This is a genomic window from Chitinophaga silvatica (assembly GCF_003419895.1).
GTDB lineage: Bacteria > Bacteroidota > Bacteroidia > Chitinophagales > Chitinophagaceae > Chitinophaga > Chitinophaga silvatica.
Genome location: NZ_QPMM01000014.1, coordinates 173,015 through 230,685, shown reverse-complemented (window position 1 = coordinate 230,685; position 57,671 = coordinate 173,015). Strand labels below are relative to the sequence as shown.

Annotated in this window: 44 protein-coding genes (2 of these 44 running past the window's edge); 25 read left to right on the top strand and 19 right to left on the bottom strand. The window is 40.2% G+C overall.

Annotation, left to right across the window (positions count from 1 at the left end; translation table 11 throughout):
* A protein-coding gene (locus DVR12_RS24415) for a dihydrofolate reductase family protein (RefSeq protein ID WP_116978429.1) crosses the window boundary here: on the top strand, nt 1-454 show its 3' portion. Its footprint begins 104 nt before the window's first position; 454 of the gene's 558 nt are visible here — the last part of the coding sequence; its start codon lies off the left edge, out of view; the stop codon is at nt 452-454.
* Nucleotides 455-479: 25 nt separating this feature from the next.
* Here the strand turns inward: DVR12_RS24415 and DVR12_RS24410 are convergent, their stop codons facing one another.
* The gene (locus DVR12_RS24410) at nt 480-1,382 is read right to left on the bottom strand and encodes a LysR family transcriptional regulator (protein ID WP_116978428.1); all 903 of its coding nucleotides are present in this window, start codon (nt 1,380-1,382) and stop codon (nt 480-482) included.
* A 98-nt stretch (nt 1,383-1,480) separates the two neighbouring features.
* Between DVR12_RS24410 and DVR12_RS24405 the strand changes: the two genes are divergently transcribed.
* The gene (locus DVR12_RS24405; protein ID WP_116978427.1) at nt 1,481-2,107 is read left to right on the top strand and encodes an NAD(P)H-dependent oxidoreductase; all 627 of its coding nucleotides are present in this window, start codon (nt 1,481-1,483) and stop codon (nt 2,105-2,107) included.
* 61 nt (nt 2,108-2,168) lie between these two features.
* Here the strand turns inward: DVR12_RS24405 and DVR12_RS24400 are convergent, their stop codons facing one another.
* Both DVR12_RS24400 and DVR12_RS24395 read right to left on the bottom strand, forming a co-directional pair.
* On the bottom strand, nt 2,169-2,519 hold the full coding sequence (locus DVR12_RS24400) for a DUF2200 domain-containing protein (RefSeq protein WP_116978426.1): 351 nt from the start codon (nt 2,517-2,519) through the stop codon (nt 2,169-2,171).
* A gap of 579 nt (nt 2,520-3,098) precedes the next feature.
* Nucleotides 3,099-3,923 carry a helix-turn-helix domain-containing protein gene (locus DVR12_RS24395; RefSeq protein WP_116978425.1) on the bottom strand — a complete coding sequence of 275 codons (825 nt, stop codon included), beginning with the start codon at nt 3,921-3,923 and terminating at the stop codon, nt 3,099-3,101.
* Between the two features lie 102 nt (nt 3,924-4,025).
* On the opposite strand from DVR12_RS24395, the gene DVR12_RS24390 reads away from it, so the two are divergent.
* The 7 genes from DVR12_RS24390 (at nt 4,026) to DVR12_RS24360 (ending at nt 13,374) form a co-directional block, all read left to right on the top strand.
* Nucleotides 4,026-5,006 carry an NAD-dependent epimerase/dehydratase family protein gene (locus tag DVR12_RS24390; RefSeq protein ID WP_116978424.1) on the top strand — a complete coding sequence of 327 codons (981 nt, stop codon included), beginning with the start codon at nt 4,026-4,028 and terminating at the stop codon, nt 5,004-5,006.
* Entirely contained in the window at nt 5,003-5,770 is a 768-nt protein-coding gene (locus tag DVR12_RS24385; protein ID WP_116978423.1) for a DUF1295 domain-containing protein, read from the top strand. The genes DVR12_RS24390 and DVR12_RS24385 overlap by 4 nt, the downstream gene beginning before the upstream one ends.
* A gap of 12 nt (nt 5,771-5,782) precedes the next feature.
* Nucleotides 5,783-6,892: an ABC transporter permease gene (locus DVR12_RS24380; protein WP_116978422.1), complete on the top strand. Its 1,110-nt coding sequence runs from the start codon at nt 5,783-5,785 to the stop codon at nt 6,890-6,892.
* A gap of 94 nt (nt 6,893-6,986) precedes the next feature.
* Nucleotides 6,987-7,409 (top strand): VOC family protein, encoded by a 423-nt coding sequence (locus DVR12_RS24375; protein ID WP_116978421.1) that lies wholly within the window; start codon nt 6,987-6,989, stop codon nt 7,407-7,409.
* 306 nt (nt 7,410-7,715) lie between these two features.
* Complete coding sequence (locus DVR12_RS24370; RefSeq protein ID WP_116978420.1) at nt 7,716-8,858, top strand: efflux RND transporter periplasmic adaptor subunit; 1,143 nt, start codon at nt 7,716-7,718, stop codon at nt 8,856-8,858.
* A gap of 10 nt (nt 8,859-8,868) precedes the next feature.
* Complete coding sequence (locus DVR12_RS24365) at nt 8,869-11,988, top strand: efflux RND transporter permease subunit (protein WP_116978419.1); 3,120 nt, start codon at nt 8,869-8,871, stop codon at nt 11,986-11,988.
* A 6-nt stretch (nt 11,989-11,994) separates the two neighbouring features.
* The gene (locus DVR12_RS24360) at nt 11,995-13,374 is read left to right on the top strand and encodes a TolC family protein (RefSeq protein ID WP_116978418.1); all 1,380 of its coding nucleotides are present in this window, start codon (nt 11,995-11,997) and stop codon (nt 13,372-13,374) included.
* A 2-nt stretch (nt 13,375-13,376) separates the two neighbouring features.
* On the opposite strand, the gene DVR12_RS24355 is transcribed toward DVR12_RS24360, so the two are convergent.
* Complete coding sequence (locus DVR12_RS24355; protein WP_116978417.1) at nt 13,377-15,521, bottom strand: ATP-binding protein; 2,145 nt, start codon at nt 15,519-15,521, stop codon at nt 13,377-13,379.
* 229 nt (nt 15,522-15,750) lie between these two features.
* Here DVR12_RS24355 and DVR12_RS24350 point away from each other — a divergent pair, with 229 nt between their 5' ends.
* Both DVR12_RS24350 and pafA read left to right on the top strand, forming a co-directional pair.
* Nucleotides 15,751-16,629 carry a glycoside hydrolase family 16 protein gene (locus tag DVR12_RS24350; protein WP_116978416.1) on the top strand — a complete coding sequence of 293 codons (879 nt, stop codon included), beginning with the start codon at nt 15,751-15,753 and terminating at the stop codon, nt 16,627-16,629.
* Nucleotides 16,630-16,714: 85 nt separating this feature from the next.
* Complete coding sequence (gene pafA, locus DVR12_RS24345) at nt 16,715-18,349, top strand: alkaline phosphatase PafA (RefSeq protein WP_233522458.1); 1,635 nt, start codon at nt 16,715-16,717, stop codon at nt 18,347-18,349.
* Between the two features lie 83 nt (nt 18,350-18,432).
* Here pafA and DVR12_RS24340 read toward each other — a convergent pair whose 3' ends face one another.
* Together DVR12_RS24340 and DVR12_RS24335 are read right to left on the bottom strand one after the other, a co-directional pair.
* Nucleotides 18,433-18,852: a VOC family protein gene (locus DVR12_RS24340; RefSeq protein ID WP_233522457.1), complete on the bottom strand. Its 420-nt coding sequence runs from the start codon at nt 18,850-18,852 to the stop codon at nt 18,433-18,435.
* A 22-nt stretch (nt 18,853-18,874) separates the two neighbouring features.
* Complete coding sequence (locus DVR12_RS24335) at nt 18,875-19,462, bottom strand: TetR/AcrR family transcriptional regulator (RefSeq protein ID WP_116978413.1); 588 nt, start codon at nt 19,460-19,462, stop codon at nt 18,875-18,877.
* A gap of 194 nt (nt 19,463-19,656) precedes the next feature.
* On the opposite strand from DVR12_RS24335, the gene DVR12_RS24330 reads away from it, so the two are divergent.
* The 13 genes from DVR12_RS24330 (at nt 19,657) to DVR12_RS24270 (ending at nt 32,551) form a co-directional block, all read left to right on the top strand.
* The gene (locus DVR12_RS24330; RefSeq protein WP_116978412.1) at nt 19,657-20,277 is read left to right on the top strand and encodes a TetR/AcrR family transcriptional regulator; all 621 of its coding nucleotides are present in this window, start codon (nt 19,657-19,659) and stop codon (nt 20,275-20,277) included.
* Between the two features lie 48 nt (nt 20,278-20,325).
* Nucleotides 20,326-21,603, top strand: coding sequence for a TolC family protein (locus DVR12_RS24325; protein WP_233522456.1), 1,278 nt, complete (start codon nt 20,326-20,328; stop codon nt 21,601-21,603).
* A gap of 13 nt (nt 21,604-21,616) precedes the next feature.
* The gene (locus tag DVR12_RS24320; RefSeq protein ID WP_116978411.1) at nt 21,617-22,567 is read left to right on the top strand and encodes an HlyD family secretion protein; all 951 of its coding nucleotides are present in this window, start codon (nt 21,617-21,619) and stop codon (nt 22,565-22,567) included.
* Complete coding sequence (locus DVR12_RS24315; RefSeq protein WP_116978410.1) at nt 22,564-23,496, top strand: ABC transporter ATP-binding protein; 933 nt, start codon at nt 22,564-22,566, stop codon at nt 23,494-23,496. Before DVR12_RS24320 ends, DVR12_RS24315 begins: the two co-directional genes overlap by 4 nt.
* Nucleotides 23,486-24,229 carry an ABC transporter ATP-binding protein gene (locus tag DVR12_RS24310; RefSeq protein ID WP_116978409.1) on the top strand — a complete coding sequence of 248 codons (744 nt, stop codon included), beginning with the start codon at nt 23,486-23,488 and terminating at the stop codon, nt 24,227-24,229. Before DVR12_RS24315 ends, DVR12_RS24310 begins: the two co-directional genes overlap by 11 nt.
* A gap of 12 nt (nt 24,230-24,241) precedes the next feature.
* On the top strand, nt 24,242-25,348 hold the full coding sequence (locus tag DVR12_RS24305; protein ID WP_116978408.1) for an ABC transporter permease: 1,107 nt from the start codon (nt 24,242-24,244) through the stop codon (nt 25,346-25,348).
* Nucleotides 25,345-26,454: an ABC transporter permease gene (locus DVR12_RS24300; RefSeq protein ID WP_116978407.1), complete on the top strand. Its 1,110-nt coding sequence runs from the start codon at nt 25,345-25,347 to the stop codon at nt 26,452-26,454. Before DVR12_RS24305 ends, DVR12_RS24300 begins: the two co-directional genes overlap by 4 nt.
* Nucleotides 26,455-26,796: 342 nt before the next feature.
* Complete coding sequence (gene leuC, locus DVR12_RS24295; RefSeq protein WP_116978406.1) at nt 26,797-28,203, top strand: 3-isopropylmalate dehydratase large subunit; 1,407 nt, start codon at nt 26,797-26,799, stop codon at nt 28,201-28,203.
* Nucleotides 28,204-28,242: 39 nt separating this feature from the next.
* Nucleotides 28,243-28,839, top strand: coding sequence for a 3-isopropylmalate dehydratase small subunit (gene leuD, locus DVR12_RS24290; RefSeq protein ID WP_116978405.1), 597 nt, complete (start codon nt 28,243-28,245; stop codon nt 28,837-28,839).
* A gap of 43 nt (nt 28,840-28,882) precedes the next feature.
* Nucleotides 28,883-30,376 (top strand): alpha-isopropylmalate synthase regulatory domain-containing protein, encoded by a 1,494-nt coding sequence (locus DVR12_RS24285; protein ID WP_199417195.1) that lies wholly within the window; start codon nt 28,883-28,885, stop codon nt 30,374-30,376.
* Between the two features lie 18 nt (nt 30,377-30,394).
* Nucleotides 30,395-31,468, top strand: coding sequence for a 3-isopropylmalate dehydrogenase (leuB, locus tag DVR12_RS24280; RefSeq protein WP_116978403.1), 1,074 nt, complete (start codon nt 30,395-30,397; stop codon nt 31,466-31,468).
* Between the two features lie 157 nt (nt 31,469-31,625).
* A complete protein-coding gene (locus tag DVR12_RS24275) occupies nt 31,626-31,970 on the top strand; it encodes a DUF1801 domain-containing protein (RefSeq protein ID WP_116978402.1) in 345 nt (114 codons plus the stop codon).
* A gap of 14 nt (nt 31,971-31,984) precedes the next feature.
* A complete protein-coding gene (locus tag DVR12_RS24270) occupies nt 31,985-32,551 on the top strand; it encodes a dihydrofolate reductase family protein (RefSeq protein WP_116978401.1) in 567 nt (188 codons plus the stop codon).
* Nucleotides 32,552-32,625: 74 nt separating this feature from the next.
* Here DVR12_RS24270 and DVR12_RS24265 read toward each other — a convergent pair whose 3' ends face one another.
* Nucleotides 32,626-33,276: a sigma-70 family RNA polymerase sigma factor gene (locus DVR12_RS24265; protein WP_116978400.1), complete on the bottom strand. Its 651-nt coding sequence runs from the start codon at nt 33,274-33,276 to the stop codon at nt 32,626-32,628.
* A 107-nt stretch (nt 33,277-33,383) separates the two neighbouring features.
* Between DVR12_RS24265 and DVR12_RS24260 the strand changes: the two genes are divergently transcribed.
* Nucleotides 33,384-33,713: a hypothetical protein gene (locus DVR12_RS24260; RefSeq protein WP_116978399.1), complete on the top strand. Its 330-nt coding sequence runs from the start codon at nt 33,384-33,386 to the stop codon at nt 33,711-33,713.
* Here the strand turns inward: DVR12_RS24260 and DVR12_RS24255 are convergent.
* The 12 genes from DVR12_RS24255 to DVR12_RS24200 form a co-directional block, all read right to left on the bottom strand.
* The gene (locus DVR12_RS24255; protein ID WP_116978398.1) at nt 33,710-36,463 is read right to left on the bottom strand and encodes a family 78 glycoside hydrolase catalytic domain; all 2,754 of its coding nucleotides are present in this window, start codon (nt 36,461-36,463) and stop codon (nt 33,710-33,712) included. The two genes, DVR12_RS24260 and DVR12_RS24255, sit on opposite strands and share 4 nt — an antisense overlap.
* A gap of 13 nt (nt 36,464-36,476) precedes the next feature.
* Complete coding sequence (locus tag DVR12_RS24250; RefSeq protein WP_116978397.1) at nt 36,477-38,333, bottom strand: beta-N-acetylhexosaminidase; 1,857 nt, start codon at nt 38,331-38,333, stop codon at nt 36,477-36,479.
* A gap of 90 nt (nt 38,334-38,423) precedes the next feature.
* Nucleotides 38,424-40,178: a RagB/SusD family nutrient uptake outer membrane protein gene (locus DVR12_RS24245; protein WP_116978396.1), complete on the bottom strand. Its 1,755-nt coding sequence runs from the start codon at nt 40,176-40,178 to the stop codon at nt 38,424-38,426.
* A gap of 18 nt (nt 40,179-40,196) precedes the next feature.
* A complete protein-coding gene (locus DVR12_RS24240) occupies nt 40,197-43,292 on the bottom strand; it encodes a SusC/RagA family TonB-linked outer membrane protein (RefSeq protein ID WP_158563363.1) in 3,096 nt (1,031 codons plus the stop codon).
* Nucleotides 43,293-43,324: 32 nt separating this feature from the next.
* Nucleotides 43,325-45,223, bottom strand: coding sequence for a RagB/SusD family nutrient uptake outer membrane protein (locus DVR12_RS24235; protein WP_116978394.1), 1,899 nt, complete (start codon nt 45,221-45,223; stop codon nt 43,325-43,327).
* Nucleotides 45,224-45,244: 21 nt separating this feature from the next.
* Nucleotides 45,245-48,409, bottom strand: coding sequence for a SusC/RagA family TonB-linked outer membrane protein (locus tag DVR12_RS24230; protein ID WP_116978393.1), 3,165 nt, complete (start codon nt 48,407-48,409; stop codon nt 45,245-45,247).
* 68 nt (nt 48,410-48,477) lie between these two features.
* Nucleotides 48,478-50,205: a hypothetical protein gene (locus DVR12_RS24225; RefSeq protein WP_199417194.1), complete on the bottom strand. Its 1,728-nt coding sequence runs from the start codon at nt 50,203-50,205 to the stop codon at nt 48,478-48,480.
* Between the two features lie 614 nt (nt 50,206-50,819).
* Nucleotides 50,820-51,983, bottom strand: a complete 1,164-nt coding sequence (locus DVR12_RS24220; RefSeq protein WP_116978392.1) for a hypothetical protein — start codon at nt 51,981-51,983, stop codon at nt 50,820-50,822.
* A 124-nt stretch (nt 51,984-52,107) separates the two neighbouring features.
* Nucleotides 52,108-53,022 carry a sterol desaturase family protein gene (locus DVR12_RS24215; RefSeq protein ID WP_116978391.1) on the bottom strand — a complete coding sequence of 305 codons (915 nt, stop codon included), beginning with the start codon at nt 53,020-53,022 and terminating at the stop codon, nt 52,108-52,110.
* 276 nt (nt 53,023-53,298) lie between these two features.
* A complete protein-coding gene (locus tag DVR12_RS24210) occupies nt 53,299-54,633 on the bottom strand; it encodes an ATP-binding protein (RefSeq protein ID WP_116978390.1) in 1,335 nt (444 codons plus the stop codon).
* A gap of 12 nt (nt 54,634-54,645) precedes the next feature.
* The gene (locus DVR12_RS27840) at nt 54,646-55,053 is read right to left on the bottom strand and encodes a hypothetical protein (RefSeq protein ID WP_199417193.1); all 408 of its coding nucleotides are present in this window, start codon (nt 55,051-55,053) and stop codon (nt 54,646-54,648) included.
* 19 nt (nt 55,054-55,072) lie between these two features.
* Nucleotides 55,073-57,671 carry the 3' portion of an eCIS core domain-containing protein gene (locus DVR12_RS24200; protein WP_116978389.1) on the bottom strand. It continues 1,397 nt past the right edge of the window, so only the last 2,599 of its 3,996 coding nucleotides appear in the window; its start codon lies beyond the right edge, outside the window; its stop codon occupies nt 55,073-55,075.

The following is a 57,671-nucleotide window of genomic DNA, read 5'->3' as shown; positions in this document are numbered from 1 at the left end:
GACTTTTATTGAAAGTATAGATACTATATTTTATGGCAGGGTAAGTTATGATGCCTGGGGAAATTTCGAACCCGATGAAAATACAAGTCCTGCAGAAAGAATTATGTGGCAGGGAATACATGCTAAAAATAAGTTTGTATTCTCGAGTCAATCACGCCAGGATGAAAAAGCAACTTATATAACCACTGACATAGCAAAAAAAGTATCTGAAATCAAGCAGCAAAAAGGTAAAGACATCTGGCTTTATGGGGGAGCAAACCTTATAAAAACATTTATCAATTCTGGGCTTATAGATGTTTATAAGCTATCCGTACACCCTGTAGTGCTGGGAAGTGGTAAACCGTTATTTGAAGACTTAAAGCAGAGGCTTAACCTGAGATTATTAAATACCAGAATTTTCAGATCTGGTGTAGTAGAACTTACCTATGAACCCGAACAAATCACTAACCGTTAGCAACGGTTAGTGATATTCGTTTTAATTAATCCAACCATTTTTTCTTAAATAATGATTCCAGTTTGTTGATCTCTTCCTGGTACATTGTTTTTTTCCTGGTTCCGAAGTAAAGAGTGTTTTCGAGCGGATTTTTTCCTTCCCAAATCAATTTTATTTTTCCTGATTTTATTTCTTCAGCACAGAGAAAATCCGGTACAACTGAAAATCCGGTGCCATCGCTCAGGCAGCGAATAATAGAGCTTATATTAGGTACTATATAATTAGGGCTGAAATCGGGATGTTCACCAAAATGCCTTTGCCAGAAGTTTTTTCTATGCTCCATATCAGCAGCCGTGCTATACCACAATTGTTGTTTCAATAAGCTAATTGCTTCCTTGGTTTTTCCCGTTTGCAATAATTCTTCGAGTGCTGAAGTTTCTGTTTTGCTACCAGCAATCAGCACAATTTTCTCTTTGGAAAAAGGTTCATACAGTAGGTTTTGCTGATTACCACTTTGTGGAGTGATGATCAAATCAAGGAATCCATTATCCAAATCCTGCTGCATCTGGGGGTATTCCCCAAATTTGATAATCAGGTTGAATGGTAGCTCAGCAATATGTTCTTCCAGGGTATACTGAAAAGTTTCGAAGCACATACCAAGGCTGATGGTTGGCCGTTCTGCCTGAGAGCGTTTATGAAAGTGCTCTTCGGCCTCTTCCAGTTTCTTCAATGGGTCGAGAACGCAGTTATAGAGATTCTTTCCTTTTTCGGTGGGAACCATTTTCCTTGCCGAACGGTCGAATAATTTATACCCCATAAATGCTTCCAGGGAGTTCAAATGCAGGCTAACCCCGGGTTGAGATACATAAAGCTCCTGAGCTGCTGCAGATAGTGTTCCTGTTTCATATATGGCTTTAAAAGTACGAAGCCATTCGAGATTCCATCCCATAAACTATCATTTTTATGATACAAGACTGCAATTTAAATTATTTTAATGAGATAGAAAAGTGATAGAAATTTGCATTATCAATCATAAAAATTATACCAATGAAGATATTTATCATTAACGGCGGACAGGTATTCGCGCATTCAGGAGGTAAGTTAAATAGCCTGATAACCGACTGGAGCAGCAAATTTTTGCTGGAACAAGGACAGGAAGTCCGTATTACCAATATAAACGATGGATATGATCCGGTAGCTGAAGTTGAAAACTTTAAATGGGCGGATATTGTTATGTACAACACTCCAATTTGGTGGTTCCAGGTACCGTTTGGATTGAAAAAATACATAGATGAAGTATTTACCGCAGGCCACCAGAACGGAATGTATGCCAGTGACGGAAGAACCCGGAAGAACCCGGCTATCAACTATGGAAGAGGAGGATTAATGCAGGGAAAAAAATATACAGTAAACACATCCTGGAACGCGCCTGACACCGCTTTTACGCTGCCAGGTGAATTTTTTGAACAGCGATCTGTAGATGACGGAATTATGTTTGGTTTCCATAAAATGAATGAATTTACAGGTATGGACAAAATTCAGGGGTTCCATTTTCATGATATCGAGAAGAATGCTACAGCTGAGCGAATTGCAAACTATAACAAGGAATATATCAAACATTTGCAGGAAATGCTGATGGCTGAAAAACAGATAAACGAATTACAGGCACTTTAAAAACTTAAAAAGCCTCTGGAAAGAGATCACTTTCCAGAGGCTTTTTATATATACAAAAGACTTACTGCCTTAAAATCTTATTCATCGCTTTCCCCTTTGCCAGTTCATCTATCAGCTTATCTAAATAGCGAACTTTCTGCATTAGCTTATCCTCAATTTCTTCTACCCGGTAGCCGCAAATTACGCCTGTAATTTTGGAAACATTAGGATTGATTTGCGGAGCCTCCGCAAAAAAGGTTTCAAAATCTGTTTTGTTGTCGATCTGTTGCTGAAGCTTTTGGCTATCGTAGCCGGTAAGCCAAAATATTATTTCATCAACTTCTTCCTTTGTACGATTTTTCCTCTCAGCCTTTTGAATATAGTGCGGATAAACGCTGGCAAAAGACATTTTATAGACTCTTGTATTATCCATTTTAGTAAGTTCTTATAGCTGGTTTCAAATTAAATATCACTTACAAAAATAAGGTATAAATAGGAAGGCTGTCTCTACAAAGTAAAGACAGCCGGTAACTGTGACCCCGTAATGATTTCCTTCCCCAAGGAAACAGCAAAACAGGACTACTATTCATTAAGATGAACGGTCTCTTTAAATAGGATCAAGAAATAGAATAGAATTTAGTTAGATTTAGAATATTGGTTGATGAAAATGGTTTTCATCCCAAATTTCATCTATCAGTCGTTGGCAACAGTTTTAATTTATATACTCAATGATTTTCATTTTACTCAAATATTGGGGTAACTAACGCTGAATGAACTACTTTACCCGATTTTAGAATGGCGTTCATATCTTCAGGTATAGGTTACATTACAACTGTTGTATACAGTCAAGGGAGCGACAATCATTTCTTTTAAATGTAATTGCATTCTTAATCAGTTAAGCTGACGAACTGATTTTGCTACCTTATAGTGAAAAGTCGGGTACTGAATCCGATGCCGCAAAGTTATCATGACAAGCAACATCATCATAGTATAAAACCGACATCTTTTAGGACTACTCCATGTATTTATGTAACCTGATAGTAGCTTTCAGCTCTTCTTCCTGTATAAATGAGGGGGTAATTCCGGCAAATTTCTTGAAGTCTTTGATAAAGTGCATTTGGTCGTAATACCCACTATGGTAGGCTATTTCAGTCCATGTTTTCTGGGGAAACAACTCTTTCATCTGATAGGCTTTACAAAATCGGATTAGGGTTGCATATTGCTTGGGCGACATTCCTAAGCGCTCATTACATTTTCTTTCGAACTGTCTTAAGCTCAGACAGGCCAGGGAGGCCAATTCCTCCATAGATACTCTACCCTGGCTCCTTACCAATTCGGCCATGGCTTTATCTACCGGCAACAGAGGCTTGAGCGCTGAGATACGTTTCAGTAAGTAAAACTCAACGATATTGATCATATGATCCCAATCATCCGCTCCTTTCAATCTTTCAGTAATTTCATCAATTTCATTGCCCAACAAAAGGCGGGTATCAAAATCCTGCTCATAGAGCTCCGACATGGGAACCTTTAGAAGTCGATGTAAGCCACTTGGTTGAAAAGCTATACATAAGGCAAGATGCTTTTTGCCCATATCAAGGGTTACAGCCTGTTCCTGAGGTCCGATGGTCACACAAGTGGGTTTGATTATAAAACCATCATTCTCTTTTTTGAATACTTTAATTGGATCTTCAAGATAAAAAATTATATAACGTTGGTAGGCAGGTACAAAACGATATTGATTAGTTAATCCGGATTCGGAAAAATCTACTCCATAGATATTATAACAGTTAACAAAGTCTTGTAGGGCCGGGTGAGGCTTGTAAACTCTACTCTTCATTGGTGTGTCAGCTAATAATTACTCAGTACTTTTCAAGACAAATATATAAAAAGGCAATCAATGGCAGATAAAGCCTTATCTTATACTCAATTTACAAATTAAATGGAGATTGCAATAACCGGTGCTACCGGATTTGTAGGCTCAGTGCTGGTTCCTATGTTACTGGCTGAAGGCCATACCCTAAGACTACTGACCCGAAAACCGCAGCCATTAGCACCAAAGGATGGAATAATCTGGATAAAAGGAGACCTTAGCGATAAAGAAAGTCTGCATACCCTTACTAAAGGCGCAGCAATACTGATACACCTGGCTGCTGTTATTAGTGTGAGTGACCAGCCTTCCCCGTATGTACAGGATATTAATACCCTGGGCACACAAAACCTGTTCCTTGCAGCAAAGAATGCAGGTATTAAAAGATGCATACATCTCAGTTCAATCACAGCTTACAACCAGTTCCCCTATGATGAGGTTCTGGATGAAACCAGAGGTCCGGTACTCAGTACCACCCCCGGTTACGACTATTCTAAATTAGTATCTGAAACGCTTGCATTATCGTTTAATGATGAAAACATGCAGGTCTTAGTTCTATCTCCTACGGCTATTGTAGGGCCTTACGACAGCAGGCCCTCTTTGATAGGAAAAGCTATAATCAATATTTACAAAGGTAAAATTCCTGCGCTCTTCCCCGGTGGTGTAGATTTTGTTGATGTCAGGGATGTGGCTATTGCAATAAGGAATGCTATTACCAAAGGTACTCCCGGTAGAGTGTATATCCTTAGCGGATATTGGAGAACACTACAGGAATTGGCTGGTTGCATAGGTACTATCAGGGGTAAGCGTATAAGCCTTCCGGTTGTTCCGCTATGGCTGGTATTTTCAATGCTTCCTTTGGTGAAAGCCTGGGCTGCTCTGACGGGTGGGCCTCCTTACTATACAAAACAATCTGTATACAATCTTATTTATAGTAATAAAAAAATCAGTCATGCTATGGCTACTACGGCATTAGACTTTAATCCCAGACCATTTGAGACTACAATTAGAGAAACGTTGGAGTGGTTTAAACAAACAGGCGTAATATCATGATTTCAGCTATTTCTTTGCAACAATATCAAACATTTATCTGGTGCTGGATAGTTATTGGTATCCTCACCGGCATTTATCTTCTGAGGAAAGAAGCCCCTTATGGCAGATATAGCAATAAAAACTGGGGACCTATGATGAGTAATCGCTATGGATGGTTATTCATGGAAGCAACCGTATTGTTTGCATTTCTATATTGGATTCCTTTCAGCACCTTTCAATGGAAATCGGTATCGGGAATCATGATTGCATTTTTTATGCTGCATTATATACACCGAAGTTTCATATATCCGTTTATGATACGCACCAATGGAAAAAAAATGCCCGTAATCATTTTGCTTTCGGCCATGCTATTCAATACAGTAAATGGTTCGCTGCTAGGAATCTGGTTTGGGAAATTTGCCGATTATCCCGAAAACTGGTGCTACTCTCCTGCTTTTATCATTGGTAGTATATTTTTCTTGGGTGGGTTATTGATCAACTGGAAATCAGATTATCAGTTGATCCGGTTGCGGGGTAAGCATGAAACCGGATACAAAATTCCGGTCAAAGGATTATTCAATTATATTTCATCGCCCAATTTAAGTGGTGAAATACTGGAGTGGATAGGATATGCAATACTAACCTGGAGTTTACCAGCTTTTGCTTTTGCAGTATGGACCTGTGCCAACCTTATCCCCAGGGCAATTGCCAATCAGCGCTGGTATCAGCAACAATTTTCTGATTATCCTGTTGAGAGAAAAGTACTAATTCCATTTATCTGGTAACATTTATTATTTATGCCGAAGAAGAAATACAGTCAGCTTACCGCTGCTTTTGTATTAGCTAAAGCCAGTCTGATAGCCACCATCAGAAGCCCAACATCAGTGGTATTTGCCTTATTGTTTCCCTTAATATTTGTTACAGTGTTTGGGGCGATGGTAGATAATACGGCTGTAAAAGTATCGTTGGTATTATCGCCCAACAGCGATACCAGCAATCCCATGTATGCCGCCATTAAAAAGGTACCGTTCTTCAAAATAACTCAGGGCAAGGATTCTGCTGAAATGCTCACAGCATTGGAAAAGGGAAGAATTGCCGGCATTTTACATTTACATGCACCTGGGCTGCAAAATGGAATGCCTGTATTTGGCACCGACCTGCTGGCAAGCAGTGCTGTAGCAGATAAGCTACCAATTATTAAAGCAGCATTGCAGGAAGCAGCCGTTGCGGTGAATAAAGCAGCAATGCCTAATCTGCCTGCTCCAGCCAGTATTAATGTGATTGAAATTCCGGGAAGGGTTTACAGGAAAATAGATTTTATTTTACCCGGACAATTAGGTTTTTCATTATTGATGGCAGGAGTATTTGGATCTGCCTTTTTGCTATTTAATTTACGGCATACGCTTGTTTTAAAACGGATTTACGTAACTCCGATAAAGGGTTCATTTCTTTTACTGGGTGAGATGATCAGCAGATTATTGTTTCAGATTCTTTGCTTCATTATTATAACAGCATTAGGGTATTATGCTTTTAATTTTACATTGATAAATGGCATTTATACCTTTTTGGAGATGTTGCTGTTATCTGTTTTTGGTTTGATAATTTTTATGGGGATAGGTTTCATCATCAGCGGAATGATCAGGAATGAAAGCTCTATTGCCCCTGTGGCAAATACATTGACGGTACCTCAGATTCTACTTTGTGGCCTGTTTTTTCCGATTGAGGATTATCCAACCTGGTTACGTTCTTTTTGCGAAATTCTACCTCTCACATTTTTTGTTGATGGGTTGAGAAAGATTGCTTTTGAAGGATTGCATATCTGGCAAATCCCAATACAACTGGGAGGTTTGGTGATCTGGTCGGTAATCGTAGCATTTTTTTCCATCAGATTATTTAAGTGGGAATAATGGCCTGATCAGCCATAACAGTTGTCCTGTTTACCCGCCATGAAAATAGCAGAACGAAGATATCTTTGGAAAAGTTAACAATCCAATTAAAGATATGGCAGCTGTTAGTCCTTACATACATTTCGACGGCAATTGTGAAGCCGCATTTAACTTTTATAAGACCGTATTTCAATCAGAATTTACGGCATTATCACACTTCGATGAAGCCCCGGAAGATTCCTGTGTTATTGATGGCCCTGCCAACAGGGTGATGCATGTAGCGCTTCCGATTGGAGATGGAACGGTACTTTTGGGTAGCGATTCCCCGGATCAGGAACATGAGTTTAAGGCCGGAAATAATTTTAGCATAGTTATAAGGCCATTTAACGAAGAAGAAGCCCATCGGTTGTTTAACGAACTTTCAGCAGGTGGACGAATCGTTATGTCTCTGGAAAAAACATTCTGGGGTGCTTTATATGGATCGTTTATCGACAAATTTGGTATTTCATGGATGATAAACTTTGATTTACCTAAGTAATCGGTATTTTCAAATTGAATTAAATTCTTGCAGGGGCTGACCAAAAAATGGTCGGCCCATCTTTTTTTGGGAGTCTGCAGATCACTTGTTCTGCTTAAGCCAGTGATTTCTAGTTTTATGTTAATTAGTGTTACAACCAATGTTTAATTATTAAACTCTTTCCCCCATATCTGGTCAGAAAATAGAGAAGCCAGCTTTAACCAACCTGTCGGTATTTAAAAATATTATGTAATAATTTGAACAATCCTCTTTACAGGTAGTTACTGTTTGTATCATCGCTCACTGTTCAGTAAAAAGAACCAACATATGAGGAAATTTATTGCCGCTATGATAATATTGGGATTAGCGGGGGCCTGTAAATCCAAGAAAAGTACAACCACTAATTCAAATACGGTCAAACCCTTTCCTGTTATCACCTTACAACGGCAAAAAGCTGTCATAAATGCTGATTACCCAGCCACTATCCAGGGAATACAGAATATTGAGATCCGTCCGAAAATCGACGGATATATTGAAGCTATTTATGTTGATGAAGGAGCTTCTGTAAGAAAAGGGCAATTATTATTCAGGATTAATGCACCTCAATATGAACAGAATGTAAATACAGCCAAAGCTAATATTAAGATAGCCGTTGCAGATGTAAATGCAGCAACTATGCAGGTAAATAAAGTCAAGCCTCTTGTGGAAAAAGACATTGTAAGTGCCTACGAACTGGAAGCAGCCCAATATACGTTACAATCCAAACAAGCCGCGCTGGCACAGGCTCAGGCAGCCTATAACAATGCCCAAACCAATCTGAGTTATACCACCATTTATAGTCCGGCAGATGGAGTAATTGGTATTTTGCCATATAAAATAGGAAGCCTTGTTGGCAGTACTACTGCGAATCCATTAACTACGGTATCGGATATATCAAAAATCTATGCATACTTCTCAATAAATGAAAGGCAGGGGCTCGATTTCTTTCTGACCTCCAAAGGGGCAACCATGCAGGAAAAGCTGAAGACCCTCCCACCCGTAAATCTGGTATTAGCCAACGGTGTTATTCTCCCCAAACCGGGCAGAGTAGAAACCGCCAGCGGATTAATCAACCCACAAACAGGTGCTATAAATATGCGGGCCACCTTCGACAATCCCAACGGACTGGTAAGAAGTGGCAGCAGTGCAGTAGTACGCATCCCTCAAACAATCGATACTGCGTTGCTGGTACCTCAGAAGTCGACCTACCAGATCCAGGGCAAACTATTCGTATACGTGGTGGATGCCGACGATAAGGTCAGGTCAGTGGATATAGGTTCCAATGTTAATGCAGCCGGACAATCGTTTGTTGTTCAACAGGGATTAAAGCCCGGCGACAAAATAGTCGTAGATGGTATAGGGAGCCTGAGAGAAGATCAGACGATAGCTCCCCGTCTTGTAAATGCCGATAGTGTGTTTAAAAGCCTGTAAACAGACCCTCATGTTAAAGAGATTTATAGAACGGCCGGTATTATCAACAGTAGTTTCAATTATTATCGTCACATTAGGCGTGATAGGCTTGTTTACCCTACCAATTAGCCAATATCCTGATATTGCTCCTCCTACTATACAGGTACAAACCTCCTACAGCGGCGCCAATGCAGACGTAGTACTCAAAAGCGTAATAGTACCCCTCGAGCAACAGATCAACGGCGTTGAAAACATGGACTATATTACCTCTACCGCCGGGAATGACGGATCGGCAAATATCACCGTGAGTTTTAAAATAGGAAGTGATCCCAATATGGCGGCTGTGAATGTGCAGAATGCAGTGTCGAGGGCTACCTCCCTCCTGCCCCAGGATGTGGTGCGTTCTGGCGTTACCGTTCAGAAAAAGCAAACAAGCAACCTGCTGATCTTTTCAATTTACAGTGTAAACCCAACATTTGACCAAACATTTCTACAGAACTATGCCGACATTAACATTACGCCAGTAATCAAACGTATTCCAGGAGTTGGTGATGCTTCGGCATCCGGAAATATGGATTATGCCATGCGTATATGGCTTAATAGTCAGGCTATGGCATCTTATGGACTGATACCGGCAGATATAACGGCAGCATTGGCAGAACAAAATATTCAGGCGGCTCCGGGGCAGTTCGGAGAAAGAGGCGGGCAGGCATTTCAATATGTAATCAAATATCCTGGTACCCTTACAGATACCACTCAGTTTGGAAACATTGTTTTACGTTCTAATCTGCGTAGCCGGTTATTACGATTGAAAGATGTAGCGAGAATTGAATTGGGAGCATTAAGCTATTTCAATAGTACCCGTACCAACGGTTATCCTGCTGTTTCTATCAGTGTAGCCCAGGTGGCAGGCTCAAATGCCCGCGACGTGATAGATCAGACCCTAAAAGTGATGCAGGATGCATCTAAATCATTCCCAACCGGCGTTAAATATGTAGTGCTACAAAACGTAGACGACTTTTTGACTGCCTCCATCGATAAAGTACTGCATACCCTGTTTGAAGCCTTCATACTTGTATTTTTTGTCGTATTTATATTCTTACAGGATTTCAGGTCAACCCTCATTCCTGCCATCTCGGTACCTGTAGCAATACTGGGAACCTTTTTCTTTCTGAACCTATTTGGCTTTACAATCAATCTGCTAACCTTATTTGCATTAATTCTGGCAATAGGTATAGTGGTAGATGATGCAATTGTGATAGTAGAAGCCGTGCATGCAAGACTGGATCAGGGCTATGAATCGGCCAAACATGCCAGCATAGATGCCCTGGATGATATTTCCAGTGCCATTGTTTCTATTACGCTTGTTATGTCGGCCGTTTTTATACCAGTAAGTTTCATTACCGGGTCTTCAGGTGTATTTTATAAACAGTTTGGTCTTACCCTCGCTACTGCCATAGTTCTTTCGGCTATAAATGCATTAACACTGAGTCCGGCGCTTTGCGCACTATTTATAAAACCCCATAGCGAGGAACATAAAAAAAAGAACTTCCTGCAGCGTTTTTATCAGGCCTTTAACGTAGGGTTTGAGGCGGTGACGAAAAGATATATAGGAACGCTATCATTTTTCTCAAAACAAAAATGGATTCCAATTCTTATTCTGCTACTATTTACAGCAGGACTGATTATCCTTGCCAAAACCACTCCTACCGGGTTTGTACCGGAAGAAGATCTGGGAACTATCAACTGCAATATCAGTTTACCACCAGATGCATCCTTACAACGTACAGACGCTGTGACACGTAAAATTGAGCAACTGGTGAAGTCGATACCCGAAATTAATAATGTGCTGGCAGTTACGGGGCGAGGACAACTATCGGGAGCCGGCAGTAATTACGGCATGGTGGTAATGCGACTAATTCCCTGGAACCAGCGGAAAAGAACTATTCAGGAAATCATAAAGGAGTTAAATAAAAAGACGGCAAATTTTACGGAGGCAGAGATTAAATTCTTTGCTCCTGGTACAATACAGGGGTTCGGAGCATCAAATGGTTTTGCATTCCAGCTACAGGATAAAACCGGTGGAGAAATAGCCAGGTTCTATAAAGTAGGTAAAGATTTTCTGAGTGCATTAAATGAACAACCGGAAGTACAGTTTGCTACTACATCTTTCAATCCCAACTTTGCTCAATACCAGATGGATGTAAATGTTCCTAAAGTCAAAGATGCAGGCTTGAAAGTAACAGATATTACGAATGCCATGCAAGGATATTATGGAGGAATATATGCATCCAACTTCAACGAATTCGGGCAGCAATACCGGGTAATGGTACAGGCGTCACCGGAATACAGGCTTACCCCGGAAAGTATGAATGCAGTATTCGTACGTACGGCTACGGGAGAAATGGTACCGATCACTGAATTTGTATCGCTGAGTCAGACTTATGGCCCACAGTCAATTACCAGATTTAATCTGTTTACCTCTATCAATGTAAATGGCACCCCTGATCCGGCTTATAGCTCCGGCCAGGCAATTGCAGCGATTGAGAAAGCGGCCGCCGAAACCTTGCCACCAGGATTTGGTTATGAATTTTCAGGGATCACCAGGCAGGAATTGGCAGGTAACCAGCAAACGCTCTATATATTTCTGCTATGCCTGATCTTCGTTTATTTATTGCTGGCGGCCCAATACGAAAGCTATATCCTGCCATTTGCCATTTTGCTTACTATACCGGTGGGAATTTTCGGAGCCTTTCTGTTTGCCAGAATTTTTGGGATCAGCAACAACATCTATGTACAAATCACTCTAATAATGCTGATTGGTTTACTAGCCAAAAATGCAATTCTTATTGTAGAATATGCGGCAGAGCGGCGGCAAGGAGGAATGAGTATTACAGAAGCAGCGATTAATGGTGCACAGGCAAGGCTCAGACCCATACTGATGACCTCATTCGCCTTTATTCTGGGGCTGGTTCCATTAATGATTGCAACAGGTGCAGGTGCAAATGGCAACAGATCTATAGGCACAGGAGCAGTAGGTGGTATGCTTATAGGCACTGTGTTTGGATTATTTATTACACCTACCCTCTTTATTCTCTTTCAGATTTTACAGGAAAAAATCAAGCGACCCAAGTCTGTAAAGAACAAATGATTATTCATGCATCTACATAAAAAAAATACAGCCTTCATCGTAATAGCAGTTTGTTTTGCATCCTGCCATATTATGAAGCCTTATACCTCACCGGGGATTAAGGAAACCAACTTGTATAGGGATATAAATACAACAGATACCAATACCATTGCAACCCTGCATTGGAAGGATATTTTTACCGATACTTTACTACAACAGCTAATAGAAAAAGGCATTCAGAATAACCTGGATCTTAAGGCTGCCTGGTCACGAATGCGGCAAGCAGAAGCCAGTTACAAACAAAGCAGGTTAATACTTTACCCAGCTGTTAACGGCACTGCAACCGCTACAATTGCAGGGGCATCCAACAGTATTAATACAAATAAATCGGTCACTCCCCAGCAGTATACCATTGAAGCTACCGCCAACTGGGAAGCAGATATCTGGGGTAAATTAAGAAGCACCCGAGATGCCAATCTCGCCTTATTTTTACAGGCAAATGCCAATGCAAGAGCAGTACAAACCGCATTGGTAGCAAGTATTGCGTCTAATTACTATACCTTGCTTGCACTGGATCAACAACTTTCAATTACCGAGCAAACAGTAATTAGCTGGCAGGCAACTGTGGAAGTAATGAAAGCACTAAAAATAGCGGATGTAGTTACCAGCGCCGCTGTGGTTCAGAGTGAAGCCAGCAGGTACGCCGCAGAAGTAACCATTCCAGATCTGAAACAATCTATCAGAGAAACCGAAAATGAATTATCGTTGTTATTGGGCATTCCTTCTACTGCAATAGAAAGAGATAGTATCAACAACCAGGTTCCAATCATGTTGCTTAAAACAGGTATTCCAGCACAGTTACTGGCCAACAGACCAGATGTTCAGGCAGCAGAATATAACCTGAGATACTATTTCAAGCTAACCAATGTAGCGAGAGCATATTTCTATCCGTCTGTTACGATTGGGGCCACTGGTGGCCTAACAGCCTACCAGTCGATTACCGGACCAGCATCCTGGATTAGCAATCTCACCGGAGGTTTACTACAACCAATATTTAACCAGGGGCAAAATATAGCACGATTAAAGATTGCACAGGAGCAGCAGCAACAGGCAGCACTTAACTTCCAATCTACCGTTCTCACAGCAGGACAGGAAGTTTCCAATGCTTTATATACTTATCAAACAGCCCTTGAAAAAGGAAACAGCAGGCGTTTGCAATTGCTAAATCTCAACAAATCTGTTGAGTATACGCAGGAATTGGTGAGATATGGTTTTGCCAACTATACAGAAGTATTAAATGCCCAGCAAAGCTTATTGCTGGCACAATTGCAGCAAGTAAACGACAAATTACAGCAACTAAATGCTATTGTGTTTTTATACCGTGCATTAGGCGGAGGATGGAGATAATACTAGGCTTTGATATATTTTACTATTTCTGCATAAATATCTTTTTCTCTGAAAGGTTTTAACAACCAACCATTGAAACCAGCTGATTTAAAGATCTCAATATCTTCTTCCGTAATATTTGCCGTTAATGCGAGTGCAACAACCTGCGCTTTTTTAGGGTCATTGTCTTTACGGATATGCTCCATCACCTCTGCACCAGTCATTTCAGGCATGTTAAGATCGAGCAACACCATATCGTAGTTGTTTCTGTAAAAGAGTTCCAGCGCATTTTTACCATCCGTGGCCATATCAAATCTGCATTTCCAGCGAGTAAGAATCATTTTAAGCAGGAGTAAATTCATTTCCTGGTCATCCGCCACCAGCACATATTTTCCTGCCATTAAAGCACCGGTTGTTTCCTGAACATCCTTAGGAGTGGTTTCCATCATTAAAGGAGCCACTACTTTAGTATAAGGAATTTCGCAGGCAAAGGTGCTGCCTTTACCTAATTTGCTTTCAACGGTGATGTCGCCTCCTTGTAGTACCAGCAAGCGTTTAGTAATTGCCAATCCCAGACCGGTTCCTTTAATCTGGCTACCAGCCTGGAAAAACCGATCAAACAGATGAGGAATAGCTTCTTTGGCAATGCCTTCACCGGTATCGGAAACAGCAAATTTAAATGTGGAAGTAGTATTATCTTTTTCGTGTAGGGAAGCGGTAACGGTAACAGCACCATGATCAGTATACTTAATAGCGTTACTGATCAGGTTTAGCATTATTTGTTTCAGTCTGAATAAATCGCCATTCACCTGTGCATTTTTATCCCCCTCATAACTGGCATTAAAGGTTAGGTTTTTCTTTACAGCCAGCATTCGCATCATGTTTACCACCTCATTGAAAACCTGGTAAACAACAAAAGGTTGGGAGGTTATTGAGATATAATCCTTTTCCAGTCTTGAAAAATCGAGTACATCGTTTACCACCTGCAGAAGTAAGTCGGAGGAAGCACTAATATTATGAACGATTTCCTTTTGTTCGAGATTTAGTGGAGTAAAGGAAAGTTGTTCTGAAAAACCGATTACGGCGTTTAGAGGAGTACGCATTTCATGACTCATATTATTCATAAACTCAGTTCTTACCCTGGTAGTTTCCCTGGCCTCCTGTCGCTGTTGTTTCAGTTCCCTGTTCCTGTTCCTGTTTATAATAATATTCCAGGTAATAATACCTGCGCATAGTAGAATCAGGCCGAGGGCGGCTTTTTCGAGCCGCGACATACGTTGGGTGCTGGAGGTTACCACCTCCCTGGCCTCCATTCGTCGAGCTTCTGCTTCAGCCCTGGCTCTTTCTCTCAGGGAAATAAGCAGCATTTTGAGTTCCTCCATTAATGCGATATTGGTACCAGCAAGGGAGGATTCTTCTTCATTTAATTTCAACCGGTTGCTAAGCTGTTGTCTGATAATATTTTTATAATAAGTATTAATATCATTGATAGTTTTCCTTAGCTGCATTGCATCATAGGCTTCCTTATCTATTACTTTACCATCGGCGGTTCTGACAACAATGCTAATTTGGGATTTGACAGTATCTTTTTTATTGGCAAGCGCATTACCAATTCGTTTGAACACACTTTTTTTGGTGGCCTGGGTTTTAGGACTATTATCGATGGTATCAACTACTACACGTTCCTTCTTTATCTGTTTTACTGAATAATCCGGGATACTACTGATCAGTTTATCCACCATATCATTTTTACCGGCATTGGCTAAGAGAGAATCTGTTGTGGCTTTTAACCTGCCTATGTTTCGGGAAACAACTTCTTTTTGCTTGATAAGGGCATTTAGTTGTTTGTTATTATAGGTAGAATCGAGTGTATTGCTGATTGTGTCTATTATATTGAGGACATTATTAATTTGTCTTGAAAATTTTTCGAGATGTTTTTTCTCATACAAAACAGTATATAGCCGGAAATTATTTTCGGCATCGTTTAACGTAAAGAGTGCAGAATCAACCAGGTGGATACTGGGATCATCGGAGGCTAATGTATCCGTTGCATCCAACAAGGTGTTGACACTCCGCTGATGCACTTCATGACCTATAATGATGATAATGACCAGGGCCGCAACTGCAGCAATTAATGATGTTATAAACAGAACAAACGACTTACGCATAAGGCTAAACGGTTATAGCTCTCTTTTCTGGCTTCAGGTGGTAAAATTAGTTACAATAAAGCACTGCATTAATACAACAAACTCCGGATATTGTTGTAATATTTTTACTACATTTTTCAGCTAGTACCTTCTACACTTTTATGTGTATAGTTTAGAAATTGGTGGGCTATACTACCCATAATAATTATTTTCTATCTTGTGGTATTGTTCATCAAACCACGTTACAACTATGCCAACCTGGAAATCCTTAACCAGCTACTTGCTGGTAGGTATCAGTGCAACAATGATTACCACTACCACTTCAGCCCAGAAGAAAAAAGGCTGGAAACTCATCTGGCAGGAAGAATTTAATTACACGGGATTACCGGATACCACTAAGTGGAAATATGAAAGCGGTCATGTCAGGAACGAAGAGCAGCAATATTATACAGTAGCAAGGCCTGAAAATATCCGGGTAGAAAATGGCTTGTTACACATCAAAGGACAGAAAGAAAATTACCCCAACGCTGCATACCTTGCCGGTTCAAAAGAATGGAACAGAAAAGACAGCCTGGCAAAATATACCAGTGCGAGTATTAATACGCAAAATAAATTCTCATTTACCTATGGTCGGGTTGAAGTGAGAGCCAAACTACCGGCAGGTGGAGGTATCTGGCCTGCCATATGGATGTTGGGTGCAGAACATAGCCATGGAGGCTGGCCAATGGCAGGCGAAATTGATATTATGGAGTTTATTGGAAACGAACCAAAGAATATCTATGGTACTATTCACTGGGGCAAAACCGGAGGAGGCCATACCAGTAGCGGCCATAAGATCAGTGTACCTGATTTGCACAGCGATTTCCATATTTATGCACTGGAATGGACACCCGATGAAATGCTTATCTACTTTGATGACAGTGTGTATCATCGCTACCCTGTTGCGAAGGCGCTGTTGGGCGATTTCAATGCATTTCATCATCCATTTTATATACTACTCAACTTAGCGATGGGCGCCGCATGGCCCGGACCAGTAGATGAATCGGTGCTACCACAGGAGTTTTTGGTAGATTATGTACGGGTATATCAACCTAAAAAAAAGTATAATTACCGTTCAGCCCAAAAATAGAGCGAAAAAGACAATTTTTCTTACGTTTGCCGATCCCCTTTGACGGGTAGAACCTTTAAATACAATAAATCAGCTTATGAACGGAATGAGACAAACTGTGGTAGCAGGGCTTTTAGGAGCATTTGCCGCACTACAGGGGCTTAATGCAACTGCTCAGGTCAATGAAAAACCCAAACTTATTGTAGGCATCGTTGTAGATCAGATGCGTTGGGACTATTTGTACAGATATTACGACCGCTATGAAGCCGGAGGTTTCAAGAGAATGTTAGGCGAAGGATTCTCCTGCGAGAACACCTATATCAGTCATTTACCATCTTTTACTGCTGTAGGTCATAGCACCATTTATACGGGCAGTATTCCTGCTATACATGGTATCACGGGTAATGACTGGCCAGATCAGATTACCGGCCGGAAATGGTATTGCACTGAAGATACAATCGTGCAACCAGTAGGTACAACCGGTAGCGAAGGCAGAATGTCGCCACGCAATCTTTTGGCTACAACCATTACCGACGAATTAAGACTGGCTACCAACTTCCGCTCTAAAGTAGTAGGTGTATCCCTTAAAGACCGTGCATCTATTTTGCCAGCCGGACATAATCCAAACGGTGCATTCTGGTATGACGATAGCAACAGTAATTTCGTTACCAGCAGCTGGTATATGAATGAACTGCCTGATTGGGTTAAAAAATTCAACAACAAAAAGGAACCGGCTAAATTGATGTCGAGATCCTGGGAAACCATGTATCCTATTAAATCGTACAAACTTAATAGTACAGAGGATGATGTAGCCTGGGAAGGAACTTCCAAAGGAGAGAAAGCACCGGTTTTCCCACATGAATTGAAAGAGGTATTTAAAAATGAACCAGGAATTATCCGCTCCACTCCTTTCGGCAATACGCTTACCCTGAGCTTTGCAAACGCGGCTGTGGAAGGATACGACCTTGGTAAAGGCGAAGCAACCGACTTTCTGACTATCAACTGTGCATCTACCGACTATGTTGGTCATAAATATGGTCCGAACTCTATTGAAGTAGAGGATACCTATCTGCGTCTCGACAAAGATTTATCTGCATTCTTCTCCTACCTCGATCAACGCGTTGGAAAAGGTAACTACCTTGTATTCCTGACAGCAGATCATGGTGCTGCACATTCTATTAAATTCCTTCAGGAACATCAGATCCCGGCTGGATTGGTAGAAAGAAATAAATTAATACCAGCGCTGGATAGTACGCTGAATGCACGTTTTGGTGTAAGCAAACTGGTTTCATCCTTTATGAACTACCATGTAAGTTTCGATAAAGAAAAAATCAAAGCTGCTAAACTCGATTACAATGCAGTGAAAGCTGAAACTGTAGAATTCTTCCAGTCACAACCAGGAATTCAGTTTGCAGCAGATCTGGATAATATAGGCAACAGCCCTTTACCAGAACCAATCAAATCAATGGCGGTAAACGGATATAATCCAAAACGTACCGGTGCAGTGATTGTAATTCCTGAACCAGGATGGTTTGAAGGTTCTCTGAAAGGTACTACCCATGGTAACTGGAATCCTTTCGACATCCATATTCCATTGGTATTTATGGGATGGCATGTAAAACACGGAGCTACCAACGAAACTGTTCACATGACCGATATCGCTGCTACTCTTGCTGCTATGCTGCATATTCAAATGCCTAGCGGTTGTGTAGGTAAACCGGTTAAAGAAGTTTTACAATAATAAAAAGCAATACTAAAAATGGGCGGTCTCGAAGTCTTGAGACCGCCCATTTTTTATTTCGGTAACTGGTGGCACTCCTTAGTCTAAGCCTTACTTTCTATAGTCTGGTTTAAATAATGTCCAACTTCCATAAATATGTTATCAAAATGAAAATAGAAGGCATAACTGTTTCTTATTTTCTTCGGAACATCAGGAACGCTAATATTTCCATTTTGAAGCTTTGCATGCAGGGCATCCACTTCTGTAGTACTATCTAACATAAAGCCAATATGAAAATCCCTAGGATAGGAAGTATCTCCGTTTTTGCTTCCCATAATAACAAGAGTGAAATTATTGCTGTTGGTTAGAATAGCTATCACATTATCTCCTTTCACTAATTCGCAGTTGAAGTTGAAATAGGTTTCAAAAAATGTAATAGCCTCACTTACGTTGTTTACCACGAGGTTTAAATGATTGATGGTCATATGTTTTTTATTGTTTCTTTTAATTAATCGAATGATCATTCGATTAATAGTTAAAAAATTTTTATTGCTTTAAAGCTGATATAACAAGGTCAAATGCCTGTTTCAATTTTTGTTCAGTAAGAGAAAAAGGTTTCCCGGCCATATTAGCCTGGGTGAGATGAAATTTTACCAGGGTATAAAATGGACCATAAGCCACAGCCCAGAAAACTTCCGTTGGCAAATCCTTTATTTCATTTTTATGTACGGCATTCGCTACGAAATCATTCATTACCTTCCTGAAAATAGCAGGTTTGATGGCTTTATGATTAATGAGAGGAGAAGTTCTGAACTGCTCGTAGAACTGGTAGGCCAAAGGATCTTTATTAATATTCTTCAGTCGGTTTTTCCACTGCAGCCATAACCCGTCTTCAAAACTCAGATCGGCAGTGAAATTATCCAATGCATCTTTTTCAAATTTGTTTTGAACTTCAATGTATAGTCTGGTCAGCAAATCTTCCCGGCTTTCAAAATAGACATAAATAGTGGAGGCCGAAATTCCAACGCTTTTCGCCAGCTTTTGCATGCTGAGTCCATCGAATCCATCCCGTACAATCATTTCAATCGCCTTCTGCCGGATATCCAGTTCCTTATTTTCGTCTTTAGTTCTCATAATGCAAATATAATGAAATGATCATTCGATTTAGAATTAAAATTGAAACAAAAGTTAAAAATCCAAAAATGAAATATTAATAATTGATAATCAATTAATTATTAATATTTCATTCTCTTTAAACATAAATTTTAAAAAGTTGTTTTGAAAAGTTGTTCAATTTTGTATCTTTGTTATGATTAAATAAAATACTAATGGCGCAACGAGAAAAGAAATCGACGCCCGACGCTTCCACTGAAGAAAGAATAAAGGCGGCTGCAAGAACAGTATTTACCCTAAAAGGGTATGAAGCCACCAAAATCAGAGATATAGCTGCCGAAGCAGATATTAATCTTTCATTGGTCAATTATTACTTTAGAAGTAAAGAAAAACTCTTTCAAATAATTATGAAGGAAGTAGTTGATCAACTCTTTAGTATCGTTTCAGCAATCTTAAATAATGAACAATTATCGCTGGAACAGAAGATAGAGCAACTAACAGAGCAATATGCAATGCTGCTGCTGCATAACCCGAATTTTCCGCTGTTTATGGTCAATGAAATCTTTACCGGAAGTAATGATCTGTTGAAGGAAAACAGGAAAGACGTGGTTTTCCAATCTCATTTTTTTAAACAACTGGCAGCATTACAGAAGGATGGAAAACTGAAAACTGATCCGTTGAATATATTGTTAAACCTTATCGGATTTATGGTGATGCCTTTTTTGGCCAGACCATTGTTGGAAAAGAATAATATTATCAATCAGGATAGTTTCAGATCAATCATTGAAGAAAGAAAAACATTAATACCAATATGGATTATGGGTATGCTGAAATAGTTTTCAGCACTCAAACAGATCGTTAAACATACTTATATCTGCTATCAAATGAAAATAGTTAAGATACCGGGGTGGTTTATGGTTCTCTTATGCTTACCAGTATGTACGGTTGCTCAAACAACCAGTCTTACATTGGAAGAGTGTTATACGCTTGCCAAACAAAACTATCCGCTAATAAAGCAACACGACCTGATTCGCAAAAGTACAGGCTACGCCATCGAAAATGCAGGTAAACAATTTCTGCCTCAGTTAAATATCAGCGGGCAAGCTACCTATCAATCTTCGACCGTAACCTTTTCGGATGTTATTCCTCCTATTACCGGAATCAACTTCCCCACGCTAAGCAAAGATCAATACAAAATACAAGCTGAAATCTCCCAGCAAATCTATGATGGCGGCGTTACAAAATTTCAGAAAGAAAACAACCGGGCCAACGAAGAAATGCAGCAACAACAGTTGGAAGTAAACCTCTATAGCATCAAGGAGAGAATAACACAACTCTATTTTGGTGTACTATTGCTGGAAGCACAACTTCAACAAAACCAACTTAAAAAAATTGACCTGCAAAGCGCCACCGAAAAAGCACAGGCATCATTGGCAAATGGCGTAGCCTTCCGAAGCAATGTAGATGAACTCAAAGCTGAGATAGGAAATACCGATATGAATGCTACTGAACTAAATTCCAACAGGAAAGCATATCTGAAAATGCTCAGCATTTTTATCAATCAACCATTGAGCGATAGCGTACATTTAGTTTACCCTGTTAGTCAATCTACCAACTTCTCCATACAACGACCAGAACTAGCCTACTACGATGCTCAGAAAAAATCGTTCGACGTGCAGGAACGTCAACTGAAAACAGGATATCTGCCCAAACTCAATGCCTTTATACAAGGAGCATATGGCAGACCAACGCTCAACATCGTAGATAATAATTTCGGTGCCTGGTGGATAGGCGGCATCAGACTTTCATGGTCATTAGGCTCTTTGTATACATTGAAAAACAGTCGCCAGCAATTTGAAATCAACAAACAACTGACCGACATCACCAAAGAAACCTTTCTCTTCAATACCAATCTTACACTTTGGCAACAGGATGAGGATATTGATAAATTTGCTAAACTCTTAGCGCAAGATCAGGAAGTTATCGCCCTACGAACTTCTGTCAGAAAATCTGCACAGGCTCAATTAGATAATGGGGTCATAACGGTGCATGAATATATTTCCAAACTCAATGCGGAAAATCTCGCCAAACAAAGCAGTATTCTGCATCGAATCCAACTATTACAAGCTCAATATAATTTCAATATTACTTCAGGTAACTGATCAATCATTGTTTATGAAACATAACATCATAACAGGTATTATTTTCGGAACGTTAACACTGGCCTGCGGACAAGGCAAAATAACTTATGATGCGTCAGGGAATTTCGAAGCAGACGAGGTAATTGTATCAGCCGAACAAAGTGGGCAAATTCTTGCCTTCTCCATCCAGGAAGGTCAACAACTAAACGCAGGTCAACTGGTTGGGCAAATAGATGTCACCATCTCTACCCTACAGAAAGAACAGGTAGAGGCATCCATACGCGCCCTTAGCCAGAAAACCCAGGACCCGGTACCACAAACTGAATTAGTCCAGAAACAATTACTCGTTCAGGAGGCCCAGCTACAGCAACAATACAGAGAAAGAACCAGAACCGAAAATCTGGTTAAAAGCGACGCCGCTACTCAAAAACAACTGGATGATATCAATGCAGGTATAACACAGCTCGAACGACAAATAAATGTAACCAGACAGCAATTAAGACTCAACAACTCCAATACCGCTACACAAAACAGATCTATCCTCAGTGAAAAAGGACCTTTGGAAAAAAACATGGCGCAATTTGAAGAACAGGTAAGAAAAGGACAGATTACCAATCCAATTACCGGAACCGTGCTTTCCAAATACGCCTATAAAGGAGAAATGGCCACCATAGGTAAACCTCTCTACAAAATTGCCAATGTCGATACACTTTATCTAAAAGCCTATGTTACTGGTACTACTTTACCTAAAATAAAGCTTGGCCAGGCAGTAACAGTAAGAATAGATCAGGGCAAAAAAGATTATAAAACCTATCCTGGTACCATCACCTGGATTTCAGATAAATCAGAATTCACCCCTAAAACTATTCAGACAAAAAATGAAAGAGCCAACTTAGTCTATGCCATTAAGGTAATGGTTAAGAATGATGGCTTCCTCAAAATAGGAATGTATGGCGAAATGTTGATCGATAACAAGCAATCATGAATCCCGTTGTATTAGATCATATTACCAAGACTTACGAAAACGGTAAGGTACTTGCCGCCAGTGATGTTTCCTTCGAGGTGGCGTCAGGAGAGCTGTTTGGACTGATTGGGCCAGATGGTGCAGGTAAAACTTCCCTTTTCCGCATCCTTACTACATTGCTGCTGCCAGATAAAGGCAACGCATCCGTATTGGGGTTAGACTGTAATAAAGATTTTGAGGAGATACGCAGAAGAATTGGCTACATGCCCGGCAGGTTTTCGTTGTACCAGGACTTAACGGTAAAAGAAAATCTCGATTTCTTTGCAACCCTTTTTGGTAGTACTCTGGAAGAAAATTATAGTCTGATTAAAGATATATATGAGCAAATAAAACCCTTTAATAATCGCAGGGCCGGGAAACTATCAGGAGGCATGAAACAAAAACTGGCTTTATGTTGTGCCCTCATCCACAAACCAGAAGTATTATTTCTGGATGAGCCTACAACGGGCGTGGATGTAGTTTCGAGAAAAGAATTCTGGGATATGCTCAAAACATTGAAGCAACAAGGCATTACCATTGTTGTTTCCACACCTTATATGGATGAAGCCATGCTTTGCGAGCGAATAGCCCTCATCCAGACAGGTAAAATACTTACAATAGATACCCCGGGTAAGATCATTGCAGCATTTCCGGTACCGCTATATGCAGTAAAGGCAAAAGATACCTACCGATTGCTAACTGAGTTGCGTAAACGCTCCGAAATTGCAAGCTGCTTTGCTTTTGGAGATTATGTCCATATAACATTAAAAGACAACTCAAATGAATCACAAACCGATCAGTTAAAGCAGGAGCTTATACAGGCAGGACATGAGCAATTTGAAATAAAACGGATAGAACCTACTATAGAAGATAGTTTCATTCAGTTAATGAGTCAAACATATGGCAGATAAAGTAATTACATGCAAGAATCTGACGAAGAAGTTCGGAGATTTTTATGCAGTACATAATATATCCTTCGACGTTAGTCAGGGAGAGATTTTCGGATTTCTCGGTGCCAATGGTGCCGGTAAAACTACGGCGATGCGTATATTATGCGGATTATCTTATCCGACCTCCGGCGAAGCCAGCGTAGCAGGGTTTGACGTATATACCCAGCAGGAACGAATTAAGCAAAATATCGGCTATATGAGCCAGAAGTTTTCATTATATGAAAACCTTACGGTCTTGGAAAATATCACCTTCTTTGGCGGTGTTTACGGAGTTCCGGCAGCTCAACTTAAAGAAAGGAGCAGGCAATTGATTGCGAAACTGGGATTAACCAATGAGGCAAAAAAACTGGTAGCCTCTCTCCCACTAGGTTGGAAACAAAAGCTGGCATTTTCAGTAGCCATATTTCATGAACCTAAAATTGTGTTTCTGGATGAACCAACTGGTGGTGTAGATCCGGTAACCAGAAGGCAGTTCTGGGATATGATCTATGAAGCCGCCGCAAATGGAATAACCGTATTTGTAACTACACACTATATGGATGAAGCAGAGTATTGCGACAGGGTTACAATTATGGTAGATGGTAAAGTGGAAGCATTGGATTCTCCCGGTAATCTGAAGTCGAGATTTGATGTTACTTCCATGGATGAAGTTTTTTACAGACTAGCCCGAAACGCAGTAAGATCGGGCGATTAACAGTACAATACTATGAAGCAATTTCTGGTTTTCATTCGAAAAGAATTCTTTCATGTATTTCGTGATAAGCGTACCCTGCTGATCATGTTTGGTTTGCCATTGGTACAGATAGTATTGTTTGGTTTTGCACTTACCAGTGAAGTAAAGAATATCACCCTAACTGTTATAGATAATTCGAGAGATCTGAACAGCCGGCAGCTAACCGACAAAATCAAATCTTCCTCCTACTTCGTGGTAAATGAATCGAACATCGACTATAATGATGTTCTTAAGCTTTTTAAGAAGAATGAGGCGAAGTGTGCATTGATCTTTCCGAGCAGATTTGGAGATGACCTGAAACATAATGGTAAAGCACAGATACAAATACTAACGGATGGTTCGGACCCTAATACTGCCAAAACAGTGGTTAATTATATCAGCAATATTACCAGTGCCTATCAGCAGGAAATCAGCAATGGCAAGCCGCTTGAATATGTGATTACACCTGAACCAAGGATGTTGTACAATGAGGAAGGAAACGGTTCATTAAACTTCATACCGGGAGTTATGGCGCTGGTATTGATGATAGTATCAACGGCTTTAACATCAGTATCTGTAGTGAAGGAGAAAGAACTTGGTACCATGGAAATATTACTGGTATCGCCATTTAAGCCATTAATGGTTTTAATATCAAAAGCAGTTCCCTACCTGATACTATCGCTGCTAAATATTATTATGATCCTTGTGCTTGCGGTATTTGTATTGGATGTAACGATTAAGGGAAGCATTATTTTATTGTTTCTTGAAAGTATGCTTTTCATTATTACCTGCCTTTCATTAGGCCTGATGATATCCAACACCACCAATTCTCAGCAAACTGCATTACTGCTATCGATGATGGGAATGATGCTTCCTACAATGATCTTTACAGGTTTTATGTTTCCGCTGGAAAATATGCCAAAGGTATTTCAGTGGATTTCCAATATTATACCATCGCGCTGGTATTTTCTGATCATTAAAGCTGTGATGTTGAAAGGACTTGGGTTTGGATATGTTTGGAAAGAAACATTGATACTGTTTGGAATGACTGTGCTTACATTAACCATTGCGTTGAAGAACTTTAAAACGCGGCTGTCATGAAGGTATTAAGATATTTATTACAGAAAGAGTTCAAGCAGATTTTCAGAGACAAGACCATTCTTGCCATGATGTTTGCCATGCCCATTATACAGTTGATCATTTTGCCGCTTGCTATGAATTTTGATGTAAAAAGCATCAACCTGGCGGTGGTAGATCATGATCATAGTACCTACTCCATGAAGTTGCTGAATAAGATCAATGCATCCGGTTATTTTAAACTGGTGGCTGCCAGTCCATCTTTTCAGGATGCCATTCAATATATTGAGCGGGAAAAAGCGGATGTTGTGCTTGAAATTCCGATGGGGTTTGAAAGAAACCTGGTTCGGGAAGGTCAACAGCCCTTAGGTATTTCCATTGATGCGATTAATGGCACTAAAGCAGCCATAGGAGGCAATTATCTGTTGAGCGTAATCGGTGATTTTAATCAGCAAATCCCCATTAATGCTACTGGTTTCAAACCTATGGGTGTCATAGACCTTACGTGGTCGAACTGGTTTAATCCTTTGGCGGAGTATAAATATTATATAGTGCCGGCGGTACTGGTACTATTGCTTACACTGATTGGTGGATTTATGGCAGCCCTGAATATTGTTCGGGAGAAAGAGGTAGGAACGATTGAGCAGATCAACGTAACTCCGATTACCAAGCTGGAGTTTATATCGGGTAAGTTGATTCCGTTTTGGGTGGTAGGGATGATAGTATTTACGTTGGGGTTAACGGTAGCATATATAGTATATGGAATATGGCCGGTAGGGAGTTTTCTGACCATCTATATTTTTGCCGGAACCTACCTGGTTGCATTATTAGGTTTTGGTCTTTTAGTCTCTACCTACACCGAGAATCAGTTGCAGGCTATGTTTGTGGCTTTCTTTTTTATGATGATTTTTATGTTGATGAGTGGCTTGTTTACGGCTGTAGATAGTATGCCGGGATGGGCCAGGGTGATTGCAAATTTAACTCCGGTTACGCATTTTATAAAGGTAATACGGATGGTGGTGTTAAAGGGAAGCGGATTTGCAGATGTGAAGTGGGAGTTTTTATACCTGGTATTGTTTGCGTGTATACTTAACGGGTGGGCAGTATATAATTATAGGAAAACTAGTTGAGTTGTTCAGAATATTTTGTAACTTAAAATACTCTTACTACTTATTCAACCCATTTTGTTTTAACCAACGAAAAGATTTTTTTCTGAAGACAGGGCGGCCGACCGCCCTTTTTTCATATAATCATTTTCGATATATCAAATCAATTCTTCTTATTTCCAACACTTGAAGCATTAATTGACAATCTGTTGACCATCTTCCAAAAACTTCCAGGATAGCTAAAACCCTTGTCTGTATTGGAATTAATTAGCTACTTCCCTATTCCCCTTAGAAAAAATGTTGAAAAAAATGATATTTTATGAATAAATTTGAACAATCAAGTAGCTACTTTTAAAATTATAAAAAATGAGCATTAAACCCGCTACCTTATTTGACAAAGTATGGGATTCACATGTTGTGAGGAAAATTGAAGATGGTCCGGATGTCTTCTTTATAGACCGCCATTTTATTCATGAAGTGACCAGTCCGGTTGCCTTTCTGGGGATGGAAGGCAGGGGATTAAAGGTAATGTTTCCTGAAAAGACCTTTGCTACAGCCGATCACAACACGCCAACGATTAATCAGCATTTACCGGTTGCAGATCCATTATCTGCCAACCAATTAAAGGCTTTGGAAACAAACAGCGGTAAATATGGTATTTCTCACTGGGGATTAGGTAACCCAAAGAATGGTATTGTGCACGTAGTTGGGCCGGAAAACGGTATTACACTACCGGGAATGACTATTGTATGTGGTGATTCGCATACCTCTACCCATGGTGCTTTTGGTGCAATTGCTTTTGGTATTGGTACTTCTGAAGTTGAGATGGTACTTTCTTCACAGTGTATTATGCAGCCGAAACCTAAAAAAATGCGTATCAATGTGAACGGCAAATTAGGTAAAGGTATTACTCCTAAGGATGTGGTATTGTTTATCATATCTCAGCTCACAGCAGCCGGTGCTACCGGATACTTTGTGGAATTTGCGGGTGAAGTATTTGAAAACATGACCATGGAAGGTCGTATGACCGTGTGTAATATGAGTATTGAAATGGGTGCTCGTGGTGGAATGATTGCTCCGGATGAAACTACTTTCAACTATATTAAAGGTCGTGAAAAAGCTCCTCAGGGTGAAGCCTGGGAAAAATCTCTCGCTTACTGGAAATCATTGAAGACAGATGCGGGAGCAACATTTGACATAGAATACAACTACAATGCTGCCGATATTGAACCTATGATCACCTACGGAACTAATCCGGGTATGGGTATTGGCATCACCAAAAATATTCCTACCTCAGAAGTAGCAGGTGGTAGCAAATCCAGCTACGAAAAGTCATTACACTACATGGGTTTCAACGAACAGGAGCCTATGCTTGGTAAGAAGGTAGATTATGTGTTCATTGGTAGCTGTACCAATGGTAGAATTGAAGACTTCAGAGCTTTTGCATCTATTGTAAAAGGAAGAAAGAAAGCGGATCATGTTACTGCATGGATCGTTCCGGGTTCTCATATCGTAGAACAACAGATCAGGGAAGAAGGTATATTGGATATCCTGACAGAAGCCGGGTTCCAGTTACGCCAACCTGGTTGCTCTGCATGTCTGGCTATGAACGATGATAAAGTTCCTGCCGGAAAATATGCAGTAAGTACCAGCAACAGAAACTTCGAAGGTCGTCAGGGTCCTGGCTCCAGAACTTTACTGGCTAGTCCGTTAGTGGCTGCAGCCGCTGCGGTTACCGGGGTGGTTACCGATCCAAGAGAACTGATTGCTTAATCTTATTTCTTTCTACAATTACTACAGATACTATTAATAATGGCTTACGATCAATTTACTATATTAAAAAGCACGGCAGTGCCAATGCCAATCGAAAATGTGGATACCGACCAGATTATCCCTGCCCGATTCCTGAAAGCTACCGAGCGTAAAGGATTTGGTGATAATTTGTTCCGCGACTGGCGCTATGAGTCCGACAACACTCCAAAGAAAGACTTTGTATTAAATAACCCAATCTACAGTGGTAAAATATTAGTTGGCGGTAAAAACTTCGGAAGTGGAAGTAGCCGTGAACACGCTGCCTGGGCTATTTATGACTACGGATTCCGTTGCGTTGTATCCAGCTTCTTCGCGGATATCTTCAAAAACAACTCTTTAAACGTAGGGATCTTACCCGTTACAGTAAGCCCTGCTTTCCTCGATAAAATCTTCACCGCCATTGAAGCCGATCCAAAAGCTGAACTGGTAGTGGATCTTTCTGCCCAGTCTATTACAATTGCAGCTACTGGTGAAAGTGAGTCTTTCGACATCAACAGCTACAAAAAACATAACCTGATGAACGGGTATGATGATATTGATTACCTCCAGGCAATGAAAGAGGAAATCAAACAATTCGCTGACAAAAGCATCTATTAAAACAGCCAAAACTACTATGCCAACCGCGCGCCACGTTGAAATAATGGACACGACACTCCGTGATGGAGAACAAACCAGCGGAGTATCCTTTTCACCATCCGAGAAGTTAACGATTGCTCAGCTTTTACTCACAGAAGTAAAAGTAGACCGAATCGAGATTGCCTCTGCCCGTGTATCTGAAGGTGAATTTGCTGCTGTCAAGTCAATTACCAAATGGGCTAAGGCAAATGGCTATCTTAATAAAGTAGAGGTTTTAACGTTCGTTGACGGAACAGTGTCGGTTGACTGGATGCTGAAAGCAGGTGCCAAGGTTATGAACCTACTTACAAAAGGCTCGCTCAACCATCTTACTCATCAGCTTAAGAAGAAACCTGCAGAACATTTTGCAGAAGTAGCAGCAGTCATTGCACTCGCAAGAAAGAAAGGACTGGAATGCAATATTTACCTGGAAGACTGGAGCAATGGTATGCGTCACTCACAGGAATATGTTTATCAGTATCTGGATTTTCTGCAACAACAACCTGTAAAAAGAGTAATGCTCCCCGATACATTGGGTGTACTAACACCTGATGAAGTAAAGGAATATATTACAGCAATCGTTGCCCGCTACCCTACCCTGCATTTCGATTTCCATGCACATAACGATTATGACCTGGGAACCGCCAATGTACTGGAAGGAGTAAAAGCAGGTGCACACGGCATTCACCTTACTATAAATGGTATGGGTGAAAGAGCAGGAAATGCTTCTCTCGCAAGCGCTGTAGCTGTATTGAACGATTTTATGCCTGAAGTAAAAACTTCCGTGGCAGAAACATCACTTTACAGTGTAAGCAAACTGGTGGAGACTTTTTCAGGCGTGCGTATTCCGGCCAATAAACCAATTGTTGGTGAAAATGTGTTTACCCAAACAGCAGGTATACACGCTGATGGCGATAAGAAAAATAAGCTCTACTTCAGCGATCTGATGCCGGAACGCTTCGGACGCCAACGCAAATACGCCTTAGGTAAAACCAGTGGTAAAGCCAATATAGAGAACAACCTACAGCAACTGGGTATTCAACTCTCCGACCCTGACCTTAAAAAAGTAACTCAGCGAATCATTGAACTGGGCGACAGGAAAGAAGTAGTTACGCAGGCAGATCTTCCATATATCATATCCGATGTACTGGATAGTAACAGAATAGATGAAAAAGTAGTTATTGAAAACTATGTACTCACCCATTCCAAACATCTGCAACCAGCGGTGGCTCTTAAAATCTCTATCAAAGGCGAATTATTCGAAGAACATTCACAGGGCGACGGACAATATGATGCTTTCATGAATGCTTTAAAAAAGGTATACAAAAAACTGAAGCAGGAATTGCCTACCCTTGTCGATTATGCAGTTCGTATTCCACCTGGCGGTAAAAGTGATGCACTTTGCGAAACTGTTATCACCTGGCGTTTTAATAATAAGGAATTCAAAACCAGAGGGCTGGATAGCGATCAAACTGTTTCTGCTATTAAAGCCACTCAAAAAATGTTGAATCTGATCTAAATTCAATAAACCAATAGAATGGCAACCAAAAATATATTAGTTGTTCCAGGCGATGGAATCGGCCAGGAAGTTACAGCAGTGGGCAAGAAAGTATTAGATGCCATTGCAACAAAATTTGGACATACCTTCAATTACGACACCGCTTTAATTGGTCATGTTGCCATTGAAGCAACCGGAAATCCACTCCCCGACGAAACACTGCAAAAGATGAAAAAATCTGATGCTGTATTATTCGGAGCCGTGGGTCATCCTAAATATGATAATGATCCAACTGCGAAAGTAAGACCAGAACAAGGATTACTGAAGATGCGCAAAGAGCTTGGCTTATATGCCAACCTGCGTCCGATTAAATTATTTGATGAATTACTTGGAGCATCCAGCATTAAGCCCGAAATTCTGAAAGGAGCTGATATCCTGTTCTTCCGTGAACTAACTGGCGACATTTACTTTGGTGAAAAAGGTAGGAAAAATGACGGAGATACAGCCTTCGATATCGCGGAATACAGTCGCTTTGAAGTAGAGCGAATTGCCCGTAAAGCATTTGAAGCTGCCCGTACCAGAAGAAAAAAACTTTGTTCTGTAGATAAAGCCAACGTTATCGAAACCTCAAGATTGTGGAGAGAAGTTGTACAAAAGATAGCTTTAGAATATCCGGATGTTGAAGTTGAACATCAATTCGTGGATGCTACAGCTATGCTTTTAATTAAGGATCCACGTCGTTTCGACGTAGTTGTAACGGCCAACCTGTTTGGCGATATCCTTACAGATGAAGCATCACAAATTGCAGGTTCCATGGGTATGCTGGCATCAGCATCGGTTGGTGACGGTACCGGCGTATATGAGCCAATTCACGGTTCTGCACATGATATTACAGGAAAAGGAGTAGCTAATCCGTTAGCTTCTATTCTTTCTGCAGCCTTGTTATTGGATATTTCATTTGGCATGCAGGCTGAGTCCGCAGCAGTTATTAAAGCTGTTGACCAGGTATTGAAAGCAGGATATCGTACCCGTGATATCGCAGATGCACAAACACCAGCAGATAAAATACTGGGCACCGATGCTATTGGTGCAGAAGTATTGAAGCATATTTAAACTGGCTTTTGATTTTTTACCGAAAGGTGTCTCAACTAATTTGAGGCACCTTTTGTTTTGATATTATGACGCAATTACCCCTTTTTATGTCTGTTATAGCCCTCTCACAACATCTTAATCCTAAGTATGTTTGTAACATAAACCAAAAACTTATATTATGGATGCCACTGTAAGCAACTATTTCGAAAAACTACAACCCTGGCAGGTAGATGTATGCAATGAGCTACGTAAAGTTACCTTTTCTGTAATTCCTGATGTGGAGGAGCGTTTGCAATACGGGAAACCACATTATTTGAAGAATGGCCATTATGCAGCCGTGATTCATGCAGCCAAGGATAAAATCTCCTTTATGCTTTTCAATGCAAGTAGTTTACCTGATGTAAAGGGATATTTTCAATCTACCACGTCTCCGGATCGTAAAATTGCAACTATAAAAGAAAATACACAGGTGGATTACCAACAGCTGAAAAAATGGCTTAAGGAATCCAGTCACTCTTTATAATTTAAAAAACTGTTATGAGAAAGATTCTCTCCTTTATGCATGTTTCTCTCGATGGCTATGTGGCCGGCCCCAATGGAGAAATGGATTGGATAAAACTAGATGATAAATTGTTCGACTATGTAGGCGAGCGCACCAATACGGTTGATTTGGCACTGTATGGCAAAAACACTTTCGATATGATGGAATCATATTGGCCTACAGCCGCCGATAAGCCTAATGCAACCAAACATGACAAGGAGCATTCGGCCTGGTATAAAAAAGTAAATAAGCTGGTGGCATCAACCACGCTTCAGTCCAATGACCCGTTAGTTACAGTACTGGGAACGGATTTGCCTCAACGATTGAGAGAAATAAAAAATCAGGAGGGAAGTGAAATCATAATGTTTGGTAGCCCTGGATTAGTACATTCTCTATTGGAATATGAACTCATAGACGCGTTCTGGCTTTTCATTAATCCAGTATTAATTGGAAAAGGAATTCCTATGTTTGAAGGCCTAAAGCATATAACACAACTTCAACTGATAAAAACTGATATATTTCAGAAGTCTGGTGTCGTATGCTTGAATTATGAGAAGATTTAAGTAAAACTGATATGGATACAATAAAAAAAGAGGTTTCAAATTAGATTTGAAACCTCTTTTTTATATAACAATATTTATTTCTTAATATTCAGCTCATTGAGCACATTGTTGACAATCCTGTCGCACCTTATCAGGTGGAATGGGAATACCAGATCATTTTTATAGTAGTTTGATACTTTTTGTTTCAGCATCAGTTTGGCCCTGATGAGGCGAACTTTTACATTTACCTGAGAGATATTGAGGATCCCTGCTGTTTGTATCACATTCATTCCTTCTACAACCCGCAATAAGAATACAGCCCGGTACTTTTCTGGTAACTCGGTTAAAGCCTTTTCCATGGCCATGCTTAATTCTTTATTTAGCACATTGCTCACAGGAGACTCTTTAATATTGTTTGTTGCGGTATCATGATGATCGATATTCTCATTTACTATTTGTTTCTGCTTTTTTAATAGCTGATTACATTCATTGATCATAATCCTTTTCAGCCAGGTACCGAATGCAGCCTCCTGCCTAAAAGTAGATAAATGCTCCCAGGCTTTCACATAAGTTATTTGCATAACATCTTCAACATCAGCATCATTTTTAAGAAACGACATCCCAATTCTGAATAAACTGGAATTATGTCGTCTGATTAATTGCTCATAAACTGCCTGTTCTCCATTTAATACCCGATTAATAAGATCAATGTCAGTTTCGGCGGCAACGGTTAGTAGGGTGGTCATTTTTAAAATATTTGATTAACAACTGTCAAAAAAGTTACAAAAAAAGTTGATTTTTTTTGTAACCTATGTCAAATAAAATACTCCAATAGATATATAATCGTTTGAGTATGCACACAACTTATCCGGTACCGGGAGTAAAAATGACGGCATTAACCCACCAGAAGGCACAAGTGCTAAGAGATACTACCAGAGGCCAACAAATTCTTCAAACATCGCTAAGCGATTTGCCAGCGTTATTAAAAGCTATGGAACATTCATTACAGGAAGGGTTAACCATTGTTGAAAAGGAAAAGGGAATAGAAAAGAAGGAGCTGTTGGCTAGCCTGCTGGATGATCATTTGTATTGGGAGTTCGGGTATTATATTCTATTTCTCAAATGGAGAGAAAGTAACATGGCGAAGACGGGTTGCCCCGCCCCCGCCGATGTAAAAAATTAAGGCTCACTTACAAGAATATAGCTACCAGCAGGAAGCTCATATCCTTTGGCACTTTTCTTCTTTAATACTTGCCCATTCATTAATACCTTTTCAGGCATATCAATTGTGGCAGTACAATTAGGAGGAATAGTAACCTTCAATACGAGCTGTTGGCCTGTTCTATGCCAATCTGTTTTTATAGTTCCGGCAGAGGATTCATAGGACGTGTTGGCCCACGAAATCTGATCGGCCTGTAAATGAGGTGGACGTACAATAAATTTACGGTAGCCATTACCCGAAGAAGGATCTTGCCTTATTCCGGCAACGCCATTGATATACCAGGCTCCCGGATATAAATAGGAACTATGTAATAGTGAATGCCCGGGCAAATCCTTCTCCCACATTTCCCAAATTGTTGTTGCCCCATTTGCTTTCATATAACCCCAACTTGGATAAGTAGTCTGTGAAGTCATGCTATAAATCAGATCATCGCGACCTTCATCCCTTAACAATTTAAACAACAAAGCACCGCCTGTAATCCCTACATGAATATGCCCGTTGTATTTTACCAGAATATCATTTTCGAGTTGTTTCATCACTAGGGGCCTGATATTGGCAGGAGGGATTTCTGCTAACAATGCAGCAGCCAGATTGGCCATAGAACCATCTGAGTAGTTATCATCTCCCTCATTATAGAATTTATTATGGATAGCTGCAGCTGCCAATTTAGCTTTCTTCTCCCACTCCTCTGCCTTTGCTTTATTACCCAGCACTCTTGCAATTTTAGCAGCCGTCCTTAAATTATAGACTCTGTAACTGTTGTTCAAACAAAGCGTCTGCGGAGAATCATTATTCATACCTTCAGCGGTAGCATTGGGCCAAAGCCAGTCACCCAAAAAATCCCATTTACCGCCAAAACGCTGTAATAGATTATCTTTCGTTTGAGTGTCCAGGAATTCCAGCCATAAGGTGATCATTTCAAAATTCTTCTCCAAAATCCTTTTATCACCTTCCTGCTGATATACATACCAGGGTAATGAAACAACGATACCACCCCAGGAAGGCCCACCTCCTCCGGAAAATGTTGGTGCAGTATGCGGCAATATTCCCTTGTGCAGATATCTTCCACTCATAACCGCTTTGTGTGCAAATGCAGTATCATACATATTTCCAACAATAGATTCCGTTCCCTGCACATCTCTCCAGTCTTCCAACCATTTGGTATAGAATGCACCCAGGTGATAATTAAACATCCCCGTTTCACAGGTTGCATGTGCATCTCCTCCATAACCAAGCCTTTCGCGCTGCGGACAGTCTACTACATAACCACCTAATGATAAATTTTCATAGGTCCACCTTATTCTATCATACATCCAGTTTTGCAGAGAATCAGAGCATTTGAAGCTCGTAGCCGATTCATAATTGGTTCGAACCAGCCACCCTTCAATATCATCCAGAGATGGTTTATAAGACAGCCCTTTAATTGTGATCCATCTGCCTGAACTATAATTGAACCTGTTTTTGAAAGTACCTTTCCCCTCTTTACCGATTATATATGCACTATGCAGATTAAAAGTCATATCCATCTGCTCCCGCTCTGAGTATTGGAAAGTAATTTTATCACCGGGTTGACCTTTTAGTTTGATGGAAGTCCACCCGGCAAAATTAACCCCCATGTCTACACGATAACTACCATCTGCACGAGCCTCAATAGAAACAGGTTTGATGGAAGTCAACACCCGGTTTGGTTCTACCATCTGAGCCGAAAGAATAAGCTGCGGATGATAAACAGTAGCCTGCTTCCAGGATTGTTCATTGCAGCTTAAAGTATTCCAGTCGCTTATTTCTTTATTGGCATCCCATTGCTCGCCACCCAAACGGGCAAAATCCCAGGTTTCGAGGAGCATATTAGGACTTGGATGGGTTTTCCAGGTGTCATCTGTTTTAATGATCAGCGGATTGGATGCTCCTGTATAGATGTTTGCCTGCGCCATTACAATAGGGGTATTCGGTTTATCAGGTGTTATGTAAGGTCCAAAAATCGACCAGGAAGTACCCAACCATAGTCCGATTACATTTTTACCAGGCTTCAGAAATCTGGCTATATCATAGGTTACATACCTTGCTCTTTTAGCATGATCTGTAACTGCGGGAGCTAACACGTCCTCGCCTACACGATATCCATTTACATATACTTCATGATAGCCTACAGAGGCTACAAAAATATTAGCAGTTTGTGGGCTACCTGTGAGTTCAAAAGTTTTTCTGAACCAGGGATATGAAATGTTGCTGGTAGGTCCGGGACGATATACTTCATCAGATCCAATCCAGGAAGCCTTCCAATCATCCCGCTTTAGTAAACCGGTTGCCCATACAGCAATAGGGCTCCATGCAGAAACCATGTTTTTTTCGTCTTTTACACAAACTTTCCAGTAGTAGCGTTTATCAGATTCAAGCGGTTTGCCTTTATAGACAATATGCTGCATATCAGCACTATTTATCCACCCTGAAGACCAAAGGTTACCCTTATTATTCTTCAGTTCCTCTTCTGAGGAGGCAACTAAAATACAATAGGCAGTTTGCCGTTGTGCGAAAGCAGTAGTATCTGTTGCTTTAAGAGTCCAGCTAAGTCTTGGTTTCAGCTCATCGATGCCGGTAGGGTTTATCAGGTATTCACAACGGAGATGTTGCGGCAATACTGAGCTTCCGCCGGCTGCCAGTGCAAATTGGCACAATAGTAACAATAACCAGCAAATACTAAGTTTTCTCATAACGTTGGCGTTTCTATTTTCCTTTTATTTCATTGAGGGGAATTGACAACACTCTTCCCATTTGTTTACCATCTCTATAGGTTACGGCCTTCACATCAGAAGCACCAGGAGCTAGCATAATCGGGCCACCCAAATACCTGATCGCATACTGATCAGGTATAACCCCATCAAATGTATAGTAGATCTCTACATTCTTTACTTCAGTTGTAAAGGAGATTGTTGGCTTTCCTGTTTCATCTTTGGCAACATGGATCTGTGGATCGTAAATTGCCGGAGCAAAGTTTACACCTGCATTATATAAACGTACAAAATGCTTTTCTACTCTGGAAAGAAATTCAGGAGTTGAACGTACTTTTTTTGGAGACCAATAGATTTCGGACAATGCAAATGCTCTTGGCCAGGTCATATATTCGGCTCTTCCGGCCGAAGAAATAAATTCTGTCCATAAATTGCCCTGGCCACCCAGAATGTATTTTTCATCTACTTGAGCGGGAACAGGCTCATACTCGTAGGCTTTGGAAAGCGTCACATATGCTCCACCTGTATTTTCGATATGCATATCTGTTTGCATATAATCGAGATAACAAAAACTGGTTGGAGTCATCACTGCTTTATGCCCTGCTTTGGCGGCCTCAATAGCACCTTCATAACCGCGCCACGACATTACTGCAGCACCTGGAGCGAGTCCACCCTCTAATATTTCATCCCAACCAATTACTTTCTTACCATGTTTATTTACCAGCTTGGTTACTCTTTTAATAAAATAGCTTTGCAGATCTTCTTCATTTTTCAATCCTTCATCCTTCATTCTTTTCTGGCAAAGGGCACAATGTTTCCAAAAGCTTTTATCTACTTCATCGCCACCGATATGAATATATTCACCAGGGAACATGGCAGCCAGATCTCCAATTAAAGTGTCCAGTACTTCAAATGTTCTTTCTTTACCGGCACATAAAACATTCACACCAGCACCATCACTGCTTCCACTGTAGGTAGGTCTGGGCTGACTGGTGCAGGAAAGTTCGGGATAGGATGCAATAATAGCAGCGCTATGCCCAGGCATATCTACTTCAGGAACGATAGTGATATGTCTGTCTTTGGCATATTGAATAGCTTCTTTAATTTCATCTGCACTATAAAATCCTCCATCACTATTTTTTTCATCTTTAGGCGGTGCGGGGAAAGAGCCCCATCTTCCTACTCTCAATGGGCGCCAGGCCCCTACTTCAATTAATTTAGGATATGATTTGATGGCAATTCTCCATCCCGGATCATCTGTCAGGTGCCAGTGAAATACATTGTATTTATACTTAGCCATCTGATCTATATACTTCTTAACGAAACTTAGCGGAAAGAAATGTCGGCTTACATCCAGCATTAGTCCTCTCCATTCGAAACGAGGGTAATCGGTAATAGCAGTTACTGGCAGCTGATAGATTTGCTTGTTCAGTTTCAGGGCTTCCACTTCAGGTGGGAATAATTGAATCAGAGATTGAATCCCATAAAATATTCCGGCAGCGGTATTACCCTGAATGGTAACAGTTGCAGGAGTTACATTTAGTTTATAGCCTTCATCTTTAATTGTGTTATCAGGTGTTTTAAGAAGAGATAAACGTATAACCTTTCCCGTTGCAGTAGTTTTAACAGGAACCTGAAAACCTGTAACCTGGTTAAGAAAGTCTTTCAGGAAGGTAGTCTCAGCATTCAGGCCTGGATCGGCAATAATTATTAGATCTTTGGAAATAGTAAAAAAACCTCTACCAGTAGTTACTTCTACCGGTTGTGGTATCAGCGCGGGTTTTTCCTGAGCTAACAGTGGCTGTACTGACAGTAAGGAAAACACGGCTACTGTTGTTAGTTTTTTAATCATCATGGTTTGTTTAAAGTGTATGGGCATCCCGATACAAAACTGTCTCGGATGCCCATACGAAATTGATTAGAAAGTTGGTGCTAAAACTAATTACCAGCCTGGGTTTTGCCAGCTAATGCCAGTAAGTTGTTTAACTTTATCTACCTCTGTTTGATTGATTGGGTACAAAAGGAATTTATTATCAAAGCAATTCCTGTCTTCAAACTTAAATCTCTTATAGGTAAGGGTACCCGCATCATTGGTGATTTCCATGCCTGTAACAAATTTATCTGTCTGATCCAGAATTTTCCAGCGGCGAACATCGAAATAACGATGTCCTTCAAACGCCAGTTCCACTGCTCTTTCATTTCTATACTTCTTTTCAAAATTCTCTTTAGACATACCTGCAGGGAAAGCCGGCATACCAGCCCTGCTTCTTACAGCACTAATGGCATCACGGGCGCTCATAGAGAAGGTACCGATAGTTACAGCAACATCAGGTCCTACCGCCTGGTTTGCAGCTTCTGCAAAATTGAGATACAACTCTGCCAGTCGGAATAAGCGAATAGACCCATCCAGGTTCGTAGTAGAAGTAGATTTGTTACTATTGAATTTACGCATATAGTAACCGGTAGGAGTACGTTTGTTATCAGTTTGGCTGATACCTTCCTTACCACCTTTAGCAGTTTCAATTTTTGAAGCCGGAGAAGCCAGGTTTCTTACAGCTCCGTTATAATAAATGGAAGCGTAGAATCGTGGGTCTCTGTTGACATACGGGTTAGCAGGATCATAATTGGAAGCAGGATTAATGATTGGATTTAATCTTGCGCCATCGCTATACCCGGTAATAGGTGCTTCTCCGTTGATCATCTCATATTTGTCTACCATTTCCTGAGTAGGACATGAGCCGGCAGAAGCTACAGAGAGGTTGGAAGGCAAACCTGCATTCTTCCATATTTGCAACTGTCCGCCTATGTGCAAAATGGTTTCCTTATCTCTTGACCTTCTGTCGTTTGATCCGATAAGATGATATAATGCGTAGGCATTTTGTGCAATATCAGTAGCTGGCACTTCACTAAACAGTTTGTAATCGTTGGCCAGGCATTGCGACAAAGCTTCCGCAGTAATTTGCTTTGCTTGCTCCCAGCTATAGGTACCATCAGACCAAAGAGGACTGGCAGCATATAATACTGCTTCTGATTTTATAGCGTAAGCCACAGCGCGAGACATTATACCATATTGGTTTTCATAAATATCCCAGGGGAAGCCCATTCTCTGAACCGGAAATTTCAGGGCAGCATCACAATCGGCCAGAATAAGAGTAACAATCTCATTGAACTTATTCTTTTTGTCTTTCGAAAAATCATGGCCTACACTTAATACAGAATCAAGTTTTGGAACATCACCGTAACGTTTGATTAACTGTAAATAGTATAATGCTCTCAATGTATGCGCCTGTGCAATCCAGGAGTTCTTTTCATCTTCACCGGCGATAGTTCTTGAGGCACCTATATTTGCCAGGAAATTATTGACCTTACGAATTCCGGTAAATAAGTTGGTCCAGGGATCTCCATCTACCGAAATACTTCCATAATTAATAGAAGTAACGGCACCCTGATACCAGTTACGGCTATCTGTGGAACTAGCATTCGCAATATTAGCATCCTGTGCTTCATCTGTAGCCCATGTTCTTTCAAATACCGGGCTTGGGCAAAATCCATAACAAGAATTCAGATAAGCCTTAACCCTGTCGTAGTTATTGAAGATGTCAGTATTCGTCAGACGGCCATCACTTGGTAAATCGAGCTGCTTCTGACAAGCAAACAGCCCTGTAATGACACTAAATATGATGATAAATTTTTTCATGTCGGTGTAGTTAATTGATTAGAATCCTACATTTAATCCTACGTTATAAACTCTGTATACCGGAATAGAAGTGAATCCACCACCCTCTGGGCCAAAGTCTTTTGTTTTCATATGATCCCAGGTCAGTAAGTTTTGTCCGCTTACCAACAGCCGAACATTATCTGCTGTAATTTTTCTGGCTACGATAGCTGGTAATGTATAGGCAATTTCAAGTGTTTTAAGTCTTATATATGCCCTGTTATACAAAAAGAAATCGCTGGTAATCTGACTTACGGAAGATTTGGTAGACAAAGCCGGGTAGGTAATGGCTTCACCTGCGGCATATTTAGCGGCTGTCCAGGCATTGGCATGGATGGCACCAAACATGCCCTGGTTAGCAGTTTCATTGATTCCTAAACCACCGAAGGTAGTTTTATATTCTCCAACGCCCTGGAACATGAAGTTGAGGTCAAATGCTTTGTAACGAACACCTCCGGTAATACTGTAAATCTTTCTTGGCAGATCACCGGTTCCAACAGGAGCTTTGTCTTTGTCATTGATAATACCATCGCCATTCAGGTCCTGATAGATCAAATCTCCTACCCTTACTTTACCTAAACTTGTGTAGTTAAGATTTCTCTTGTTGATTTCGTCTCTTGAATTGAAAATCCCATTGCCATTGCTATAATCAACCAGGTAGGTAAATGCCTGACCAAGTGAGTAACCGGTAGACCAGTAGCGGTATGCATAACCATCTCCCTTATTTGCTTCATTCCAGCTTATCACAGTATTTTTCTGGTAACTCAGCATACCACCCAGTGAAACTGTAAGGTCTTTATTCAGACTTTTTGTATAATTAAGACCGATCTCATAACCTTTATTAGTGAAGATCCCCATATTCTGCCGCGGATAGTTTGCTAATGGAAATCCCTGGTAAGCAGGAATAGCGTTTACTGCACCTACCAGCATATTATCCATACGGTCGCTGAAGATATCGAAGGATAAAGAGAGTGCGTTGAATAAACCAATGTCAATCCCTGCATTTTTCTTCGTTGAGATTTCAGCAGAGATGAAAGGGTTACCTAAAGCGTTTTCACTGATACTACCACCTAGTGACCCGATAGGACCACCGCCACCAGATCTTATATCATCCAAATAGGCAAATCTTCCTCCTCCGATCTGATCGGTTGCTGTTTTACCCCAGGAAACACGAGGTTTTAACTGTGTGAGCCAGTTTACACTTTTCAGGAAGTTTTCGTTAGTCATTTCCCATGCTACTGCTACAGAAGGTGTAGAGGTATAACGGCTGCCTCTTGAAAATTGCTCTGAACCAGAGTATCCGAGATCGAACTTCGCAAAGTAGCGGTTCGCATAGTTATATGCCAGTTCAGCCCCTAAGTGTAGTCTGTTATAAGGGAATGAATTTGGTGTACTGTTATCAGCCTTGGTAAGGTTTTGATAAAAAATATATCCAAAAGCGCTTACATTATGCTTATCAAATGCCCTGTTGTAGTTCAACCTGGCATTATAATCGAGATGATAATACAGGGAATGGGATTTTGAGTAAGCCAGCGAAGAGTTAGTTCCTGCAGGTGAAGGTCTTGTACCATCAGGGAAGTAACGTTCATAATCCTGGTAAGCATTGAGGCTACCTACGGAATTTGTCTGATAAGCAAAAGTTCCTGAGAGGTTTAATCCCTGAGTAATCCAGCTTAGATCAACATCCAAACCTGCCTGGGATACAATATTTGTAACAGTATGTCTTGTAAACCCAGAACGATTGAGCATACCATAGGTACTGTTATTATATCCTTTAGTAACCACAACATTTCCACCAGGGTCCAGTACTTTTCCATTAGCACCTAATACTTGCTCACTCAACGGACCAAAAACATTTGGTTGTGTTTGAAACATACTGCTATAAAGTGTACTAACAGAAGCTCCATTTGGAACACGTTCTCTCTTAATATTACCTGCCAGGCTCAGATAAGCCTTGATATACTTATGCAGGTACATATCCATATTGGTTCTATAGTTTACCCATATGTTATTAGGATTTGTTTTGTATTTAGGTTGATCGGTATTGTATTGTCCACCCTGGTGCATTACGTTTAGGTTGGAATAAAATACCACTCTATCATTTCCTCCTGTTAATCCAACATTTACGCGTTGCATTAGGGCAAAGTCGCGGAAGTATCTGTCGTACCAGTCATTGTTCGGATATAATTTTGCATCGGTACCATTTTTATACCCGTCTAATTGTGTCTGGGAATAAATTGGAGCAATGCTATCGTTTGCGGCTGCTTCATTCATCAATCTTGCATAATCGTAGGAGCTATACCTGGTAGGTTTGGTGGTAACCTGCTGGAAAGACTGATCGAGGCGCACATCTGTTTTCAAAGTACCTTTCTTACCACGCTTGGTTTGGATTACGATTACACCGTTGGCGCCCTGAATACCATAGATTGCCTGGGTAGAAGCATCTTTCAGCACACTGATTGATTCTATTTCACTTGGTGAAATGTATTCAAGTGTCTGGTTAGTGTTATAGGCACTTGGAATACCATCAATAACGACTAACGGAGCATTTTTACGTTCAGAAGAGTACCCCCTGACATTAAACTGAGTGGTAGCTCTGGAAGGTTCGGAATAGGTTTCCTGGGCAGTAAGTCCGGAAAGCCGGCCTGCCAGGGTTTGACCCAAATTAGCTACAGGAGCCATTTGTAATTCTTCTCCGCTTACAGTAGAAACAGCACCGGTTACTTCTCTTCTCAATTGTTTGCTTAAACCTAATGCTACTACTTCATCGAGTTTATGAACATCCGGTTGCAGCACAATAACAGGTAGTTCACCACCTTTGACCTTAACGGCCTGGCGGAGGAAGCCTTTCTGATAAACTGTTATCTGGGAGTCATCTACGACTTCAAACTGAAACTCTCCATTTCTGTTGGTGGATGTTCCTGTTTTTCCATCCAGAGAGTTTACCACTACACCAGATAACGGTCTGTTATATTGGTCAGTAATTTTTCCTTTAACAATTGTCATTGCTTGTTGTGCAGATAGTCGGGGGCTGATAGCCGACAACAATACAAATGCACTAACAAATATTTTATGTGGAATATATTTAGCTCTCATTTTATTTATGTTAATGGTCTTTGTGAATGTTGTTACCATCCTGGATTTTGCCAGTTATCACCTGTGATTGATTTCATGCGGTTAGCTTCATCAAGCGGTACGGGGAATAAGAGGTATTTATTAGTGTAGTTCATGCGCTCAGCTTCACGAACGGTACGACGTTTATATGTAAAAGTACCGTTGCTGTTACGGGTAATTTCCATTGCAGTAACATACTTACAGGTTTTGGAAAGATCGCCTCCAGGGGAAGTCCATCTGCGCAAATCGAAATACCTGTTTTCTTCCATAGCCAATTCAATTCTGCGTTCACTTCTGACGCGAAGGATTAATTGTTCTTTAGTAAGACCAGTTGGTAAATCAGGCATATTAACACGGCGGCGGATTTCGTTTACAGCTTCAGCAGCTTCATCGAGGTGTCCGGCTTCCGCAGCAGCTTCGGCGAAGTTGAGAATTACCTCACCGAGGCGGAATAGTTTTGTATTTGCAGCAGCAACTGTAACAACACTATTACCGGCATTGGGGTGCAGGAATTTCCTTTCGAAATACCCTGTTCTGGTACTCTTCCTTGCAGAATTACCAATACCTGTTTGTGGCTCTCCGGCCCAGGTAGCAATAACTCTGGTTCTGTATCCAATACCAGCAGGATAATTTTCTATACATTCAGGAGTTTCGCTAAATGTCCACCATGCCTTTCTTTTAGATCCATTATAATAAATAGATGCGTAGAAACGTGGATCCCTATTGTCATACGGGTTTTGAGGATCATACATTGTATTATCCTTATTATAATTAGGCTGCGTATGTTTTTCGTCCAGGTATGGATTTGCCAGATCTAAAATTGGTTTACCATCCTTAGTTTCATAGGCATCTACCAGTTCCTGGGAAGGACAGGTACCTGCTTTATAACCATCCTGTGCTCCAATACCATCAATATCCCAAACATTACCCTGATTATCGCGGCTCTCCCAAATTGTTTCTTTATCTAAACTGGCACCATCATATTTCATGGTATTCGTGAAGTACTCATTATAAATGGCAGCATACTTATTATTGTCTGGTCCGAAGAATGCATCTGCAGAAGCATAAGTAGCAGTATAATTGAGGTTGCGATACAGTTCATAACCCATGGCTCTAAGGTTAGCCAGAGAGATTTTATTAGTATTGTATGCTTCTTCCCAATAATTTTTTCCTTCATTGAACAGAGGGCTTGCAGCAAAAAGAATCATTTTAGATTTAAGTGCTTCAGCTACTGCTTTGGTTAATCTGTAATTTTCGCCATTGTTAATTCTAGTTGGGAGAAATTTTTCATTTAAAGCAGCATCACAATCCTCAATAATGAATTTTACAACGTTATAATAACTCTCTTTCTTAAGTTTAGAGAAGTCATCTGTAAACTTATACAGTGATTTAGAAATTGGGAGTACTGGTCCAAACCACTTTAACAATTCAGAGTAGTAATAGGCTCTCAGCAGGTGAGCTTCTCCCTTCCAGCGGCTTCTCACTTCAGGATCTAATGGTGCACTGGCAGTATCTATACCTGTCAGAAAGAGCGTACAATTACGGATTGATGTCCAGTATTTTGCCCAGTAATCGCCATTTCTGGCATCTGCAGAACCATCGATAGGGTAAAACTTTTCAGCAGATGCCTTTCCGTTATACAAAGTGCCGGCAGATAAACCAGATTCTGCTTCCGCATCTGTATCCCATGCTTCATCACACCAAACAACCGGGCCACGACTCCAGAAAAAATACCTGCATCCTTTAGTAGGAATTTCGGTATAACAAGTATTAAGTAAAGCTTTCAGCTTACTGGTATCTGTAAAAATATCTCCCAAAGTAATCTTTCCATCAGGCGCTGTATCCAATGCTTTCTTACAGGCCGCCACATAGAAAAAAGAAAGAATAAAGAAATAGATATATAATTTTTTCATAACCGATAGAAGTTAATAAGATCAGAAAGTAGTACTCAGCCCGATGTTATACGTTTTGGTAATGGTATAAGCCAGCGGACTTGAATTTTCCGGATCAAGGTGCGTTGTATGCAGGTTGCTCCACAGGAAAGGATTCTGAGCACCAATGTATACACGGATAGCTTTCATCCTCATAGGTTTCAACCAATTTGCCGGCAGATTATAAGCCAGTTCCAATGTTCTTAATCTCAGGTATGATCTGTCCTGAATGAAGAAATCGTTAGCATTTTGATTAGGGTTTGAATTTATATGTAATGCGGGGTAGGTAATCTTCTCTCCAGCAGCATATCTTTCAGGCGTCCATGCAGTTTTGTGATAATCATAGTAGCTTCCCTCCTTAGTATTTTCATAAACTCCCTGGTCACCATACTGAGAAGAAAAACGGCCAACACCCTGGAAGAAGATGGTAAGTTCCCAGCCTTTAAATCCAAGATTCAAATTTGCACCATACACAGTTCCTGGAATATTCGAGTATTTAACAGGTGCCACATCTTTTGCATCTATCACACCATCGCCGTTTAAGTCAATATATTTAAAATCACCTAAACCCGGCTTTCCAAATGAATAAGTTGTATGTGCCAAATATTCATCCAATTCTTTTTGTGTATTAAAGTAACCATTACCGTTACTATAATCTATCTTATATCCAAAATTTTGATTCAATCTAAACCCTGTTGCTCTATATCGATAGGCATAATCATCGCTTCTCATTGCCTCATCTCTATTCCTTACAATACTATTATTACGGGAATAGTTACCAGTCAGGCGTACATATAAATCTTTGGTTAGATTTTTACGATAAGTAACCTCTAATTCATAACCCTGATTATCTACTACACCCATATTTACTTTTGGAATATAGCCTAACGGTACTCCCTGAATAACCGGCACCATACCACGAGTGATAAGGATATCCTTACGATTCTCGAAGAAGTAGTCGAAAGTGACGGTTAGGTTTTTGAACAGTTCAAAATCAACACCATAGTTTTGTTTCACAGCCGTTTCCCAGGTAATATTTTCATTTCCAAGCAACTTTTGATTTACTGTTCCTGCTATACTTCCGGAGAGAGGTCCGCCACCAGTAGAGGTAGTAATATCAGATTGGTATAAGAATCTGGTATCTGATATTTTATCGCTACCCACTTTTCCATATGAGGCTCTTAACTTCAGTAAGGATAGAATATCATTACCTTTCAGGAAATTTTCATTGGAGATCACATAAGCACCTGAAACGGCCGGAAAGAAACCATAACGTTTTTTAGGGGCGAATTGCTCGGAGCCGTTATATCCCATATCGAATTCCGCGAAATAGCGGTTATCATAGTTATATTGTGCACGACCGGCCATTCCAATTACATTAAATGGTATTACACCATCGGAAGCCTCCCAGAAATCTCTCTGCCCCAGGAACATACCTCCAACACTGTGTTTACCAAATGTTCTGTTATAATTAATGCTGGCCTGCATATTGATATTGTACCGGGAATCTACAGCTTTGCCTATAGACAATCTGTCGTCGCTTGCTTTCTTAGTACCATAGGTCAATTCATCCTTATCATAATTGACGTAAGCCAGGTATAATGGTTCATACTTGCTACCTTGCATTGCTGAAGTAGATTTAGCATCATAAGAGATCATTCCCTTAATAGTTAAACCTTTTGTTATCAGCTTACTTAGATCCCACTCTACACCTAAAGTACTATTGAGGTTAGATCTTAACTCATTTCTGAACCCTTGTCTGTTTATCACCTCAAAAGCGCTTCGATCGAGATAATCGGGATATACCTGAGCATTCTCAGGAGCACCATATCCAGGCAGGGTAAGCGGACCAGGAGTGAAAGGTCTGATAGTTCTCGCCTGGTACATAATATCATTGATCATCCAATCAGTAGATGAACCCGGATAAGTATTTGAAGAAGGCATATTTACCTTTTCAATATAGCTGGCGATATTAAGGATTGCCTTTAAACTGTTGGTTAATTTGTAATCGAGGTTAGCGCGGAAGTTGAAGCGATCCATTTTCACAGAAGGGTCATATCCCAACTGAGATTTTGGTTCGGTCTTTAAATTACCACCCTGATGTATATAGGCAAAATTTGCAAAAAAAGTCGCTTTATCCGTACCCCCTGTTAAGTTCAGATTAGCACGGGTTTGAGGAGAATATTTTGAAATGTATTCGCGGAAATAGTCATGATCCGGATAGATGTATTCACGCAATTGTTTTTTCTTCTCATAGTCCGGATCATTAGGATCTAATCCGGCTAATGGATTGCGGAATTTTTCCATTACTTTTTCGGTATAGGGACTAACCAGTTTATCATTGGCAGCAGCACGGTTATACATCTCCATGTATTCTAAGGAGTGAATTCTTCCCGGTTCAGTAGTAAAGGAATTCATGCTCTGATCGAGGCTGAAGCTCAATTCAGTTTTTCCCGGAGAACCTCTTCTGGTGGTGATGAGGATAACACCATTAGCACCACGTACTCCGAATACGGCAGTGGCGGAGGCATCTTTCAAAATAGAAATAGATTCAACTTCATTAGCATCCAGTGTGCGCAAATTATCACGAGGTACTCCATCTATCAGAATAAGTGGGTCTTTACCGTTAACGGTACTGGCACCTCTGAGATACAGAGTAGCATCATCACGTCCCGGCTGGCCACTGGCCATAACAGCCGATAAACCAGGTAGTCGACCTGCTAATGCACCAGTTAAACTGGCGGAGGAACTTTGACGAAGATCCTTGCCACTAACACTAGCCACAGCACCTGTAACAGCTACTTTTTTCTGTTGGCCATAAGCAAGCACTACTACTTCGTTCAGTTTTTGATCGGTAGACGATAATCTGATCAATAAACTAGTTTTATTGTTGATGGCAACAGTTTGTTTGCCGTAACCAATAAAACTAAAAATTAATACACCATTTGGATCTGCCTCGATAGTAAATTTACCATCGGGCTTCGTTTGTGTGGCAACTTTAGTGCCCTGTACCTGAATTGATACTCCGGGGATAGGACTAGAACCTGCCGAGTCTAGAACCGTACCGGAAACTTTAATTTTGTTCTGGGCCAGGGATGGTAGTGAGCCGCATATCCCCAGGAGGATAAAGCATAGCATCACCCAACTACGATGTTTGTTTTTTTCCATATCGTGGTCTTTTAAGACTTCTGCTGACGCAAATTTTGGTATGATAAAATTGGTTAAAGAATGACTAGCTACTCTTGGTATAGATAATTGAAACGGCCCGCCGGTGCTACATCTCCATTGACAAGAAAATCAATGATATCATTCTGTTGCATATTATCTGACCATTTAAATTCGAAGTTGAGGCCCTTACCTGCTGCATCCAGGTATGTTCGTGGAATCCGTAACTCTAATTGGTTTCCTTTATATTTAAAATCGATCTCTGCTACTTTATTCCAGTTCCAGCCATTGATACTACGTTCCATAATGGCTTTTCCAGTTGGCGAAACTCTGTTAATTACCAGGTCGTATCCTTCCCATCCGGTACTTTTCTCTCTGTCTACATCAATGAATAAACGCATCCAACCCTGGTCGGTAGAAGGGGTAAGCGGTTCAGCTGTTTCTAAATAGAAATAAACATAGTCCTTATCTCTTGCGGTTCTTGCAGCTACAATATCATTTCTACCGGTGGTATTGGTATAATGCGTTCCAGGAAATCCGTCTGCATCTCTATGCAACGTGCTGCCTTTATGTGCCTTGAATAGCGGCAATACATTTTGCCAATCATCAAAAGCTCCATCTATGCTGATAGTTTTTGGTGCTGATGCTTTTTCCGGTGCCGGCATACCTTTGAAACGACGAATGTTGGCTACTAATTGGTAATAGTAATTATCGTTATGTCCACCTTTCATTGGTTCAATATCACGACTGTTTTCAGTATCAAATTCATCTGGAAATGCATTTGGTTGTCCGCACCATACATCATATCTGCCAGCAATCCATTCATTCCATCCGGTTACAAAAACGAGTTCCACGTTTTGCTTTAATGCATAATCCCATTGCTCCTGAAAATTCAGGCCATATTGATAAGCATCCGGACGTCTGTCGTGCCCCCATTTATTTGTATAGCTTCTTCCAAAAGCTCCTCTTGCATTCATTGGATTGAGTCCATTTGCTTTTGTCCAGTTTTGAGAAACGCCAACAGTCATTTGTTCAAAGCTGCCATCGGGGTTCTTTGCAAATCCGTGTTGTGGGAATATTTCAAGCCAGCCCCAATGATCATTTCTCATTGGGCCTTTATTGTAAACAGGTTGGCCTGGGCGGAAGGTGAAGAAATTTCTGATTTCAGGATCATCTATATTATCAGGATATGCCATTATTAATGGTTTACCTTTCCACATAAACCAAAGATCCTTGTACTTACCTGGTTTATACAAATCATTATACACCTGATTAATGGCACTCTTAGAATCTTTTGAAGCACCGAAAGCCATCATGAATGCAATCTGTGGGGTTTTAATACCGTTGCTACGAGCTTCAGAAAATACTTCACATAATTTCTGATAGGCCGACTTCCATACTAAATCACCGTTTGTGCAATCGAACATAATCATGTCAACTCCTGCATCCGCAAGCATTTCCGCATGTTTCCACACTACCCATTTATCCATGTTCGTATAGAATCCGAAAAGAGGTTCGTTCCAAAAGTTCATTATTCCTTTTGGCCATGCCGGATTATTGAAATCATATAATGCCTCGGGATGTTTTTCCAGAAAAGCAGTTGTGTTATGAGGTCGCAGATTTTTGCTTTGTTCGTAAAGCCAGGTCCAATAAAACATTCCAACGAATTTGTTCTGTTTCACTTTTCCTACTTCTTCAAATGTTGGGAGTTTTCTTCCTATTGCATCTGTGGCCGGTAAACTGGCACTGTAGTTGGTTGGCGGTTGCTGAGCTTTAGCTGATGTAATTATCAAAAGCATGATTACACAGTTATTACAAATTCTCCGCATCACATTTTTATTCATAGTGGAATTTTCTGGTTGTTTACTCCAGTCTCTAAAGTCTGTTCACTGTATTGGTGATTAAGCACAATTCAATATTAGAGATATAATTCAGCGTCGGCAACCTGCCCTATCATGTACTATCCTGTCCTATCATGCACCGTCCTGCACTATCATGTGCCGTCCTGCACTATCCTGTTTTAGGGCATGAAATGAGAGAATATTTCAGCAAAAAAGTTGTAGAAAAATGAAATAGAATATTTTAGAAGCAGTGTGAGTTATGGTGAGTTAATTAACCAACGAAATACAGACTATCGACAAACGAACTGAATTTGTGGACGAACAAACTTCATATACCCGAAAAGGTTACAAACACTTGTAAAGCTGAAGTGTATCGACAATGCTTTTTTTCTAAAATCGAAGCATCTACTTTTACACCAGAATAATAACGGTACTGAACATCGATTAACCCCCTGTTGTTTGAATGTATTACTACAATAACCCCAAAGGAGTTGAATAATATTTGAGACTAGAAATGTAAAAAGCGCCTGTATAAGTATACAGACGCTTTTACATTTAATATATTAGTTCACCTATTTCTTTTCAAGCTGCTCTTGCAACGTTGCTACCTTGACATTTAAGATAGATAAATCTTTATTAAGCTTAATAATATGTAAGGTCAGTTCTTCAATTTTTTGCAACAAAATTTTATTCATTTCACCTACATCTACTCCCTCCCTTTTTACTTCCGCTTCTGAGGGAACATCAGGTAAATGTTTGTTTGACTTGATAAATTCTTCAGTTTCCGGTAAAGAAAGTAATTTGTAATTTTCATGAAATACATAATCCGACCAGGTACCTTGTTGTATTTTAACTTTTCTTGCCCCCAGAGAACCATCAACAACCAACTTATAATTAGATACAGGTCTGCCTCCAATTGCTACATTGCCGCTGGTTCCATCGGCCACCATATAGTAATCAGCAGCACCAGTACCATCGGTATTCCCGGAGAAGAAATAAAAGCTGGATTCTTTTGTTCCCATTCCGAAGGTTTTTGTAGTGCCGGGAAACTCGATGGCCCCATCATACGATAATCTAATTGCTTTATTCCAGTTGTTTGTAGTCCATACCGGACCATTTCCGATTTCCAGTTTCGCCAGGTTTCTACTGTAAGTACCAAGACTCAGATCCCCCATTATTCCAATCGGGTCTGTAGGTTTAAATTCTACCACATCTGTTACAGTATTATCTCTTACCAATTGCAATGCTGCATTGGTAGCATATCCTGTAAAAGAAAAATAGAATAAGGTTGCTTGTCTTGAAATCTGAACAGCTAAATATTTCTTACTATTATAGACTAATGTTACTAACCTGGAGATCTCATTATAAGTAAGCAATGATCCACTGGTAGAGTTATAGGCACTTGCAGTATTGACCTGTAGAGTAAGTTTACGATTGTAAGCACCGGCTCCCCCCCTGATACCAGTTATTAATCCCATTACAAAATGTTCGGTAGTAAGATTGATGCCATCATATATTTCATGGAGCAGAATATAGTCGAGTCCATCTCCGTCTCTGGTATACCCGGGAATTCCACGATTGACATAGTAACTTCTGGTATTATCAACTATATGCAATCTACTGCCAGGACTAATAGTACCGATTCCGACATAACCGGTATCCTTAACAAAGTTTGTTTGTGAATTGCCGGCAGCAGCAAATAATAAAAGTATGAATAAGGTTAGAATAGACTTCATGATATAGGTTTGTGCGATTAATAATTGGGTACAAAAAATTCAGATTCGGGTACAAATAAAAAAGGTATTTTAAAGTAATTAATTTACTTTAAAATACCTTTTTTAAATAGAAATATTGTTAATTCTACTGCTTCGCGTAGGCTGTACTTTCTTCCTCCAACAATTGCCTTTGAATATCTTTGCTTGTCAATGAATTACCATCATGGCTCCAACCAGGAGGGTTGATCAGATACTTAATTTTATCGAACCAGGAATCGGTTTTTTTCATATCCTGACCTAAAGCAATGAATTCGTGGAAAATAATATTAACCGGGCCCTGGTCTTCTACTTCTTTAACGAGTCCGTATTTAATTTTATCTTCTGGTAATTCTTCCTGGAAGGTACCGAAAAGTCGATCCCATATTATAAACAGCATTCCCATATTTTTATCGAGATACCTTGCATTGCTGGCATGATGTACTCTGTGATGAGAAGGTGTTACAAAAATGTACTCGATAATCGGATGTAATTTGCCAATTGTCTGGGTATGTACCAGATTTCCATAAATCTGGGTAACATAGTAAGCAAAAAGTATGTCGATAGCACTAAATCCCAGTAAGGCCAATGGCACAAAGAAAAATAGGCGATAAAGCGGTTCAAACACACTGGAACGGAAACCCGTAGTCAGATTAAACTTCTCAGATGAGTGGTGAGTAACATGAACTGCCCAAAATACCCTAACGAAATGGCCAGTGGTATGTAATAACCAATAAAGAAAATCCTGGAGGATAATCAATACAATCCAATACCAGTAAACATTGGTAATACTTACCATGCTATAATTCTGATAACAATAATCCAGAAACAAAAATGTTCCTGTTTTCATTACCAGGTTTACCAGAAAGTTTACCCCCATCAGGTATACAGTGGTAATTGTATCCTTTGTTTCGTATAGCTTTTTATTGTGCCGGTAACTGAACCAGGATTCAAGCAAACTAAGCACAATGATCATCCCAAAAAGATAAAAAATAGCAGAACTTAAATGTTTTTCTGTTATCATAGGCAACGCATTTCCCGAGCAATTGGCTCTTATTTTTCATACAATACATGACGTACGGAAAATTCCGCACACAGAAGAGTGACTGGCTAAAGCACAAACGGAATTATGATAAATTTATCGTGTAAATGCTGAAGCATGGCGTTATCAGGCTAAAAATAGCCTGGGTCTCTAAAGTTGGGCCGAAATTACATTAATTGTTAGGAAGTAGCAACACACTTGATTGCTTTTTATTATTTATGGTCACCAATGCGCATTCTTTTAAGGAAATTTTAATGATTAATAGGCTTTTCCCTCTTTGGACAATTCTCTTAAAATACCTTTCTCCAGTAACGGAGCATTAACATGCTGTTCGTTTTGAGCCATGGCAGTCAGGCAGCAATAATGGGCTATATTTACAATATTAGCTCCTGACAATTTATATCGCTGGGCTATAAACTGCAAATCGATACCAGGCCCCGGTGGCAATTTACTTGGGAATGCTTTTTGCCAGATTCTCAGTTGCTCTTCAGGAGTAGGATAAGGGAAATGTATAACCGATTGGAACCTACGTACAAAGGCGTCATCCATATTTCCTTTTAGATTACTGGCAAGAATAATCAGGCCATCAAAAGTTTCGATACGTTGCATTAAATAGGATACTTCCTGGTTGGCATACCTGTCATGTGCATCTTTTACCTGAGTTCTCTTACCAAAAAGCGCATCTGCTTCATCAAAAAACAGAATCCAGTTTCTATGGTGTGCTTCTTCAAACAAGGTATTCAGATTCTTTTCTGTTTCCCCTATATATTTAGAAACCAGATTGGATAGATCAATTCTGAAAACAGTTTTCTTGAATTCCTTGCCCAGAATAGCGGTAGATACAGTTTTTCCGGTGCCAGGAGGGCCATAAAACAATGCCCTGTAACCCGGATTTATTCTACTTCCCATACCAAATTTCCCAGACAACGTTTTATTATGCTGATACCAGGCACGGAGTTCAGACAACTGATGATCGGTTTGAGGATTAAGAACAACATCTTTCCAGGAAAGCTTAGTTTTTAGTTCTCTTGCCGGAAACTGTGAACTATATAAAGGAAGGTGTTCCCTTCCAGTTGTAAAGTAAGTAACAAAAGATTGATTTAATATTAGCTTGCCACTAATCATTGGCTCTCCATCTGGTGGGTTCTCCAGTATCAACACTCTTCTTTCTGCAAAGAAATGATCAGGATGGAAAGTGCGGTGGAATAACAAATGGCGCTCCATCCAATTTTCACCTGTCAACAAAAATAATGCTGTTTCTGCTGTTGGAAGAAAACCTCTGAATTGTCGGCCTCTCATACCTCCAATTGGTGGAAAATCTGCCGGTTGTCCTAAAGCATCCTGTATTACCTCATCAAAAAAACCGGGGCGAATATGAGGACATAAAGCAATCAGCAACCAATAATGGTCTGTGAGGCTAAGTTCATATTTTTTTACAAACCTGGCTAACGGACCGGTAGCCTTATCCAATGGTGATAAAATTAATATTGGTGTAGTATTCCTTTCCTGGGCTAAAGTATTAGTGATCCGCTTACGGATTAAGTCTGATAGAATCTGAAAATAATACTCCCAGTTACTTTCCTGCATTTCCATAAATATAGTTTTTTAGCCATGAGACCCCGGCTTCTTTGAAAGGCCATCAGTATTTGGGCGCCCAGGTGTGTTTTTATCATTGGACTTCGGACTTTTCTGTACAGGTTTTTCCTCTTCCTTCTTATCTGCTTTCTGTACAGGTTTCTCTTCCTCTTTTTTATCAGCTTTTTGAACCGGTTTTTCTTCCTCCTTCTTATCTGCCTTCTGAACTGGCTTTTCTTCTTCTTTTTTATCTGCTTTCTGAACTGGCTTTTCCTCTTCTTTCTTATCTGCCTTTTGAACAGGTTTTTCTTCTTTTTTATCTTCGGCCCTTTGAATTCCATTACCGAAGAATGGAGAATCTTTAGCTCCCTTATCGAAGAATGGGCCTTTCTTCTGAACAACAGGGCGTTTCTTTTTACGAATACTTCTTGTTCTCATATTCCTGTATTTTTGAAGATCAAGTATTAGGTTGAGGAGCAGCGGCTGCACCTTTCTTTTGTTGTTCCAGGTTGTACAATTCATTTTTGAAACCTTCAATATCACTGGCACTCACCTGATGTCTGAAGAACTGGAAGGTTAATACTCTGGCTAATTTTTTATCTAATGGGTCTTCTGACTTACGTAGCTCATCTTTCATTGCATCAAATTCTTTATACTCCTGAATTTTAACTTCTTCTGTAACTGCATCGCTAATAAATGCTTGCATTTCCGGATCTTCTGCATATTTTTTCTGAAGTTTCTTTTCATATTCAGTAGGAGAGAATTCTTCATCATTAACAGATCCCTGCATATCTCTTGCAATATCTGCTCTTAACTTATCCTTGGCCATCTTCCTTTCTTTTTGTGCCTCACCATTAATACCACCATCCAGAGCCGCCCTACCTTGTTCACCAGAGAAATTAGGTTGCTCAACATTTAATTTACTGAAGTCGTCCGGCTTAATGAGATTTCCATTTTCATCGAACTTAATAGGTACACCTACTTTCAGGCTAAGACCACTTAAGTCGGCCGCTCCTTCTGCGAGCACCCATTCTTTATAGTATAAGTTAATTGTTGTAATCCAGAGATCGAGGTCTACACTTACACTACCGGTTAACCTGAAAATAGCTTTTGGATTAACTGTTATATAGGCAAGTAATTCTTTCAATTGTATACCCTTTTCATGGTTCCAGGTTGCAGCAAGCTCTCCTCCCACTTCTCCTTCAATACCAATTCCTGCTTGCCCACCCAGGGAGCCTTTAATAGTAGCAACCAATACCTGAGCACCGAGGGAGGCTTTAATTTCCATATAGGCTTCTGCAACAGCCTTAGAAGCCACTTTGCCTTTAATATCAACCTGGGCGCTATCAATTTCATTAATATCAATTTCCCTGAACCCTATTGTTAATTCCTGTAAAACAAGTGGCTCCCAGTTGAAATTGAAGTGTGCACCACCGCTTATTTCGAAGAAGATGCTTACCCCAGGAATTCCTACTAATGGGATTTTGATACTTGGGAAATCGAAGAGTTTATGGTGGAAGTTGACTCCTTCTCCAAATGGTTTGATATTGTTAACGGCTATTTCGCCAGCTACCAGGAGTTTTTTATCAGGAGTAAATCGGGCCTTGATGGTTCCATTTATTCCTTTGAAGATTTCTACAGTAAGTTCACCATAACCGAATACCAGGACTTTTCCTTCCTGCGGATCGCCAGTGAGTTGACCTTTTTCATCCACACCCCTGTTTGTAACACCCAGTTCCAGCTTACCGATGAAACGTCCTTTATTATAATCTACAACAGCCCTTACATCCAGGATGCCTTTATCATAGGAGAATGTAACAGTAGAACTTAATCCAGGTACTCCAGGGAAATCAGGAGTAGCGGTACCTTTAACGGAGAAGGTCATATCTTCTCCCTTCTTGGAAGCAATAGTAATAGTAACACTTCCACCTTTAAGGCCGGTTACTTCACCCAGTGTAGCTTCAGCCGTTACAACAAAATCTCCGTCTTTATCTATCCGAGCATTTATTTTCAGGGTTTTGAGTCCAGGCACCGTTAGATTAGCCGTTCCTGTTACTACAATTACACCGTCTTCATAGTCGAAGCTGATGGTAGCATCTTTTACCCCTTTAATTTTATTGGCGCCAATTCTGGCAGTACCACCAAACGACCATCCTTTTTCGCTATGGTAGCCAACTCTGAGTTCCCCATCAAATTTCGATTTATCGAAAATAAACTTACCTGTGAGTTTAAATGCTTTACCATCCGTACCAGCAGTAATTTCACCTTCACCCAGTTTATCGACATTAAAGCGAATTACACCAGTCAGATCAATCTGATCTTTCTTTGTAGAATAGCTGATAATTAAGAAAGCGCTGGTGACATTAAACAGTTTAGGGAAATTTTTAGTGATGATATCCATCGGTATCACTACAGTGAATTTAAGATCTCCACTACTGATCATAAATTCTATTTCAGCACCTTTAAGCAGATCAATATCAGGGTGTATAGATCCTTTTACCACCAAACCTTCTACTTCATCCAAATAAAAATCATCTATAGTAACAGGACTCAGACCTTTAAACATTGTGCGGTTGAAAGTCTGTTTGGTTTTTATATAATAAGTATTTGATCGATTTGGCAATTTAATCAGATCAAATGTAAGGGTGGTATCTGCCACTCTTTTACCTATATCTTTATTTAATTTGAAAGTAATTGATGCATTTCCTTCCAGCCCTTGAAAATCTTTTAAGGTTGATGATTCATAATCAAGGCCCAGGTAAAAATTGGATATTTTATTACCAACATCAGTATACTTTAATGATTTTGGAATCCCTAATCTGGCGCTTACATAAATTGTTGCGACATCGGCTTTACCAGCTGAATTCTTTTTCTTTTCATCGCTCATTTCAACCACTCCCTCCAGATGACGGCCTTGCATAATTTGCTCGACACTCCAACTACTGCCTTTGCTTCTTTTTTCTGATCTTACTGGTTTAGGATCAACCAATTTAAATTCAACTGTATAATCGCTGGTTAACTCATTCGGTAAATCGGCAAAGAATCCAGGGCTATTT

Bases quoted from the DNA above. Each gene is read 5' to 3' on its own strand.
- DVR12_RS24320 (WP_116978411.1), top strand. From the start codon at position 21,617: ATGAAACATAACATCATAACAGGTATTATTTTCGGAACGTTAACACTG.
- DVR12_RS24315 (WP_116978410.1), top strand. From the start codon at position 22,564: ATGAATCCCGTTGTATTAGATCATATTACCAAGACTTACGAAAACGGT.
- DVR12_RS24325 (WP_233522456.1), top strand. From the start codon at position 20,326: ATGAAAATAGTTAAGATACCGGGGTGGTTTATGGTTCTCTTATGCTTA.
- DVR12_RS24245 (WP_116978396.1), bottom strand. From the start codon at position 40,178: ATGAAAAAATTTATCATCATATTTAGTGTCATTACAGGGCTGTTTGCT.
- DVR12_RS24395 (WP_116978425.1), bottom strand. From the start codon at position 3,923: ATGAAGAGTAGAGTTTACAAGCCTCACCCGGCCCTACAAGACTTTGTT.
- leuD (WP_116978405.1), top strand. From the start codon at position 28,243: ATGGCTTACGATCAATTTACTATATTAAAAAGCACGGCAGTGCCAATG.
- leuC (WP_116978406.1), top strand. From the start codon at position 26,797: ATGAGCATTAAACCCGCTACCTTATTTGACAAAGTATGGGATTCACAT.
- DVR12_RS24305 (WP_116978408.1), top strand. From the start codon at position 24,242: ATGAAGCAATTTCTGGTTTTCATTCGAAAAGAATTCTTTCATGTATTT.
- DVR12_RS24335 (WP_116978413.1), bottom strand. From the start codon at position 19,462: ATGAGAACTAAAGACGAAAATAAGGAACTGGATATCCGGCAGAAGGCG.
- DVR12_RS24350 (WP_116978416.1), top strand. From the start codon at position 15,751: ATGCCAACCTGGAAATCCTTAACCAGCTACTTGCTGGTAGGTATCAGT.
- DVR12_RS24360 (WP_116978418.1), top strand. From the start codon at position 11,995: ATGCATCTACATAAAAAAAATACAGCCTTCATCGTAATAGCAGTTTGT.
- DVR12_RS24250 (WP_116978397.1), bottom strand. From the start codon at position 38,333: ATGATTAAAAAACTAACAACAGTAGCCGTGTTTTCCTTACTGTCAGTA.
- DVR12_RS24385 (WP_116978423.1), top strand. From the start codon at position 5,003: ATGATTTCAGCTATTTCTTTGCAACAATATCAAACATTTATCTGGTGC.
- DVR12_RS24240 (WP_158563363.1), bottom strand. From the start codon at position 43,292: ATGAGAGCTAAATATATTCCACATAAAATATTTGTTAGTGCATTTGTA.
- DVR12_RS24330 (WP_116978412.1), top strand. From the start codon at position 19,657: ATGGCGCAACGAGAAAAGAAATCGACGCCCGACGCTTCCACTGAAGAA.
- DVR12_RS24210 (WP_116978390.1), bottom strand. From the start codon at position 54,633: ATGGAAATGCAGGAAAGTAACTGGGAGTATTATTTTCAGATTCTATCA.
- DVR12_RS24390 (WP_116978424.1), top strand. From the start codon at position 4,026: ATGGAGATTGCAATAACCGGTGCTACCGGATTTGTAGGCTCAGTGCTG.
- DVR12_RS24340 (WP_233522457.1), bottom strand. From the start codon at position 18,852: ATGATCATTCGATTAATTAAAAGAAACAATAAAAAACATATGACCATC.
- DVR12_RS24230 (WP_116978393.1), bottom strand. From the start codon at position 48,409: ATGGAAAAAAACAAACATCGTAGTTGGGTGATGCTATGCTTTATCCTC.
- DVR12_RS24405 (WP_116978427.1), top strand. From the start codon at position 1,481: ATGAAGATATTTATCATTAACGGCGGACAGGTATTCGCGCATTCAGGA.
- DVR12_RS24300 (WP_116978407.1), top strand. From the start codon at position 25,345: ATGAAGGTATTAAGATATTTATTACAGAAAGAGTTCAAGCAGATTTTC.
- DVR12_RS24375 (WP_116978421.1), top strand. From the start codon at position 6,987: ATGGCAGCTGTTAGTCCTTACATACATTTCGACGGCAATTGTGAAGCC.
- DVR12_RS24260 (WP_116978399.1), top strand. From the start codon at position 33,384: ATGCACACAACTTATCCGGTACCGGGAGTAAAAATGACGGCATTAACC.
- DVR12_RS24220 (WP_116978392.1), bottom strand. From the start codon at position 51,983: ATGAAGTCTATTCTAACCTTATTCATACTTTTATTATTTGCTGCTGCC.
- DVR12_RS24285 (WP_199417195.1), top strand. From the start codon at position 28,883: ATGGACACGACACTCCGTGATGGAGAACAAACCAGCGGAGTATCCTTT.
- DVR12_RS24275 (WP_116978402.1), top strand. From the start codon at position 31,626: ATGGATGCCACTGTAAGCAACTATTTCGAAAAACTACAACCCTGGCAG.
- DVR12_RS24265 (WP_116978400.1), bottom strand. From the start codon at position 33,276: ATGACCACCCTACTAACCGTTGCCGCCGAAACTGACATTGATCTTATT.
- DVR12_RS24235 (WP_116978394.1), bottom strand. From the start codon at position 45,223: ATGAAAAAATTATATATCTATTTCTTTATTCTTTCTTTTTTCTATGTG.
- DVR12_RS24355 (WP_116978417.1), bottom strand. From the start codon at position 15,521: ATGCGTAAGTCGTTTGTTCTGTTTATAACATCATTAATTGCTGCAGTT.
- DVR12_RS24370 (WP_116978420.1), top strand. From the start codon at position 7,716: ATGAGGAAATTTATTGCCGCTATGATAATATTGGGATTAGCGGGGGCC.
- DVR12_RS24270 (WP_116978401.1), top strand. From the start codon at position 31,985: ATGAGAAAGATTCTCTCCTTTATGCATGTTTCTCTCGATGGCTATGTG.
- DVR12_RS24225 (WP_199417194.1), bottom strand. From the start codon at position 50,205: ATGCTTTTGATAATTACATCAGCTAAAGCTCAGCAACCGCCAACCAAC.
- leuB (WP_116978403.1), top strand. From the start codon at position 30,395: ATGGCAACCAAAAATATATTAGTTGTTCCAGGCGATGGAATCGGCCAG.
- DVR12_RS24365 (WP_116978419.1), top strand. From the start codon at position 8,869: ATGTTAAAGAGATTTATAGAACGGCCGGTATTATCAACAGTAGTTTCA.
- DVR12_RS24400 (WP_116978426.1), bottom strand. From the start codon at position 2,519: ATGGATAATACAAGAGTCTATAAAATGTCTTTTGCCAGCGTTTATCCG.
- DVR12_RS24310 (WP_116978409.1), top strand. From the start codon at position 23,486: ATGGCAGATAAAGTAATTACATGCAAGAATCTGACGAAGAAGTTCGGA.
- DVR12_RS24410 (WP_116978428.1), bottom strand. From the start codon at position 1,382: ATGGGATGGAATCTCGAATGGCTTCGTACTTTTAAAGCCATATATGAA.
- DVR12_RS24215 (WP_116978391.1), bottom strand. From the start codon at position 53,022: ATGATAACAGAAAAACATTTAAGTTCTGCTATTTTTTATCTTTTTGGG.
- DVR12_RS27840 (WP_199417193.1), bottom strand. From the start codon at position 55,053: ATGAGAACAAGAAGTATTCGTAAAAAGAAACGCCCTGTTGTTCAGAAG.
- pafA (WP_233522458.1), top strand. From the start codon at position 16,715: ATGAGACAAACTGTGGTAGCAGGGCTTTTAGGAGCATTTGCCGCACTA.
- DVR12_RS24380 (WP_116978422.1), top strand. From the start codon at position 5,783: ATGCCGAAGAAGAAATACAGTCAGCTTACCGCTGCTTTTGTATTAGCT.
- DVR12_RS24255 (WP_116978398.1), bottom strand. From the start codon at position 36,463: ATGAGAAAACTTAGTATTTGCTGGTTATTGTTACTATTGTGCCAATTT.